Below are 57,671 nucleotides of genomic sequence, written 5' to 3' on the forward strand. Positions count from 1 at the left end.
AAGAGGGTCTGAGCAGTCCCTCGTGAGTATCTTCCGTGAGTACGTGCTCAAGGACTCAGAACGGCCGGATCTGTTAAAGCACCGCCTCAAGATTGTCCATATCGACCCCGCCCGGGGCAGTGCTGCCGGATACGTGGCCAAATACGTGTCCAAGAACATCGACGGCGCCAATTTGAAAACCGATCAGGCCGGGCGCCCCCTCCTTGATACACCAACCCGCATTCGCGCCTGGGCAAGCACCTGGCGTATCCGCCAGTTTCAAACGATTGGTGGCCCGGCTGTGGGCGTCTGGCGGGAATTAAGGCGTCTTCGGGATGGTCGGGGCTATGCCATGGGGGCCGCCTATGAAGCCGCTGACACCGGTGATTGGTTTGGTTTCATGGAGGCCATGCAGCAAAAGCAGCTATGTGGTGAAGGTCGTGGTGTGGAGCTGATGCGGGCACACACCGAAACCGTTAACCGGGTAACGGGTGAAGTGGTGACTTCATACACCAACCGGTTTGGTGAACCCCTGCGCGGAAAGGTCATTGGAGTGTGCAGTGGCATCTTACGACTTCCGACGCGGACACGGCATTGGCTGGGTCAACAATTCGAACCGCTGAAACTGATAGGGCTTGCCGGCGTAGCCGGCAACCCTGTCAGTTTCAGCGGTAACTTGGACTTGTGTAAATAACTGTACGGGACAGCCTAGATGGCGCAAATCATGGAATTACCCATAGACGGATTCACTCTTAAAGAGGCAGTGACCTACGTGAATTTTCCAGTTGCTGACAAGGCAAAGCCTGCTTCTGAGCGTTACAAAATAGCAGAGCTGGGAATCATCGTGGGTGTATTAACAATGAACGATGAAGTGGAGCTCATCATCAAAATAGCAGACGGAGTTGAGCAGCTAACCCGGTCTGAGTTCACGGCTAGATTTGAGGTCGTCAATGATTGAGCCAATTGCCGATTGGGAAGACACCTTTACTCCCCTGGAGCTGTTTTTGGCAGGGGGAGCACAGTTTCCTTTTTGGATCGCCTCATGGGCTTACGCTGAATATCACGGGCCTTCAAAAGTCCGAGTAACTGGCTGGCTCTTCATTGAAAAAGACGCGAAAGGCAGATGGGTTCAGCGTTCAAGTAAACGAAATCTGATGGGAACATCTGCTTTTGCTTGTGAGAGAGAAGGCCAGCCCGACACGGTTCTGGCGATTCACGACATTGAAACCAAAGGGTGGTTGTCACCCACTCACCAAGGAATTAATGAGATGGCGAAAAAATTGAGAGACGGCAAAACACCGGAGGATTTGATGAACCTTCATGGTGAAAAACTGGCATCGCTCCAGTGTTTAACCAGTAACTGGCTACTAGAAAAACCGGTATTTGAAATTACTGGGATTTCCTATCGATCACCTGAGCAATCCAAGGGTGTTCGCATGATGGATATCATTGAGCAAGAGCGGGCAGGGAAGCTGAACATGGATCAGCAGCTCAAACCCTTCCTTAAGGGTCGGGTCTACGACAAAGATGGTCGGTTGGCATTCGAAGAGCAACTGCTCGATATGCAATCCGCCCCTGTTTGGCAAGTTTACTCATTGCACGAGTAACAGTGCTCGTTCTTTAACAAGCAGCTTAAGACAATGCGTGCCGCCCTGATAGCGTCATATGATCAAATGTGAATATATGCTCAGGGCTGTATCGGCATGCACCAACAAACCTACCTTTCATTCCGTGTCGCTTTGTACCTGGTTCCACGTATACCTTTCCCTCGCAAATGGGGCATACCGCGGTATAGGATTTTATTCGGATAACACTTTTTGCCTTGGAGCCGCTTTTAGAAAAGCTATTCGGTTCTACCACCAGATAGGTTCTATCTATGAATTGGGGCGTAAGCCAGAACGGCGATTCAACGATCCCCTGATCACTGGCCTGGATGAATGGCCAAATAGCACTCAACACTATGGCAAAGACTGCTACCCCGGTGACTATCACCGCAGCCGCCAATTGCGGCATTTCAAGAACGACCGCAACTGAAGTCAGAATTCCAGTCAAAAAGATGATCACGAACGGGGCTAAACCAAACGACCACCTCACTGTGCTAGTCATTGCCAGCTCACCGAGTAGCTTTGATAAGCCGTGCATCTTAGGCATTGAGAACAGTTCGTATCTAATATTTGCCGTTTCATGCGTTCTATCGGTTATCTGAGGTGTTGGTACCGGCTCTAGCGGTTCTGTGTCCAGGCAGAGGTACTTTCGTTTGTCCTGTGTGCTCGACTTGATCCTTAACCGCTGTCGCTTATCTGCTTTGATTAAGGACCTATCTAGTGAAGGCCGGAGACTGTCTAGGATTTCTGTCAACTTCTTGAGGTGCCGGTTTACGAACCTTCTGGCGTCTTCCGTGCTGTCAGTTCGTTTTATCTGATCGGCAACGTCTTTGACCGTGAATATGATTTTCTCTTCCGGGACACCTTGCTCAATCATTGACCGGGTCATTTCGATTAGGGTCCGCAAAACTGCAATCGGTCTCGATTCCGGGTCCAAGTCTTCAATGTTTTCCAGTGTGCTAAGGGTCGCTTCTGCTACTGACAGAGCTTCAAAAGTGGCTGACTTGTTCATTCCTCATTTCCTTGAAACCCGCATGGTTGCTGATATGTGACCGGTACTTTACCGGTGCTTACCGGTCTAAACCGGCTCAGACCAGTGGAGACTATAACCGAACCCACACAGGAGCAACATATGGGACGGTTTGTCACGGTTAAACGGTACGCAGAGCTTTCAGGCTACTCAGAGGAAGCCATACGCCAAAAGATTAAGAAGGGAGTGTGGAGGCTGACTCAACACGTTCGCAAGGCACCAGATGGTCGTTTAATGATTAATGTAGAGGAGATTGAAAAATGGATCGAAAACTGCCCAGAGGCGTAACAGTGCGAGGCAACAGCCTGCAATTGAGCTTTTCTTACCAGGGACAGCGATTCAGGGAGTCACTACGAATGCCAGATACCAAGCCTAATATAAAGGCAGCTGAGCTAAAGCTAGCTGCGATTCAGCATGATATTGCTATGGGCAAGTTCGACTATGGTCTTCACTTCCCAAGAAGCAAGCATGCAATGCGACTGAGCCAAAGCTTGCAACAATCTGTAACTATTGATCAAATTCTAAACGATTGGTTAAGGAGGGTAAAAGAAAGGACAGCGTATAGTACTTTGAGAGACTATTCTTCTGCCGTCACTTATCACCTCATACCTCAGTTTGGCACGCTAAAAGTAATGGAACTTAAGTCTAGTCAGGTTGAAGAGTGGCTCAGTAGCCTTGATATTTCAGGGAAACGAAAGCGAAATATACTGATTCCGTTACGACAAGCGTTTGAAGATGCCGTATTCGACGGCCTTATAGAACAGAACCCTATGCTTCGGGTCAGGAATCCAAAGCACGAACGATCCGAGCCTCGACCATTCAATCAGGATGAAGTAGATCGAATTCTATCGGTATTGGCTGGTGTAGAGCGAAATCTCATATGCTTCGCATTTGAAACCGGTTTGCGAACCTCAGAGTTGATTGCCCTTATGTGGAAAGATGTTGACTTAGAAAGTAAACAAATCCATGTTCGTAGGGCATGTGTCAGGGGCCATATTAAAGAGACCAAAACAAGTTCAGGTTGGCGATCAGTTCCTTTGTCCCCAAGCGCATATGAGTCTTTAATAAGCCAGCAATTTCAGAGGTATAACCATGATTCTTTTGTATTTTACGACCCTAAGTCTATGAAGAGGTGGGGCGGTGATCAGATAATACGTAAAAGAGTCTGGAAGAAAGCTATTCAAGCATCGGGCGTTAAATATCGAAACCCATATCAAACTCGCCATACATATGCCTCTAGGCTATTGTCACAGGGAGAAAACCCGCTTAAGGTAGCTTATCAGATGGGGCACAAAGACTGGGGGATGATTAGAAGTGTATACGGAAGATGGGTTAAATGAGGACTTAGGCTCCTCCGTATTTTATCATTATACCGACTCTGCAGGCCTGATAGGTATTTTAGCGTCTGAGTCAATTAGAATGACTCATATTAGGTATCTAAATGATGAAAAAGAGTTCACCTATTTTATGGAGATATTTAATCGAGAATTTCAAAAATCTTATCGCCAGTTGGATAAGGAACGGGTAGATAAGTGTACAGAGATTCTTGACGTATTGAAGAATGTAAAAAACTCTACTCAGCTTTATATTGCCTCTTTTTGTGAGGATGGTGATCAATTGAGTCAATGGAGAGGGTATGCTAATGGCTCAGGTTATAGCCTAGGCTTTGCTGTAAAGGATCTAATAGAGCTAATGGGTATATCCTATGATGAGGTTATGAAAGCTAAAGCTTCAACTGATGTCGTTGCACCAAATGATAATGGAATAATGTTGAGAAAAGTAATTTATGATCCTGAGGTAGTGAAAGAAAAGATCAGTAAGCTAGTTAACCTCCTTATGGAACTTGTATGTAATAGTGAGAGTAGTCAGGATGAAGAAACCAATTTCATTTTTGAAATGTTGAGTGCCTCCTCTATTTGTAAGCATCCATCATTTAAAGAAGAAAAGGAATGGCGATTGATTGCCATCGAAGATGTTCATGAGCCGTATAGAGTAAAACTAAGGAGCGGTCCAAGAGGTGTTGTTCCCTATATAGAAGTGCCTTTATTGAGTATGCGTGATCAGTTTTTATTAAACAAAATTGTTATAGGACCTAGTCAGCATCAACAAGAGCAAAAGAATGGTATAGAGCTGTATATGAGGACAAACAGGAAGCAAATGGTTAATATCGATGTTTCTGCATCGCCCTTTAGAGGTTGATGGAAATGACACAGAATGAGCGTGGTAGAGTGTAAGGTACTGATATGAAAGAAGATATTCAAGGTTCGATTCCCGCCGCCTCCACCAATCAAAAAAAGGGTCACCCTAAGGGGTGGCCCTTTTTTTTGATCCGCGAAGCGGGGCGTATCGTTCGCTAAAGCGTCCGGGTTCGACAAATCGGCAGGAAAGCCGATTTGGACGCCCGAAGGGCGCCCCGTAGGGGTGAGGCCCATGGATGGGCCGAATCATTCCCGCCGCCGTGCCTTAAGGAAGATATAAACCATACCCCAAAGGGTGGCCCTTTTTTTTGATCCGCGAAGCGGGGCGTATCGTTCGCTAAAGCGCCGGGTTCGACAAATCGGCAGGAAAGCCGATTTGGACGCCCGAAGGGCGCCCCGTAGGGGTGAGGCCCATGGATGGGCCGAATCATTCCCGCCGCCGTGCCTTAAGGAAGATATAAACCATACCCCAAAGGGTGGCCCTTTTTTTTGATCCGCGAAGCGGGGCGTATCGTTCGCTAAAGCGCCGGGTTTGACCATTCGCAGGGAGCGAATGGGCCCGCCTTAGCGCCATGCCGGCCATCTAATAAACCTCTTTCCAGAGGGGGCCCGTCAACAATTTCTTAAAGCCCTGGCTTGCCCCGGGCCTGCCCGGATCGTTATAGTTAGCCTGGTTATATTAGAGAAAAATAAATTAAGCTCGTCTGTGCCTAAATGAACCTATTGCATGCTGGGTATGGGGGAATCCCTCTCCCCACCTGAAGCACGTGCACTAGATGTTTTGATCACCAGCTTGGTGGAATATGGAGAGAACAATGGAGGCCAGGATCGAGTTGGGAATCAGAGTTAACGGCTCACAGATTGCCCTGCAACTCATACAAATTTTCCTGGTCGGCCTCACCATCGGGATGACGCGTGTCGTGATCCCTGGGCTGGCAGAGGTCGAGTTTGGCCTAGAGGCACAGTCGTTTTTCCTGCTCACATCCTTTGTGGTTGTGTTCGGTGCTGTCAAAGCGGTTATGAACCTGTTGGCCGGTAAGTGGAGTGAGCATTTCGGTCGCAAACGGGTTTTGGTTGCGGGCTGGCTGATCGCGTTGCCAATTCCATTTTTATTGTATTGGGCGCCCAGTTGGAACTGGATCATTGTGGTAACGGTGCTGTTGGGGTTTAACCAGGGCCTCGCATGGTCTATGGCCCTTAACAGTAAGCTGGATCTGGCCAAAACATCTCAAAAGGGCGTGATCAACGGAATCAACGAGTTTTCCGGTTATGCGGCGGTAGGCATTGCGGGGGTCGTAACGGCCGTTGTCGTCGAGGCATTAGGCACCCGGCTGGGATTGCTGGTCTTCAGTTTGACGGTGATCAGTTCCGGGTTGTTGCTGGCTCTGTTTACCGTGGTGGAAACACTGCCCTGGTCAAAGCTACATCAGGCTAATAGTCAACCATCTTCTGATGTGTCAGACCAGTCACTGGGCCAGCTGTTCCGCTACGCTAGCCTCGAAAGTAAGCCTTTGATGGCGCTGAATCAGGCCGGTCTGGTTGAGAAGTTTACCGACGCCCTGATCTGGATTTTCTTGCCCGTTTTTTTCCTGCAGCAGGGGCTGACGCTGGTTCAGGCCGGCTCAATCATTGCCGTTTATGGAGTGACCTGGGGCGTTTTACAGCTGATAACCGGGCCCCTGTCTGACCGGATTGGCCGGAAAGGGCTAATCGTTTGGGGCATGGTTTTTTGCGGAATTGCCGTGCTTGCCATACCCCTGACGTCAACGGTCGGTCTGTGGACTGCAGAGGCGGCTCTGGCGGGAATTGGCATGGCGATGCTGTATCCGAATCTGGGCGCTGCAGTCGGCGATTTTGCACCGCCTCAGTACCGGGCATCGCTGGTCGGCATTTACCGGTTCTGGCGGGATTCCGGCTACGCCTTTGGAGCCTTGCTTATGGGAGTTCTTGCACAGTGGTCGCAAAGCATGGTGATGCCATTTGTGTTTGTCTCGGGCTCAATGCTGTTGTCCGCCATTGGGGTTCAGTTCTGGCTGCCAAAGCGTCGTTAGCACAGATCCAGCAGTCATCTTTGGCTACACCATTGTGTGCAGCCAGGGGAAGCCGAGAGGACTGGCCAGTGAATAGGCGAATATCACTGATTGTGGCAAATAGGCCGCGCCTAGGTTACTGCTATTGGTGTTCTTAATTAATCATGCCCGGCAACCAGGTCGCAATCGGCGGGAAAATGATCATCAGTGCCACCAGTAGCATGGAACACAGAATATAGGGGATCGCCGCTGTGTAGATTTCCCTCATGCTGGTACCGGCCGGTGCCACGCCTTTCATCACAAACAGCAGTAAACCAAAGGGCGGGGTAGTGAAGCTGATTTCGAGGGCCAGCAAGATGATGATGCCAAACCAGATCAAGTCAAACCCCAGGGTTTCTGCCAGCGGAAAGAAGAACGGGACGGTCAGCATCATGATGGAAATCTGCTCCATGAAGGTGCCGAGCAGCAACAGCACACCGAACATGGCCAGGAGCATGTAAATCGGGGCCAGGTCGTAGGAGGTTGCCCACTCGATCAGACCGCTGGAGGCTCCCGAAAATGCCAGTAGCTGGCTGAACGTGGCAGAACCGAAGACGATCAAATAGGCCATCAGGGTAACTTTCAGCGATCCGCTGACGGATTGGGTGAACACGGCCCAGCTCATCTTGCGATAGACGAACCCCAGAATGATGACACCCAGAGCACCGAAGGCGGCGGACTCGGATGGGGTTGCCAAGCCGGTCAACATCATCATGACGATGATAACCATGACGCCTACCATAGGGATGATGTCGGTTAGTACCAGTTTGATTTTTTCCAGAAAAGGGACTGGTTCCAACTCGTACACTGGCGCTGCGTCGGGGTCGAGTCGGGTGCGTACCCATATGGTCACTATGTAAAAAAGTGCCAGTATCAAGCCCGGTATGATGCCGGCAATGAGCAGCTGCGCAATGTCGATCTTTGCCAGAGTACCTAGCAGTACGGCCAGCGCTGAGGGTGGAATAATGATAGCCAGCCCGCCGGTTCCCAGGATGGGGCCGATCGACATGTGCTTTTTGTAGCCTCGCTTGGTCATTTCCGGTACCAACAACGAGCCCATCAATGCGGTTGACCCCATGGATGAACCACTCAGAGTGCTGAACGCCGTACCGCCAACGACGGTGACATAAGAAAGCCGCCCGGGCACCTTACCCATAAGCTGATCGATGGCGTTGAACATCTTCATGCCCAGCCCCGAGCGGAAAAACAATTCACCCATTAAGAGAAACAATGGAATGGGAACCAGACTGAATTTGGAGAGGGAGCCGAATCCATTGTTAAGCAATTGAATAATGCCATTCTGGCCTCCCATGAAATACCAGGAGCCAATCACGTTGGCGGCTAGGAATGCTAGCGCGATGGGCGTACCGATGCCCATAAAAAGAACGATAAGTGACAGCAGAAAACCGAGTGCAAAATACCATTCCATCATTCTTTGATCCCCGCTTCACCGCTGTGCAAAATGTCTTTTCCGACAACAAATTTAAAGAACTCGGTGGCCATCAGGAAAAAACAAAAAGGAAAGACGATGGTGAGTATCCATTTGGGTACAAAGAATGCCCGTACATCGTAGTCGCTCCGGGTGATGTTCTGAACGACCAGGTCATAGCCTTTCCAGGCCAGAACCAGACACACCACGACGCAGAACATAGAGACTGCCCGGCTGTGAATGTTCAGGAAGGACTTGGGCAGTGTTGCCGTGAATAATTCGATATAGACATGCCCTTTCTCTCTAACCAGCCAGGGCGCGCCGAGCAGGGTAAGATAGAACATGGCGTATTCGGTTGATACGAAAAACCAGGCTGAAGGCTGCAGGCCAAGGTTACGTAAAACGACCGTCAATACAATGGCCACCATCAGCCACACCAGCATAGCGCCGGCGATGATGGCTAGAAAATCGATCAGGGCTTTGTAAGCCTTGCTGGCAATTCGCATGGTATTCACCTGCTAGCAACCTAGAAACAGGCACGGCAGATGACTGCCGTGCCTTTTATGGCTTGGGTCGAATTAAAGTTCGTTGAACATTTCTACCAGTGAATCGTAGTGTTCCAGTCCCATTGGGTGGCGTTCCATCAGGCCGCGCATCCGGTTCCAGGTTGCTTCACGTGCAGATTCAGAAAATTGCGCGCGCACATCGCCTTCAAGTTCAACAATCTGCATGCCATTGGCGATCATTTCTTCGCGTTGTACTTTGGCATCTTCCTGCAACGTCAGGGCGCTGTTGCGCTCATGTTCGATAGCTACTTCCTGAAGGATGGTCTGGGCTTCTTCGCTCAAAGCATTCCAGCTGTCGAGGTTAATGATGACGCCCATGTCAGTCGAGAAAAACGAAGGTTCAATCCGGTAGTTCAGGAAGCGATCCCAGTTTAGGTCCGCCAGGCCAATCTCAGTCCAGCCTGTGGCGTTTACCACGTTACGCTCCAGCGCTGAATACACATCGGTCGTTGGCAAACTAATAGGTTCGGCACCCAGGTAGTCGCGAAAGAATGCATCGTATACCGGGTTGGAGCGCAGTTTCAGCCCGTCGACACTCAGGCGGCCATCGTCGCCAATAGTGGGTTCATCGACGGTGTACAGGTTGTAGCTCACACCACTCTCAAACCAACCTAAATAGTAGACGCCCATTTTTTCCTGGTGGATCTGATTCAACAGATCGATGCCGCCGCTCTCACGGGCATAAATGGCGTTCGTATTAGAAGCAACCATGATGTCGCGCTCCGGTACGGTACCGCCGTAGAAGCTGGCCGCTGTATACGCCATATCGACAATACCGTTGCGCACTGCATCGGGTTGTTCACTCAGGCCAATGACTTCCGGGCCACCACGTACATCAATTTCAATGACGCCCTCGCCACGCTCGTTCACCATATCGACAAACTGCAGAAAGCTGCGGGTGTAAATCAGCGAGGTGTTGAAGGCATGAACAGCGGTAATGCGCTCTTCAGCCGATGCGATGCTTGTGACCGACAGGGACGACACCAGGCCAATGGCCAGGGCTGTTTTTTTCAGGAATGACTGCTTCATTATTATTACCTCTCGTTGTTATGAATCCGGGGGCTGCCTGTTGTTCTGTTAGCCGGAATACTGGCTAGGTTGGCATGGTCCGGTTTTTTTGGGGTTTGCGTCATCGATTGTCGCGGGCGATCAGCCCGGGTGCTCCTTCCGGCTGGCCCTGAGTCCAGGGATACCGTGTTTGATACGTCAACAGAAAGTCGTCAATCTTCGACCTGTATCCTTCGGTCAGATCAATATCATCCCAGCCGTTCAGCAATTTGGTCTTCCACACCGCATTGATGTCGAATGGGATAATCTGGTCAGCAAAGCGAATCTGTTGGCTTACCAGATCTATGCTGATGGGGGTTGGTTCATATTCGAGTGCTTTCAGCAATCGATCGGCGTCAGCTTCGCTCACGAGCGCCGGCAACAGCCCATTATTTACCGCGTTTGATGAGAAAATATCGCCAAAGCTGGGGGCGATGACACATCGGAAACCATAATCGACCAGGGCGTATACGGCCGCTTCACGCGAAGAGCCCGCGCCGAAGTTGCGACGCGTGACCATGATTTCAAAGTGCTCTGCGCCAGGCTGGTTTAAGATGAAATCGTCTGACGGTCTGCCTCTGTCATCGTGACGCAGGTCGTACAGCAGGAACTGACCGTACCCCACCCGGCGCGGCTCTTTCATAAATCGGGCGGGTATCAGCTGGTCGGTGTCGACGTTGCTTCTCACCAGCGGGCAAGCAGGGGCCGTCAATTGGGTAAACGGTGTCATGACTGGGGGAACTCCTGAAGCAAGATGCGCACATCGGCGAGGTGCCCGGCAACAGCCGCTGCCGCGACCATGGCGGGCGACATGAGATGCGTGCGGGAACCCAGACCCTGGCGGCCTTTGAAATTCCGGTTGGTGGACGAGGCGCAACGTTCACCCGATGCCAACTGATCGCCGTTCATGCCGACGCACATGGAACAACCCGATTCGCGCCATTCCAGCCCGGCGTCAATGAAGATGTGATCCAGCCCCTCGGCCTCGGCTTGTGCCTTTACCTGAGTTGACCCGGCAGAAATCAAACCGGGTACCTTGCTCTTACGACCTTTAAGTACCGCCGCTGCCGCGCGAAGGTCTTCGATGCGAGCGTTGGTGCATGAACCAATGAATACGCGGTCTATGACAATGTCGGTTAAAGCCTGGCCCGGTGTCAGGCCCATGTAGTCAATGCTGTCGCGATGTTGCCGGGCTTTGTCGGGAGAGTGCTCGTCATCCGGGTTGGGTACCCGGGCGGTAATCGGCAGTGCCTCTTCAGGCGACGTTCCCCAGGTGACCTGAGGGGCGATGCTGGTGGCATCAAGTTCCACCTCACGGTCAAAGACCGCATCTGCATCGGTAGCCAGAGTTCGCCAACAGGCCGCGGCCTGCTCAAACTCGTCGCCTTTCGGCGCCAGTGGGCGGTCTTTGAGGTAAGCGAGGGTTTTGTCGTCCGGTGCGATCATGCCGCAACGGGCACCGCCTTCAATGGACAGGTTGCACAGGGTGAGTCGGGCTTCAACACTGAGTTCGTCGATGGCCGAACCGGCGTACTCGATGGCGTAGCCCCGGGCGCCATCCGCCCCCAGCTGTGATATCCAGGCCAGGGCAATGTCTTTGGCGGTTACGGCTGGCGACAGGGTGCCATTGATGCGAATGCGCAGTTGTTTGGGTTTGTTTTGCCACAAGGTCTGAGTCGCTAGGACATGCGCCACTTCCGAGGCGCCAATACCAAACGCCAGGGCACCCAGTGCACCGTGTGTGGAAGTGTGGCTGTCGCCGCACACCATCACCAGACCGGGCTGCGTCAGCCCAAGCTCGGGTCCAACAACATGGACAATGCCCTGGCGTGAATCGTCCAGCCCAATCAGAGGTACCCCATGGGTCCCGGTGTTGGTGATCAGTTGTTCGATGACGCTGCGTGTCTTGTCATTCACCCTCGTCAGCGAGCGTGAATGGGTTGGCACATAGTGGTCGGCAATGCCCAGCGTCAGCTCGGGGTGACGCACGGACAGGCCGCGCTCGGCCAATTTGTTGAAGGCGTGAAACGACCCTTCGTGAGCCAGATGCCGGTCGACCCACAGCAAGCTCTGGCCTTCATCATTCTGGCAGATTTCATGGCTTTGCCAGATTTTATCGAACAAGGTCTGTCTGCTCATGTCGCTTCCACGCTGCCCGAAAGGCCAGGCTACTTTGATCGCCAATCACTTGCCCGACAGGCTGAGACCATCAAGGCGATCATTTAAATGTATTAGAAATAGTACAATTAAAGGTATACCAAGGTTTTCAGGTCTGTCAACTCTCTCATTGCAATCAGGGGTTACGGGCGAGTGAATTAACCGTCGAGAGGGTCAATGGTCTGCCAGTAGCGGTCGTCTTCCGAGCCAGCCCGGTTCAGGTCGATCTGAATTCGATAGCGATCGGGGCGGTAGAGGGCTTGCAGGTGTTCAACCCCATTGCCGGCTTTATCGAACACAACCCGGGTGAGTGATATAAGGGGAGAACCTACTGAAACATCCAGAGCACGGGCCACGTCTTTGGTGGCCAGCGTTGCCGAAATGCTTTGGGAAGCGTGATCTACATGGACGCCGCTGCGTTCAAGCAAGACGAATAACGGGGTGCTGGCCAGGTCGCTTTCGCTGTAATTGAGCGCAATTCGTTCAGGGACGTTGGTGACCAGATAAGAAAAGGGTTTGTCTTCTGACAAACGCACCCGGATGGAGCGCTGGGTTCGATCGTTATCGCCGAGCCCGAGCCGTTCGCGAATCGTTTCAGACGGTTGCTCATACACGAACTCAAGCAGTCGAACCCGCGAGTTCTCACCCAGCTTGACCATGTTCGGCAGTAAATTGGAAACGCTCGCCGTCATCACCGTAGCGCCTACAGGGCGCTCGCACACGCGGGTACCAATGCCCGGTTTTCGGTAAATCAGGCCTTCTTCGGTCAGGGCGTCCATGGCCCGGCGAACGGTGACGCGCGACACTCGATGTTCTTCTGCCAGCTTCAATTCGCCAGGTAACTTGGTCCCGGGTGCCATGCGGCCATTCACGATCGCGTCTTTGAGCAGTAAAAACAACTGATGCGACTTGGTGCCGCCAGGTCCGCCTGAGTGAAGGGGTGCATCCATGGAAGTTCCTCGTTGACACTGAGACTGTCTTTACTTGACAGGTCACAGGTATAGCACATATAAATGTATTAAGTATAGTACATTAGAATAAGACAAAGGCTGCGGATGCCCGCTGCATCACCACGGCCGCTTTGGAGAGAATCCACTATGCCAATGCTTCAGGTCAACCTGCTTAAAGGCTATAGCCCGGAGATCAAGCACCGTCTGATGCGCGCGCTGACTGGCGTGGTCAGAGGCATCACCCAAGCCACACCCGACGCCATCACGGTTTGGATTCATGAAGTCGGGTCCGACCAATATAGCCGGGGAGGAGAGTCGCGCCAGCCAGGTGCGGGTGCTCCCGATGCTGCCGCCGTGGTCGCCGATTTTCTGGCTGCTATGGAGGCACGGGACCTCGAAAAGGCAGAAACCTATCTGGCGGCCGACTTCGTCATGTCGTTTCCCGGCAGCGGTGAACTCCGCTCACTGGCGCAACTGGTCGACTGGGCCAGGGGGCGCTACCGGTACGTCAACAAAACGATCATCGCGACCGATGTCGCCTTCGGCATGGACACCACCGTTGTCACCACGCACGGTACCCTGGCCGGCGAATGGCCGGATGGACGCGCTTTCAGCGGGGTTCGGTTCATCGACCGCTTTGAACTGCAGGCGGGACTTCTGGTTCGTCAGGACGTCTGGAACGATCTGGCCATTGCGAATGAGTAAGACCGCCGTGGATAGGCTTTCGACGCGCATGACGTGGAAATGGAACTCCGGCGCCGCCGGTTCCGACTGAGACACACTGCGACAAGCCGCCGTTGGCTTATCGCGCCTGTTCGCACATTACAATGACAATGCACTTATCTGGATAAAATGACTTATGACAGCAGACCAGAGCACCTCGCACGCTTCGAGCCTCAAAACTCGGTTACACCATCCTGATATCGTCGTCGCGCCGGGTGTTTACGACGCGTTGAGTGCCTCTCTGGCACAGCAGGCCGGGTTCGACACCGTTTACCTTTCCGGCGCCAGCCTGGCTTACACCAAGCTTGGTCGGCCAGACATTGGGTTGATGAGCTTGTCGGAAGTGAACGACACCCTGGGACACATTCGTGAACGCAACGACGTCTCCATCGTGGTGGATTGTGATACCGGTTTTGGTAACGCCCTGAACGTCATGCGCAGTGTGCGCCTGCTGGAACGTTCCGGAGCCAACGCGATACAACTCGAAGATCAGACATACCCCAAACGCTGTGGGCACCTAAAAGGAAAGAGCCTGGTCAGTGCCGGTGAGATGGCTGGAAAAGTTAAGGCTGCTGTTGATGCCCGCGACAGTGACCAGACGCTGATCATCGGTCGAACGGATGCCATTGCCACCGACGGTATTGATATCGCGCTGGAGCGGGCGCACGCCTATTATGAAGCCGGAGCCGATATGGTGTTCGTAGAAGGAATTCGATCAGCCGAGCAGATTGCCCAGGTGATGAACGCCTTCCAGGGTAAGGTGCCGATCATGGCCAACATGGTCGAAGGCGGGGACACTCCCTTGCAGGATGCATACTCGCTGCAGAAGATGGGGTTTTCCATGGTGATTTTCCCGGGGGCACTGGTCCGTGCGTTTACCTTTATGGCCAGCCGGTTTTTTGAAACCCTCAAACGGGATGGCACCACGGATAATTTTCGGGATCAGATGTTGAACTTTACCGAGTTGAACGATTATCTCGGCACTCAGTCCATGCTGGAACTGGGTCAGCAGTACGAAGACATTTCGCGCTAGGAGCAGAGGCAATGAATCGATCAGGAGGCGACGTATGATTACCACCGACAAGACGGCAAAAGAAATTTTCCATGAAGTGATGGCCAATCCGCAGCGCGTACCCTTCGGGTTTGGCAAGAAAGCGGTGCTGGTTAATGTGGATCCGCAAAAAGCCTATACCCGCACCGATTTGTTTAAGACCGCGTATGAACATGACCCCAACCAAATGACGTACGTCATGGACCTGGTAAAGCGCTTTCGGACACTCGGCTGGCCGGTCGTCTGGACGCATGTCGCCTTTATGGACAACGCCGATGACGCCGGTGTCTGGGGAACCCGAACCGACACACCGGATTCGCTGCAAAACATCAAGCACGGTTCAGAACGGGCCGAGTTTGATGACCGGCTCGACATCGACCCGACTACAGAGCCGATTTACACCAAGCGCATGCCATCCGCCTTTTTCGAAACACCGTTACAGTCACTGCTGGTCTGGCACCAGGTAGACACCGTGATTATTACCGGTGGTTCTACATCAGGCTGCATTCGCGCTACAGCGGTGGAAAGCCTGTCTCGCGGTTACCGAACCATTGTTCCGGAAGAGTGCGTGGCGGACAAACACGAAAGCTACCATTACGCGAATTTGACGGATTTGCATCTGAAGTACGCCGACGTGATGACCGTTGCAGATGTAAAAACCTGGCTGGATCAGGAAATCGCCAAGTAAAAGGGGCTCCGTATGATGGAATCACTGAACGCGTACGAGTATTACGCTTACGAGAACCGGCCTAAGATACGTTGGCCAAACGGTGCGCGAGTCGCGTTTTGGGTGGCACCCAATATTGAATTCTATGAATTGAATCCGCCACCCAATCCATCCAGAAAAGCCTGGCCGCAGCCGAACCCGGCTGTGCCCGGCTATAGTATTCGTGACTGGGGCAATCGGGTCGGCCATAAACGTCAGATGGACCTGCTGGAAAAATACGGCATACGCGGTTCGGTATCCTTATCGGTTGCTCTGTGCGACCACCACCCTGAAATCATTGCCGCCTGCCTGGAACGCGACTGGGAGTTTTTCAGTCATGGCATCTACAACACGCGTTACACCTACAACATGAGTGAGGATCAGGAGCGGGCAATGATCCGCGACAGCATCGAGACCATTCATCGCCACACCGGCCAAAAGTGTGCGGGGTATTTGGCGCCGGCGCTGTCGCATTCGGAGCACACCCTGGATCTATTCGCCGAAGTGGGCACTGAACTTTTCGGTGACGACGCCGGTTTTTACACCTGCGACCTGTTTCATGACGACCAGCCCACGCCGGTGCATGTACGGTCGGGAAAACGCTTTATATCCATGCCCTATTCGCTTGAGATGAACGACACCATTGTCTACGCCGTGAATAAGGTAGAGCCGCGTCACTACCTCAACATGCTTAAACGGCACTTTGATCGGTTGTATGAAGAAGGGGCCGAATCAGGCACGGTCATGTGCATTCCAACGCACAATTACCAGATCAGCTGTCCGCACCGGATCAAGGCGTTTGAAGAAGCGCTGGAGTACATCACCGGACATTCGGACGTGTGGGTGGCAACCGGGCGGGAGATTGCCGAGCATTATCTGGCCAACGGTTATGATGACGCCCGCACTGCGATCACCCAGCAAAACGGAGGGCAGCGCTGATGAGCTTGCCAGACGACTACCTCGACTACCCCTGGCGCCAGTACGGCAATGACCACAACCGCTACGACTGGTCGATGTTGACCGATCGCCCCCCGGTTCAGTGGCCCAATGGCAAACGACTGGCGGTGTGGGTGAACGTATCGGTTGAGTTCTATCCGCTCAACCAGCGCGGCATTCCGTTTAAAGTTCCAAACGGTATGACCATGCCTTACCCGGATCTGCGGCACTATTCATTGCGCGATTACGGCAACCGGGTAGGCATTTATCGCTTTCTGAAAGCCTTTGACCGATACAACATCACGCCCACCTTCGCGCTGAACGGACAGATAGCCGAGCGGTACCCAAGCCTGTTGAGTCGGCTAGCCGACACCGGTGCAGAGCTGCTGGCCCATGGCTGGAACATGGACCATCTGCACTACGGTGGGCAGGACAAAGCCGAGGAAGCGGAGCAGATCAAACGCACGCTCGACACGCTTCGCAAACACAGCAGTCAGTCCATCGAGGGTTGGCTGAGTCCGGCCAAGAACCAGAGTGAGAACACGCCGGATTTATTGACCGCTGAAGGCGTTCGATACTGTTGCGATTGGGTCAACGACGACATGCCATATCCCTTTCGAACCGAACAGGGCGACCTGATGATGATGCCACTGCCCACTGAGCTGGAAGATCAGTTCATCATTGGCAATAACCTGCATTCGGAAGATTCCTGGGTGCAACAGGTAAAAGACGCCTTCGATTTTCTGATGGAAGAGTCGGCCACTCAGGGTGGGCGGATGCTGGGCCTGAACATTCACCCCTGGATGATGGGGCAACCGCATCGCATTGGATGCCTCGAAGAGGTGCTGGAGTACATCTCCGGGCATGAGGCTGTCTGGCAGGCTGGTTCGGGCGAAATACTGACGGCCTTTCAGGCACAACAGGGTTCAGGTCGCGAGGCATCGTCATGAGTGCAGTTCACACCGGGGCTGAATCGACAGATTTCGACTTCAGCATGCCGCTGGTCATTGTCGGCGCCGGTGCCTGTGGGCTGGTGGCGGCACTGGCGGCCAGGGAAGCCGGCATTGAGCTGGTGGTGCTTGAGCGTGATGCCTTTCCCCGGGGCAGTACCTCCATGTCATCCGGGTTTGTGCCCGCTGCAGGCACCCGCTTTCAGACGGCCGCCGGTGTCATTGACTCTGCTGAGGTGATGGCCCGCGACATTCAAAAGAAGAATGGTAACGAAGCTGACCCGGCCATTGTGAATACCCTTGCCGAACAGTCTGCGAGCATCATCGAGTGGCTGGCCGACCGTCACAATATTCCGTTCGAACTGGTGCAAGGGTTTTTGTACCCGGGTCACAGCGCCGAACGCATGCATTGCACGCCTCGCCGTACCGGCGAAGAGTTGATGGGCGCCTTGCTGACAGCCGCTGAAAACGCGGGTATCGACATCATTACGGATGCGCTGGTGACGGATCTTTACGCGAATACCGACGGTCGGATTACCGGCCTGACCTATGAACAGCCGGATGGCTCTCGTGAAACGTTGGGCTGCGATACGCTCTTGCTCGCTTGCAACGGGTATGGCGGCAATCAGTCTCTGGTCAAACAATACCTGCCACAGATGGAACACGCTCTGTACTACGGGCACGAGGGAAACCAGGGCGATGCCCTTCGCTGGGGCGAGCAACTGGGGGCCAGTCTGAAAGACCTGGGGGCTTTTCAGGGGCATGGGTCGCTCGCTGATCCACCGCAAACCCTTGTTTCCTGGGCGGTAATGATGCAAGGCGGTATTCAGATCAATATTCACGGTCAGCGCTTTTCCAATGAACACGGCGGGTATTCCGAGCAAGCCGCCAAGGTACTGTCGCAGCCGACTCAATACGCGTGGAATGTCTACGATGACCGTATTCATGATTACCTGACCCGGTTTGAGGACTATCAGAATGCGATGACAACGCGATCGGTCAAGACTTTCGAATCCCTTGAAGACATGGCTCGTGAATTGGACATGGAACTGGCCGTCCTACAAGCCACATTTTCTGAGATGGCGAGTCTGGCCGAGAGTGGCCAGAGCGATCGGTTCGGGCGCACCTTTGCGGCGCAGGATCTGCTAAAACCGCCTTACTTCGCCATTCGGGTAACCGGAGCCCTGTTCCATACCCAGGGCGGGCTTGAGATCACCCCCGACGGCCGGGTGCTTGATGAAACCGGTGGCGTGTTGCCGAATCTCCTGGCAGCCGGTGGCGCCGCACGCGGTGTCTCTGGCAGTAACGACACCGGGTATTTGTCGGGTAACGGGTTGTTGCATGCCATTGTGATGGGTGGCATTGCCGGGCGGACGGCAGCCGCGATGTTGGCTGACCCGCGTTGACAGTGTCGCCATCAAGGCGAACTCAATGGGAACCAGCAAACAGGGCCAGCGCTGACAACGCAGGCTCTTTTTTTTAACCGACGCTGGCGGTTCTATTCAGATAAATCCACCTGTGAAACCCCGTTTTTCTGACTACACTGCCCTTTGTCGGGTTGCCCGGCCACGTAGCGCTCATTCGAGCCTGCCTCTGCAAACGAACACCAGGGAATCAACATGTTACTACCCATTCTTGCCATCGTCTTCGGCCTAATTCTGCTCGTCTGGAGTGCCGACCGTTTTGTCGACGGCGCGTCCTCAACGGCGCGTCATTTCGGCATGCCGCCGTTATTGATCGGTATGGTCGTGGTCGGCTTTGGCACCTCCGCCCCGGAAATGGTGGTCTCGGCGCTGGCCGCCAGTCAGGGAAACCCGGGCATCGCCCTGGGTAATGCGTATGGCTCGAACATTACCAACATTGCGTTGATTCTGGGCGTTACCGCGTTGATCAGCCCGATCGCCGTGCACTCTCAGGTACTGCGCAAAGAGCTGCCTATTTTAATGGCGGTCACCGTGCTGGCAGCCTGGCAAATCTGGGACGGAGAATTGACCCGGCTGGATGCACTGGTGCTGGTGGCCGTGTTTGCAGGTCTGATGGGCTGGACCATTCGGCAGAGTCTGCATCAGCCAACGGATGCGCTGGCGAAAGAAGTGGCGCAAGAACAGCCGACTAAACCCATGCCGCTCAAGCGTGCGCTGATGTGGTTGGGCGTCGGGCTCGTATTGCTGATTGTCAGTTCCCGAATTCTGGTGTGGGGCGCCGTCTCTATTGCTCAGAGCCTGGGCGTGAGCGATCTGATTATCGGGCTGACCATTGTTGCCGTTGGTACCTCCCTGCCTGAATTTGCCTCTTCAATCATCGCTGCGCGCAAAGGCGAGCATGACATTGCCATCGGCAATATTATCGGCTCAAACCTGTTCAACACCCTGGCGGTGGTCGGCATCGCGGGTTTGATCGGCCCGTTGGCGGTTGGCCCGGAGGTGTTCTCGCGAGACATCATGGTTATGGCCGGTTTGACCCTGTTGCTGTTTGTATTCGGTTATGGTTTGCGTGGGCCGGGTCGAATAAACCGGTTGGAAGGTGGGGCTTTGTTAGCTGCCTACATGGCGTACACCGGTTACTTAGTCAGCACTGTGTTCAGCTGATTGAGACGTTTTCACAAGGCTGGCGCAGGCATCCGATTGAGGTCGGCCTTGGTCATCTCACAGCCAACCCTTGTGCTTAAAAAACCAGTACGGCGCAATGCCGGAGGCGAGCATAAGCGCCAGAGCCATCGGGTAGCCCAGCATCCAGTTCAATTCTGGCATGACATTGAAGTTCATGCCGTAGATGCTGGCCACCAGGGTGGGTGGCAAAAACACCACCGCCGCGATGGAAAAGGTTTTGATGATCTTGTTCTGATTGATGTTGATAAACCCCTGGGTGGAATCCATCAGAAAGTTGATCTTGTCGAACAGGAAACTGGTGTGAGTCAGCAAGGTCTCGATGTCGTGCAGCACTTCATTGCACAGTTCCGAGCTGGAGAGCCGGCTGCGCACCTGGCGTTGCAGGAAGGTCAGTGAGCGTTGCGTATCCATCAGACACAGGCGAATTTTACCGTTGCTGTCTTCCAGCTTGGCCAGTTGGTCAATGGCCCATTCCAGGTCGGAATCCTCTTCTTCCAGAACCACTTTGCTGACGCTTTCCAGGTCCCGGTGAATGTCCTCAATAAAGTCTGCCAGGTTCTCCACCTTCTGTTCAAAGATGGTCATCATTAACTCGGACGGAGAGGAGGCTTCTACCTGGCCACGCCGGGCACGCAAACGCAACAGGCGAAAGTCGGCGAGCTTGCCTTCGCGCACTGTGATCAGACGTTTGGGTTGCAGAATAAACGCGACCGTCGCAGTTTTGTGCCGGCCTTCCGAGTGGCTTAAAAACAGGGAGTGAACGTGAACGCCCTCGTCGTCTACAAAGTAACGGGCGGACGATTCAATTTGTGACACATCACTGCTTTGTGGCAAGTCCGAACGCAACAGCGCATTGATCAGTTCCCGCTCGCCAGAGTCGGGTTCGTGGGCGTCCAGCCAGTCGGCACCGGCGATGGTCTTTTCAGTGAGTTCATCGTTGGGTAACTGGTGAATGGTGTTCTGGTCGAGCTTAAACAGTCGCAACATGATGCAGAATCCTGAGCGTCATACGGGTATCTCTACTGTACCGGGAACCCCGTTCAAACTCACCCCTGGCGAGCCGCCAATGCATGACTATGTGGTCTTGGTACCATACCGGGTTGGTCAGGGAAGAGCGTTACGAATCGCTGCCCTGAGGGTTTCGATACGAACGGGTTTCGGAATGAAGCCGTTCATGCCGGCATCAGAACAGGCCCGGCGCTCTTCATCAATAACCGCTGCCGTGAGCGCGACAATGGGCAGAGTGTAGCCCAGTGCGCGAAGTTTTTGGGTGGCGGTGATGCCATCCATCTCTGGCATGTTGATGTCCATTAACACCAGATCGAAGGCTTTTTCCTGAATGCGGTTGATCGCGGCCAGCCCGTTATTCACCACCTCCACATCGGCCTCCAGGAATTGAACCATGCGCCGTATGATGATCTGGTTGGCCGGGTTGTCTTCCGCCACCAGAATGCTCAGCCCGCCAGGTATGCCAAACTGCGGCGTCTGGTCTGAGTCTGCGCTGCTTTGCACCATACTCACCGGCAGGTGAACGCTGACCTCGGTACCCTGACCCGCCTGGCTTTCGATGTGAAAGCGGCCGTCCATCAGTTCCGCCAGTGATTTGCACACCGACAACCCAATGCCCGAGCCTTCATGCCCGCGGTTGCGCTCCGGGCTGATCTGGTAAAACGGAATGCCGACGTTGGCCAGTTTTTCTTTCGGAATACCTATGCCGTTGTCGCTCACCCTGAAGTTGACGATGCCGGTGTCCGGCGTTTTTTGCTCGTAATGAACCGCCAGCTCCACTTTACCGCTGTCGGTAAATTTAATGGCATTGGTCAGCAGGTTGGACAGTATCTGACGAATGCGCGCCGCATCGGCCAGAACGAGGCCGGGCAGATTGTCGTCGACCACACAACAATACTCGAGGTGCTTGTCTTCCGCCTGCTGTTGCACCAGTACAAAGGAATCACGAACGGGTTCCCGCAGATTGCAGGGGGCCAGATCAATATCGAGCCGGTTATTCTCGATCTTCGACAGATCCAGAATATCGGCGGTCAACCGTTCCATAGCGGCGGCAGAGCGCTCCACCAGGTCGAGGTTTTCGAGCAATTCCGGGTCCTGGCTGCGGGCGCGCAGCAATGAGACGGTGCCAACAATGCCGTTCAGCGGCGTGCGCAGTTCGTGGCTCATGTTGGCCAAAAACAGGTTCTTTGCCCGGTTGGCTGATTCCGCTTCTTCCTTGGCGTGAGCCAGAATGGTTTCGGCTTCTTTTATGTCATCGATGTTGCGCGAGGAACCAAGCAGGTACTGGTTACCCTCGTGCCACACAGGCACCAGCATGGTGTGGAAGTAGTGAACCGAGCCATCGGGGGCGACCCCGGCCTCTTCATAATAAATGGTTTTGTCTTCACGCTGGCATTTGCGGTAGCGTTCAATCTGCACCTTGTGATCCGGCAGGAAATCGGCAACCCGGGTACCCCTCAACTGATCACTGGTTACACCAACGGCGGATTCTAGCACCGGGTTGATGCTGTGGATGAAAAAGTCATCGTCTTTCACCAGAATCAGGAACATGGTGTCCCGGGTGTTTTGCCACATTCCCCGGAAAAAAAGCTGCTCAATGATGTCCATGTTCAGCTTCTTCCCAGTAAGACAACGGCTGGTACGGGCCGGGGTACCCCATAGGCAGCAACGCAGCCCGATAGGCCGCCAGAATACTGGGTGTCAGCAGCTGGGGAACGGCACTGAGCCCAATCAGGTGCAGGGTTGGTGCTGTCGGGCTCAGGTAGTCATTCAGGGAGGCATTGGAGAAGGGCACGCCGTCTTCGGTAACCCAGCACAGGCTATCTGGCCCGACGGCCAGGGGGTGAGCCAGATCGTCGCGCCAGGCCATCATCGATTCGTTCAAGGCATAGAGTGTCAGCCCCGGCTGGCCAGCGCTGGCCATGCGCACCTGGGTAATATCAAAGCCCTGGGCCGTGTGGCTGTCGACCTGGGTGAGCTTGCCGGTATAAAGGCAACGCATCCTGCTGCCAAAGTACTGTTGTAAGGCGGGTACTGGGTCTGCTCCCAGTGCGCGTACCTGTTTCAGCAGGCGGCCGACGTCCATCGCCTGGCCAACCGAGCCTTGCACCGCCACTTTTCCCAGCTGGCCGGCGGTCGAAGGCCAGGTGGCAAAGGCACCGCTTGAGCCGAAACTGGCCTCGCTGACAATGCCGCGCGTCAGCGCATCGGCTTGCTCTGGCGTTTGCACGGTAAGCTGGGCGGTGACCTGATCGGTCTGGGTTTCGGTTTCGTTACCCAGCAAATAAGGCTGTGTGGGCGCGACGGCATTAAAGGTACTCATCGCCAGCGTAGACATGGCCCGGCCAGCGCCGTCGCCATTGAGCACAGGTATGCCCAGTTGCGCGGCCGCCATCATCGGGATCAGGCTGTTCATGGGGCCGGTTTCGCCGGGAATCAGACACTCGATCGAGTAACCCAGGGCCTGTTCCAGGGCTTCGATCATGCGTTTCGGTGCGATGGTAAAGGGGGATTGAACCGACTCGGCCGCGTTGGGCGAGCCAATACCGGCGGTGGTTGCCACCCGGTAATTGCCAGGTATTTCAGCCCATTCCACCAGCGTCGGGTTCATGCCTTGCTGCTTCATGGTGGCCAGCAGGCTGCGCGCCAGTGGCAGCGGGCCACCGCCGCCGCTGCCCATAAAGGCGGCGCCTTCGATCAGGTTGTCCAGGTCGTCAAAACTCAGTACGGTCGGCATCCCCATCCTCCGGGTCATTATTGTGGTTACGCTGGTCATGACTACTGCAGGCAGGTGCCCGGTTTTGGCCTCTCTAGGCACAGCGTATTAATGGGTGCTTTGGTCAGTTTAGGGGGATGTGGCGTCTGGTACTAGTGGAAAAACACCAGATAATTGTGAAGTATCACTTTTAGTTAATAATAGGGGCAGGGGCTCGCCGTAAATGGGTTAACATCAGCGTATGTCTGACGTCACACAACCTCTGTCCCGGCCGCTGGCCATAACCATCCTGCTGTCGGCGGCCTGTTTGTTCGCCGCCAATCACGTTGCCGCTCGAGTGGCGTTCGATGATGGCACCGGCGTGTTACTGGCCATTCTGACGCGTGGCAGTATCGCTTTTCTGATGATGGTTAGCCTGGTGATCGCGCAACGACACCGCCTGGTAATACCGGCTGGCAAACGCCGCTGGCAATTGATATTGGGCGTGATGATCGCCGGACAAAGCCTGTGCCTCTATTCCGCCGTGGCGCGTATTCCCGTTGCGGTGGCTCTATTGCTGGTGAACACCTGGCCCATTCTCTATGCGTTGCTGACTTGGGCACTGGGTGGACGGCGGCCTAGCGTTCGGTTCACCGCGATTATGGTGGTGATACTTATTGGCCTGATCATGGTGCTGGATCTGGGCACCTGGCTATCCGACCCCACAGCCATGGGGCCGGACTGGTTATCGGGTGTGGTGTTGGCGGAAACAGCGGCCTTGTTTTTTGCCGTGGCTATCTGGGTCACCGAGAACCGGCTTTCCCGTCTACCAGGAGCCGTTCGCAGTGTTTTTACGATGATGGCTGTTCTGGCACTCATGGCGGTAGGTGGCCTGCTGGGCATTCTGCCTGGCGGTCTGGATTTGCCCCAAAGTCAGTCCGGCTGGGTTGCCCTGGTCAGCCTGGCCGCTCTTTATGGCACCGCCTCAACGGTGTTGTTTGTATTGGTGCCCAGGCTCAACATGTCTAGAAATGCCCCGGTAATGAATTTGGAGCCGGTGGCATCGCTGTTGTTTGGTTTTGTGGTTCTGGGGCAGGTACTCGCCCCGGTTCAGTTGGTAGGCGGGGCCGTCGTGTTAGGTGGCATCGTTTGGTTGAGCCTGATGCGCAAGGCATGAGTCCGACTAAAACAACCCATAACGCAGGCTGATCACCACAAGGGTAGAAGCGCCGATGAGCATATTCATTGGCAGTCCGACTTTCAGGTAATCACTGAACCGGTAGCCGCCCGGGCCCATGACCATGAGGTTGGTCTGGTAGCCGAGTGGGGTGGCGAAGCTGGCCGAGGCGGCCATCATCACGCCGATGATGAAGGGTTCGGCCGCGACGTTCGCGGCACTGGTAATCGAGAGCACAATCGGCACCATCACCACGGCTGCGGCGTTGTTGGTGATGATTTCGGTCAGTACCGATACCGTGAAATACACCATGATCAGCATCAGTAAGGTGTCGCCGCCACTCAGTGACACCAGCCACTGGGCGATAACTCCGGCGGCACCGGTTATCTGCAGCGCGTTGCCGAGCGCGAACGAGGCGGCAATGGTCAGCAATACCGGGGCATCGAGGCTTTTCTGAATCTGGCTGACGCGCAGGCAGCCGGTGGCGATCATGGCCGAGGCACCCAGCAGCGCAGCATTGAGAATGCTGAGCAAGCCGAAGGTGGCGCTTAACACCACAACAGCCAGTATCACCCAGGCGAGGCCCGCTTTATCGTGGCGCGGCCGTTCGGTTTCGAGATCGTTAATCAGCAGGAAATCCTGTGCGTAGTGCTGGCGGCTCACAAAGGCGGGCCGGGCTTCCAGCAACAGCACATCGCCCGCTTGCAGCCGAATATTGCCCAGATTCCCCTGTACCCGTTTCCCATGGCGGGCCACGGCCAGCACCACGGCGCCAAAGCGGTCCCGAAAGCGGGCATCGCGAATGGTCTGGCCGATGACATCAGACCGGGGCGACAGAGCCGCTTCAACCAGACGACGCTCGGCCCGGTGCTGGTCGAGGCTGGGTTCGTCATCGTGGGTGGAAGGCACAATGCCCTGAATGCGCAGCAAGTCGGAAATGGCCTGAGTTTCACCGGCAAACACCAGACGGTCGCCACCCATCAGTCGTTCTTCAGAGGGCACCGCCGTCACCACGCTGCCCTGGCGTTCAATTTCGACCAGGTACAAGCGGTCGAGGTTACGCAAACCGGCCGAATCAACGGTTTTGCCCACCAGAGGCCCGGTCGGGTTCACCCGCACTTCCAGCGTAAACTCCCGCAGTGAACCAAATTTCTGGGCATCCTGCCGCTCCGGCAGAACCCGGGGAAAGACCCAGATAATGGCGACCAGGCCAATCAACGCCACAGGTAAGCCAATGGCGGTAATGGAAAATAGCGACAGCGAGGTATCACCGGTCAGGTCCCGATACAGGCCGTTGACCACCAGGTTGGTACTGGTACCCATCAGCGTCAGGGTGCCACCCAGAATGGCGGCATAGCTCAGCGGAATCATCAGTTTGGACGGAGCAATGCCTATACGGCGGCACCAGGCGTGAATGGCCGGAATCAGCGTTGCAACAACGGGCGTGTTGTTCAGAAAGCCACTGAGCAGCGCCACCGGGAAGATAATGCGCGCCTGGGCGCTGCGGGTAGAGGCGGGCCGGCCCAGAAAGCGGTGCACCAGCACATCCACTCCGCCCGAGTTATGAATGCCGGCGGCGACCACAAACAGGGCGGCCACGGTCATCACGCCGGTGTTGCTGAAACCGGCCAGGGCTGCTTCGGGGCTGATAATGCCGCTGGCGCTGAGCACAATCATCACCGCCAGCATCACCCAATGCGGCGCATAACGACCGCTGGCCATCGCCGCCAGGGCGAACAGTGCCAGTGCAATGGTGGCGCAGCCTTGCCAGGTCATTCAGGGGGTGCTCCCGCTCGGAAAACCCCAAGAGTAACCAAGGCCGATGATTCTATAAATGAATTAAAAAGAATCTATAACTAACTATTAGATATAAGGAGTTGTTTTATAGATGCTCAAGCCTGAGCAAGGAGACTAGCACGGGGCACCGGGTGTGCCCCTGTGGGGGAGTCCGCAGCAGGGATGCTGCGGTCTAGGCTCCATGGACGGATTCACGCCGACCCCACAGGGGCATACCCGGTTCCCCGTGCGGATTAAGGCACAACACCGTCATTCGCTCGAAACTGAAGCCACTTCGGCTTTTTTGCGCTTGATCACCGGGTAGGCCACTGCTGTCAGGTGGGAACAGATGCGCTGCATATCGCGCAGTACGTCGATGAAGATCTGAGTCGACAGAAGGTTTTCCGAGTGGTGGCCGCCCAATTGGTCGAGGTGAGCATGGCGCGCGGCCATGATTTCGGTACGGTAATGGCGCTTCACTGCGAGCAAATCCTGGGCGAGGGTCAGGCTATCGCTCGTAAACACCGCTTGCGACAGACGAAACGCATCGACCAGCTCATCGTGCAATCGGTTGAGCACGGCTTTTTCTTCAGCATCGAATTCCACATTGTTGCGCACTTTGGTGCGCGCCTGGTGCATCAGACTGGCATCGATGATGTCGCCAATGTGTTCCAGGTTGGTCATGTAGATGATGATTTCACGGCGCAGCGGTTGTGTCGAATGGGAATGATCCGACTTATCGATCGACAGAATGTAATTCAGGGCCTCGCGATGCAGCCGGTCGATGTCGTCGTCGAGTTCACTGATCTGGCGGGCCAGATCCTTGTCGTCAAACGCATCCATGCTGTTGTTCAGCATGCGAAACACAACATCGGCAATGTGCATCGCCTCGTTGCGCACGTTGGCGATTGCCCGGCGCGGATTGTGAATATCGTCGATGGCGAGATAAATGGGCATCTCGTCTTCCTGCGACAAATCGGTGCCTTCTTCCTCGCCGGGGGCAGTGCGGCTGATCAGCGGCAGCAACCAGGGTAGGAACAGCAGGAGCAGCAGACCGTTGATCAGATTCAACAGACTGTGCGCGACGACAATGCCAACAGAGCCGCCGGGCAGGAAGTCGCTCAGATGCCCGGCCGTCAGCGTCAAAATCAGCAAACCAAGTACCATGGCGATACCGCGGAAGATCAGATTGCCGATCACCACCTGTCGGCCCTTGCGGTTCAGTGACCAGCCGGCGACCAGCGCGGGCATGGCGCCACCGAGGTTCGCACCCAGCAACATAAACAGCCCCGCATTCATGCTGATCGCATCGTCGCTGACGAATTGGGCAATCAGCAACACGCTGGCCAGGGTGGAGTGAATCAGCCAGGTCAGAATGGCCAGCATGGTAATGGCCAGCGCCGAGTCGGATTCTACCCGGTTGATGATCAGCGTCGTGATATCGCTGTGGCTCAGCATCGAGGTGGACTGGCCAATCAGATCAAGGGACAGCAACACCAGGCCAACACCAATGGTAATGCGTCCGGTGTGTTTCCAGGCCCTGCTTGTGCTGTTTTTGAAGAAGACAAAACCGAGCAGTACCAGCGGTAACGCCAGCGCCTGAACATCGAGGTTGAGCAGAAACGCCGCCAGGCTGGCGCCGAATTCAGCGCCGAGTACGGTGGCCAGTGCCGCCGTAAGCGTCATCATGTTGGAGGCGGTAAACCCGCCGACCATCAACACAACCGCCGTCGAGGATTGCAACAGAAACGCCGCGCTGACACCGCTGCTGAAGGCGAGTGGGCGATTGCGGGTGGTTTTACGCAGCAGACGTTCCATGCGGCTGCCCAGCAGCCGGCTGAAACCGGTTTGGACCATGCGTATGCCCCACAGCAGCAGGGCAATGGCGCCGGCCAGTTGAATCAGAACTCCCATGTTCCGTTATTGTCCCAATGTTGTTGCCTGGCCTTTGGTTGCCAGCCAGGTCTGTATCAGTTCAGTAACCCCATCGCCCGAGGCAGAGGGCGTTATGGCTTTCGGGTGGTGCGTCATGTGCTCAAGGTGTCGGGCAATATTGGCAACGCCCACCGAGTTCGGGAAAAACTCGAACATGCTTTCATCGTTGGGGGCATCGCCGACGAAGACGACCTGTTGTTGCATCTGGGTATCGGTCAGCTGCCATTGCTCGGCCAGCATGCGGCGAGCCATGGCACCTTTATCGAAGGCACCGCGCCAGACGTTGATGTGGATCGAGCTTTTTTTCACGCTGAACCCAGCCTGGCGCAGTGAGTGTACCACGGTGTCGGCCTGCACCGGAGTCAGACGAGCGTCCTGATTGTAATCGATCGCGACATCGACGTGCCGGAACGACTGGTCTTTAGCGTACTTCACCTCAAATGGCAGCGCCAAATTATCGACCGTCTGCACAATGGCTGCCTGGTCCGCCCGGTGGGTCGCCAGGTCCTGCCAGTAGTGCCAGCGCGTGCGTTGTTCCGGGTCTTTGACAATATAGAAGCCACCGCTTTCGCCAATCACACCGGCCACCGGCCAGGTACGAATGATCTGGTCGCACCAGCCGGCGCAGCCACCGGTCACCGGAATGATATGGATGCCGGCATCGGCCAGTGCCCAGAGTGCCTGGTAGGTTTGCGGCAGCAGTCGGCCGTGGGTGGTCAGGGTGTCGTCGACGTCGGTTAACAGGAACCGCGCCTGGCTAAAATCCAGAGTTTTCATTCGGTGGGGGTGACCTCTGTGTCAGTAGGTGCTGCGTGCGAATCATCGGCCGGGTTGCCGGTTTCAAAAACGGTCAGTGCGGTGGGTCGCCAGTCGGCCCGGCCGTCGGGGAGTTGATCGGTCACGAACCAGTCCAGGGCGGTAAAGGGCGTAACCCGGGCCAGCGCCTGGCGTTCCCATTTGCTGGCATCGGCAACCAGCACCCGGTGCCGGCTGTTATCCAGAATGGCGCGGCTGATCTGGGCCTCGCGCATATCGAAATCCATCAGGCCACGCTCCGGGTCGAGGCTGCCGGTGCCGATGAGGCCATAGTCGGCGTAGTAATCGGAAAAGAAGCGGGTGGTTTCCTGGCCGACCACATCGTGGTCGTTGTGGCGCAACTGACCGCCGGAGACGATGACATCGATGTTGGGACAGCTGCACAACAGCGAGGCAATGTTGAGGTTGTTGGTCAGCACCTTCAGCCCCTGATGTTGCGACAGTTCCCGCGCCACGAACTCCAGGGTGGTACCGATGCCCAGAAATACCGAGGAGTTGTCCGGAATCATCGCCGCGACTTTGCGGGCAATGGATTGTTTGGCGAACTGGTTCAGCACCTGGCGCGAGGTGAACGACAAGTTGGATACCGACGAGGGCAGGCTGACGCCACCATAGCGGCGTCGCAACAGCCCGCTCTCGCACAGCTGGTTGATGTCGCGTCGAATGGTTTGCGGCGTTACCCCAAACCGGTCGACCAGGGCATCCACTTCAAGATGCTCCTGCAGCTGTGCCCAGTCGAGAATGGCTTGTTGGCGTTCTGTGATTTTCATCGGCTCACGGTTCCGGTGCAAAAACAGGGTTCAGGCTGGCCACAACGGTCGCCAGTGACCCCTTGTGGTGTTACCGGCTGGCGCCGAGCAACAGTGGGTCGTCGGTGATAATACCATCAACACCCAGCTGCAGAAGGTGCGCTGCCCGCTCAGGCTCGTTCACGGTGTAGCAATACAGGTCGAGACCGCTGGCGCGAATCTGGCGTACCTGCTCTAGCGTAAGATAACGGTGGTCACAGTGCACACTCACCAGATTCAGCTCTTCCGCGATCTCTGCCCAATCGTTGGGAATGCGCTCCCACAGGTGGCCGCATTGCCAGTCAGGCCGCCAATGGTGCAACAAATTCAGCACCTCGGAGTTGAAACTCGAGATCAGCAGTTTGTCTGTGTCGCGCCACTGAGTATCCAGCACCTTAATGGTATCGAACACAATTTGCTCGGGCGTGAACTCCGGGTAGACCTTGATCTCCAGGTTCAGGCCGAGCCCCAGTGTTTGTATATGATCCAGCGCCTGGCTCAGGGTCGCTATGCGTTCCCCGCTGTAGTCAGCCGAAAAATGGCTGCCGATATCCAGCGCTTTCACATCTTCCCAGCGCTGGTCGCACAGCCGGCCCCGGGCCGAGGTCAGCCGGCCGAGCTGGTCGTCGTGAAACATAACCAGAGTGCCATCACCCAGGCGGTTGACGTCGATTTCCACCCAGGGTGTGCCGATCTCGTGGGTTTTGGTCATCGCCCCCAGGGTATTTTCCGGTGCCAGTAACGAGGCACCGCGATGAGCGATCAGGCGGCTGGCAATCATGAACCCAGCCTCTTGCCGGTGGCCTTTTCAAACAGGTGGCACCGCTCCCGGTCGACGCGCAAGGGCAGCCGGTGGCCGCGCTTGAATTGCTGTTTGCCAGGCTGCTCCGAGGTGATCAGCGCTTCCGTGCCCGGAAAATAGCCGTACAACAGGGTATCCGCACCCAGCGGTTCAATCATGTCGACGCTGAGCGTGAAGTCGGCTTCGGCTTCCTCGCAGGCTTCCATGTGTTCCGGGCGAATACCCAGCACCACGTCGAGGTCGTGCGCATCGCCAGGCAGATTCGGGTCGTTCAGTTCCAGCACCACATCAGGCGACAGAGTCAGCCGGTTGCCGTTCAGACTGGCGTCGAGAAAGTTCATCGCCGGTGAACCGAGAAAGCCTGCCACGAATTGCGTGGCCGGCTTTTCGTAGAGTTCGATTGGCGGGCCAACCTGTTCGACGTTGCCTTCGTTCATCACCACCAAACGGTCAGCCAGGGTCATGGCTTCAACCTGATCGTGCGTTACATAAATAGCGGTGGTCGCAAATTCCTGCTGCAGGCGTTTGATCTCGATGCGCATCTGTACCCGCAGTTTGGCATCGAGGTTCGACAGCGGTTCGTCAAACAGAAACACCTTGGGGTTGCGCACAATGGCGCGGCCCATAGCAACGCGCTGGCGCTGCCCGCCGGAAAGCTGGCCGGGCTTGTTATGCAGCAAATTGGTGATTTCCAGAATCTCGGCGGCTTTCTCGACCTTTTTCTGAATCTCGTCTTTGGGCACTTTACGGTTTTTCAGGCCATAGGCCATGTTCTGAAACACCGTCATGTGCGGGTAGAGTGCGTAATTCTGGAACACCATGGCGATATCGCGCTCAGAGGGTTCCAGATCATTCACGCGCACCTCGTCGATGTAGAGGTCGCCACCGGTAATGGTCTCCAGCCCGGCGACCATGCGCAACGAGGTGGATTTACCGCAACCGGAAGGCCCAACCAGCACCAGCATTTCGCCATCGGTAATGTCGAGGTTCAAATTCTCAATCGCCTGATGACCGTTGGCGTAGGTTTTGTTGATGTTTTTCAATGACACTGTGGCCACGTTCAATCCCCTTTATTTTTCCTGCTCTATCAGGCCTTTGACGAATAGTTTTTGCATGCCCAGCACCACAATAACCGGTGGCAGCATGGCCAGAATGGTGGTGGTCATGATGATGTTCCACGGAATGTTGCCTTCACCGGCCGACATCAGGCGTTTGATCACCATGACGATGGTGTAGTAATCCTCATCGGTGGTAATCAGCAATGGCCAGAGGTACTGGTTCCAGCCGTAGATAAACAAGATGACAAACAGGGCAGCAATGTTGTTGACCGACAAGGGCAACAAAATATCCTTGAAGAACTTGTACGGGCCGGCGCCGTCTATGCGTGCCGCTTCCATCAGCGAGCTCGGCACCGACATGAAAAACTGCCGGAACAGAAAGGTTGCCGTAGCACTGGCGATCAGCGGAATGGTCAGGCCGGCATAGGAATTCAGCATCCCCAAGCTGGCGACCACTTCATAGGTTGGCAGAATGCGGACCTCCACTGGCAGCATCAGCGTCAGGAAAATCAGCCAGAAGCAGGTTTTGCGAAACGGAAACCGAAAGTAGACGATGGCGTAGGCCGATAGAATGGAAATCACAATTTTACCGACGGCGATTACCATAGCCATGATGAAACTGTTCCACATCATCCAGGAGGCCGAAACGCTGACACCGAGCACGCGCTCTTCGTTAGACAGCACACGTCGGAAGTTGCCAAACCCTTCCTCGCCAAACCACAACGGCATCAGACCAGAGACAAATTCGCTCGACGAATTGGTGGAAGCCACCAGGGCAATCCAGATCGGGAAGCCAATAATAAACACACCCAGAATCAGAACCAGGTGCCGGGTTACGGTAAGCCAGGGGCGATTCTCAACCATCAGTATTGCACCTTCTTCTCAACGTAACGGAACTGAACAACCGTCAGCGTAATCACAATAATCATCAGAATGACCGACTGGGCCGCCGAGCCGCCAAGATCAAGCCCGACAAAACCGTCTTCGTACACCTTGTACACCAGTGTCTTGGTCGAGCTGCCAGGCCCGCCGAGGGTGGTGGCGTGAATCACACCGAAGGTTTCGAAGAAGGCATACACAATGTTCACCACCAGCAAGAAGAAAGCAGTAGGCGAAAGTAGCGGAAACACAATTTGCCAGAAGCGTTTGAACGGACTGGCGCCATCGATGGCCGCCGCTTCAATCAGCGAGCGGGGAATGGCCTGCAGGCCTGCGAGGAAAAACAAAAAGTTATAGCTGATCTGCTTCCAGGCCGAGGCAATCACCACCACCGTCATCGCTTCACCGGAATTGACGTAATGGTTCCAGTCATAACCGAAGGCGTCCATCCAGAACGGCAACACACCCATGGAAGGGTTAAACATCAGCCACCACAACACGGCAGCAACAACCGGTGCCACCGCATAGGGCCAGATCAACAGCGTTTTATAGGCGGAAGCGCCTTTCACCACCCGGTCGGCCATGGCGGCTAGCAACAGCGCGAGAATCATACCGACCAGTGCGACCATGGCGCTGAATACAAAGGTAACGCGGACACTGTTCCAGTATTCCGGGTCTTCCAGCAAATAGATGAAATTCTCGAACCAGACAAACTCCACCGAGAAACCAAAGGCATCTTCAATCAGAAACGATTGATAGAGCGCCTGACCCGCAGGCCAGATAAAAAACACCAGCGTGATAATCAGCTGGGGGGCAAGCAAAAAAAAGGGCAGCACTTTATGGCTGAAAACCGCATTGTCGTGCATGGTTTGGCTCGTTGCGCAAAAGTGAAAAAGGACGCCGTCATCCTATGAAAAATAATTGGGTGCCGGCGTTAAAAGGAGCTAGAGGGCTCCATTGCTGTTTCATGCAGTCTCAAGTATTAAGCTTCGCCGAGGAGACAAGCGGCGGGTGCCGGATGTACCTCTGTGGGGTAGTCCGCAGCAGGGATGCTGCGGCCTAGGCTCCATGGACGGATTAACGCCGACCCCACAGGGGTACATCCGGTGGCCAGTGCGGACCAATGCCACCCAGGCAAACCCCAACTCGAACTTGAGTTGCAACGCTACATTATCGATTGGCGCGTTCGAAGCGGCGCAGCTGGTCATTGCCGCGATCGGTTGCGGTGTTCAGCGCTTCTTCAGCCGTCGCTTCGCCGTTCCAGACGGATTCGAGCGCTTCATCGATGATGCCGCGAATCTGCGGGAAGTTACCGAGGCGCAGGCCGCGTGAATTGGCCGTAGGCTCAACAGAGGTCATCTGGTTGATGGAGGTATCGGTGCCCGGGTTTTCACGGTAGAAACCCTGTTCTTTCGTCAGCTCAATGGCTTCATAGGTAACCGGTAGGTAACCGGAGAACTGGTGCCAGTCGGCCTGAACTTCCGGCAATGACAGATAGTCAAAGAAGGCTGCAACCGCCTCGTAGTTGGCATCGTCATGGCCGCGCAGTGTCCACAGGGTGGCGCCACCGATGATGGTGTTCTGCGGGGTGTCGATGACTGCTTCCCAGTACGGCAACTGGCTCACGCCGAATTCAAACTGGGCATTGCGATTAATACCGGCATAACCAGCGGAAGACTCGGTGTACATGCCGCATTCTTCACTGTAGAACTTGGCAGAGCCTTCATTGGTGCGGCCGGAATAGCTGAAAATGCCTTCCTGCTGCCATTCGCCCATTTGCTCGATGTGGGCAATCTGAACGTCGGAGTTGAACACCAGCTCGGTGTCCATGCCGCCGAAGCCATTGGCTTTAGTGGCAAAAGGCACGTTGTGACGAGCCGACAGGTTTTCCAGGTGAATCCAGGATTGCCAGGCCGTGGTGAAGCCACAGTCGTAACCGGCTTCCAGCAGCTTGTTGCCGAACTCATCCATTTCTTCCCAGGTGCGCGGGCCGCGATCGGGCAGGCCAGCCTCGGCGAACATGGCTTTGTTGTAGTACAGCACCGGCGTCGAGCTGTTGAACGGCATGGACAGCATGTTGCCATTTTCATCAGCGTAGTAGCCGGTAACACTGCTCAGATAGTCTTCCTGATTAAAGCCGTCGCTCAGCTCATCCATCATCTGGTACATCGGGTAGATGGCGCCTTCAGCGGCCATCATGGTGGCGGTGCCGACTTCATAAACCTGCACGATTTCTGGCTGTTCACCGGAACGGAAGGCCGCAATGGCGCCGGTCATGGTGTCGTTGTAGTTGCCACGGTAGGTGGCATTGACCACGTAATCGGACTGGGAGCCGTTGAATTCAGCAACGATCTCATCGACTTTCTCACCCAGGGCGCCGCCCATGGCGTGCCAGAGTTCGATTTCGGTGGCCGCAAAAGCCTGGCTTGCGCCCAGGGCGCTGACCGCGAGGACTAACAGTTTCTTGTTCATCAGACGTTCTCACTCTTTTTAGTGTGACTTGAGTTTGTTGTTCATGTTTTTTCGAACGAGCATTAAAAATAGCATCGAACGAAAATAATTGACAAGCGAATTCGACCATACAGGCAGAAAATGACAGTTTTATGATCGTTTGAGATTTATTTTCATCGCTTTATACATCTTGTGGTTCGAACGAACATGACAGCGAAAATGCGCTGAACAGCGTCGACTTCGTTCAGGGACGGCTTTAATCCGGTCACGAGACCGGCTAAGGTTGGCGACCCGAATCCGGAACCGACGCAATGAAGCTGCTGCACACCTCCGACTGGCACCTGGGCCGACAATTTCACAACCAGTCACTGCTGGCCGATCAGGCCGGGGTGCTGGATCAGGTCATCGACTATGTGGAAGCGGAACAGATCGACGTCGTGCTGATTTCCGGCGACATTTACGACCGGTCGGTGCCCCCGGCCGAAGCCGTCACCTTGCTAAACCAGACCCTGCGCCGGCTCTGCGTCGACCTGGCGGTGCCGGTGATCATGATCAGTGGCAATCACGACAGCCCCGAGCGTCTGGGCTTCGGCGCCGGGCTGATGCAGGGTGCGGGTCTGCACATTCTCAGCGACCTGGCGCTGGTGGATACGCCCGTCATCATTCCGCACGCCGGGGGCGACGTGGCGTTTTACGGCATTCCCTATTGTCAGCCGGAGCATGTTCGGTCTGTCTTCGACGAAAATGTACGCAGCTTCGACGAGGCCCATACGTTTTTGGTCGAGCGCATCAAAGCGGCGTTTCAGCCGGGCCAGCGACGGGTGCTGCTATCCCACTGTTTTGTCAGCGGCGCCGAGGAAAGCGATTCGGAACGGCCGCTGTCACTGGGCGGGGCCGATACCGTTCGCTGGCAACCGATGCGCGATTTCGACTACGTTGCGCTCGGCCATCTGCACGCGCCTCAGTTCCGGGGCGAAGCTCACATTCGGTATTCCGGCTCACTGATGAAGTACAGCTTTTCGGAAGTGACGCAGAAAAAAGGCGTCACCCGGGTAGAGCTGCCAGCACAAGGCGAAGCAACCATCACGGCCCTGCCACTCACACCAGAGCGGGATCTGCGCATCGTAGAAGGCGAGTTCGATACCCTGATGGCCGAGGGTAAAGATGACCCCCGCAACGACGACTACCTGCTGGTACGCCTTACCGATACTCGCGCCATACTCGATACCCTGAATCAGTTGCGCCAGGTTTACCCCCACGTACTGCATTTGGAAAAACCGGGCCTGGCGCCCGACCGCCCGGCACAGCTGGCCTCCCGCGAGCAACTGAAGCGCACCGAACTGGAACTGTTCGCCGACTTCTTTGAACAAACTCAGGGCGAAGCCCTGAACGACGCCCAGCGTGAGGCGCTGAAAACCGTCATTCAATCGGTGCATCAGAGTGAGGGCCAGGCATGAAGCCACAGCGTCTCAGCATCAGCGCCTTTGGCCCCTTCGCTGGCGAAGAAGTGGTCGATTTCACCCGCTTTGGCGAGTCGGCCCTTTTTCTGATCAACGGCCCGACCGGCGCCGGTAAAAGCAGTCTGCTCGATGCCATTTGCTTCGCCCTCTATGGCGTGACCACCGGCGGCGAGCGCGAAGCCGCCAGCATGCGCTCCGACCAGGCACCCGATGACCTCGACACCTGCATTGTTTTCGACTTTCAACTCGGGGATACCCTCTACCGGATCGAGCGCACGCCCATTCAGCAAGTCGCCAAGAAACGTGGCGAAGGCGTCACGACGCGACAGGCCGATGCCAAGCTGTGGCGCATGCCCCCGGCCTTGCTGCCGTCATCGTTTGACGAGCAGGAAGCTGATTTACTGCCCTTAAAAGGCATTCGCGAAATCAATGACGAGATTCAAACCCTAACCGGCCTGAACGCCGACCAGTTTCGTCAGGTGATGGTGCTACCTCAGGGCAAGTTCCGCGAACTGTTGTTAGTCTCGTCGAACGACCGCGAAGCCATATTCAGTCAGCTGTTCCAGACCCACACCTTCAAAGCCATTGAAGACCGGCTGAAAGAGCAGGCGGCTGAGATCCGCAACCAACGTGACAAGCTCACCGAACGCCTGGCCGGGCATCTCGATTCGGCAGGCGTGGAGACGGCCGAGGCGCTGGATGAACGCCTGGCAGAACTTGCGCCCGTCGTGGAAGCCGCACGCACCAAGCAAGCCGACACGCTCAAGGCCGAAGCCAACGCCCGGCGCGCGCAGGAAGACAGCCAGGCACTGCAACAGCAGTTCGAGCAACTGGCCAAAGACCAGGCGGCCCGGCGCGACTGGGAAACCCAGGCCAAGGCAATCACAGAAAAAGAAGCTCTGATCAGCGCGGCCCGACAGGCGGAAAAACTGGGTCCGGTCTGGGAGCGTCAGCAGCAGAGCCAGCGTAACGAGGCCAAAGAGCAGGAAACGCTCGCGCAACTGACGCAGGCAGTCACCGACCTGGAACAGCAAAAACCGGCCATCGACGCCGAAGTCGCCGCCGCCAGAGACGCCCACGGCGGACTCGATGCGCTGAAATCGGAACAGGACACCCTGACCCGGCTGCGCAGCCAGAGCGAGCAATTGCGAGCGGGTCAAGCGCGCCTCGCGCGCTCCCGTTCAACCGTTGAACAGCTCGACAAAGACACCCGGGCCCGCAGCGAGCAGAAGGCCAGCCTGAACGCCCAGCTACAAAGCCTGGAACGCCAGATCGCGGAATCCGGTGATCTTTCTGCCGAGCAGTTGCGGTTGCAGCATCTGCTGGAGCGGCTGACTCGGCTGGGCAAGCTGAAACGCCGCTGGGTCGAGCTGGATGCAACGGCGACCAAGCAGCACGCCGAGGCCGATCGCTGGCAGCAGGAACTGACCAGCGCCGAAGCCAGCGCCGATGCCCTGAGAACGGAGGCGCTGAAGCAGGAGCAGGCCTGGCATTTGGGGCAAGCGGCTCAGTTGGCGACTCAGTTAAATGAAGGGCAGCCGTGCCCGGTGTGCGGCAGCGAAGCCCACCCACACCCGGCGCAAGCCGATGCCGAACCGGTTAGCCGGGAGCAGGTTGCCCAAGCGCGCACCGCACTGGAAACCCAGTTGGCCGCCGTCAGCAAGGCCCAGCAAGCCCGAGATCGGGCCCGCCACAGCGCGGAAGAGGCAAGCCAGCAAGCACAGCGGTTGCGGGAAGATCTGGAAGAGTACGCCGACCGGTCGATGGAAGACCTGGAGCAGGATTACAAAGTAAACCAGCGTACCCTCAAAACACTGCAGCAACAGGCCGAAGCACTGGCAAGCGCCAAAACCCAGCTGGAGAGTACCCGCCAGAATATCAGCCAGATCGACCAGCAAGACGCCGAAGCCAGGCCGTTGCGCGAGCAGGCCGTGAGCGAAAAAGCCGCCGCCGAGCAGGCGGTCGACAGCCTCGAACAAGCCATTCCCGAAGCCTATCGAGTCGCGGGCGCACTGGAGGCCCGGCTGGGCGAGGTTGCCCGGAACATCGAACAGATCAGCCAGCGTTGGGAGCAGGCCCAGCAAAAGCAAAACCGTTTCAGTGAGACACTCACCGCAGCCAAGGCACGGGTTTCGGACCAGACCAACCGGTTGGCAGAGGCCAAACAGGGCCTGGAAGAGGCCGCCAAGCGCTGGCACTCTGCACTGGAAGACAGCCCTTTCGACGCGGAAGCTGACTTCACCCGAGCGCGTCACGACGAAGCCGAACTTGAGCAATGGCAACGCCAGATCGACGAGCATCGCCAGGCCGGTGAAAAACTCACCTGGTCTATTCAGCAACAGGAAACAGCCCTGGCCGATAAAACCAAGCCAGACCTGGCGCAGCTGGAAGCCGACTGGAAACAGACCCAAGCCGCATTGGAAGCCGTAACCCGCCACTACGATGAACAGCAAGCCCTGCTAAAAGCGGCCACCGACGTAAAAAAACGCATGGCCGAGACCCTGCAGAAAATCAAACAACTGGAAGCCGACTACGGCGTAACCGGCACCCTGGCCGAAGTCGCCAGCGGCAAAAATGGCCAGCGCATCAGTCTGCAGCGGTTCGTACTCAGCGTGCTGCTCGATGACGTGCTGATCGAAGCCAGCCACCGGCTGACCACCATGAGCAAAGGCCGCTACCAGCTGCTGCGACGGCAAGACAGAACCAAGGGTAACGTGGCTTCAGGGCTGGATCTGGATGTCGAAGACGCCTACACAGGCAAATCCCGACCGGTAAACACCCTCTCTGGCGGGGAAAGTTTCATGGCCGCGCTGGCGTTGGCGCTGGGGCTATCGGATGTGGTGCAGGCCTATGCGGGTGGGATTCGACTCGATGCTTTGTTCATCGATGAAGGCTTTGGCTCATTGGACCCCGATTCACTGGATCTGGCCATCGAAACCCTGATGGAACTGCGCGCCAATGGCCGCAGTGTGGGGATTATTTCGCATGTGTCGGAGCTGAAGGAGCAGATACCGCAGCGCATAGATGTGCGGCCTTCGCAGGCGGGTAGCCGGATCGAGATTATTGCGAACTGACTCGGAACCCAAGCTTCGGAGTTACCAGAGAAGACTAGCGGCGGTTGCCGGGTAAGCCCCTGTGGGGGTAGTCCGCAGCAGGGACTAAAACGCCTGGAGCGTTTTAGCATGAGCGCAGCGAGCCCGAAGGGTGAATCCCATGGATGGGATTCATATCATGTGGCCTAGGCCCGAAACGTCGGACCGCCATGGAAGGATTCACGCCGACCCCCACAGGGGCTTACCCGGTGACCGGCGCGGGCCACTGGCACAAGCCCAGCGCAAACTGGGGTTAGACCTTAAACCGAGAAACCACCTGGTTCAGGCCTTCGGCCAACCGCGCCAGCTCTTTGCTGGAGGTTAGGGTTTCATCGGCACCGGTCGCGTTCTGCACAGCGATGTCGCGGATGGAGACCAGATTCCGGTCGACCTCACGCGCCACCTGAGCCTGCTCTTCAGCGGCACTGGCTGAAGCCGTGTTGCGCTCGTTGATCTTCTCGATCAGCGCGGCAATGGCTTGCAGGGCATCACCCGCATCGCGCCCGGCCTCCAGCGTATTGGTAGCGCTGGTATTGCTGTCGCGCATGGCGGTCACCGCCTGGTCGGTACCGGATTCAACGGCATCGATGATGGTTTCAATTTCCTTCGTGGAATCGGCCGTGCGGCTGGCCAGCGCCCGCACTTCATCGGCCACCACCGCAAAGCCGCGCCCGGCTTCACCGGCCCGGGCCGCTTCAATGGCCGCATTCAGCGCCAGCAAATTGGTTTGTTCGGCAATGCCGCGAATCACGTCCAGCACCGAACCGACGTCTGACACCTTCGACGCCAGGGCTTCCATATTACTGGCGGTATCGCCGATGGCTTTGGCCAACCGCTCGATAGCCGCCACAGTGCCACTGACTTTCTCCAGCCCGATTTTGGTTTGGCTTTCGGCTTCGTGTGATTCCTCGGCCGTGCCGGTTGCGTTGCTGGCCACTTCTTCAATGGCCGCCGTCAGTTCGTTCACCGCTGTGGCTGCCTGTTCAATTTCTTCATTCTGGCGCCGCAGATTTTGGGTGCTGTCGTCGGTAACCGCGCTTAATTCCTCTGAAGAGGAGGCCAGCTGTTCTGAACTGGAACTGATTTGCGCCAATGTTTCGCGCAGCGCGGCTTGCATGCGCGACATCGCCGTGACCAGCTGGCTGACTTCATCTTTCCCGCTGTTGCTGACCGCTGTAGTCAGGTCGTTGTCGGCAATGGCATCGGCAAGATCGACCGCTGAACGAAGCGGGCCCGTGATGCTGCGCGTCAGCACCAGTGCTGAAAGCCCCAGCAGTACCACCAGTATGACTACGGCTGAACCTATGGTGATCAGCGCTTGGTTGTAAACCCGGTCGGCTTCAACTGAGGCGGCATCAACCCGGCCTTCTTCGACTGTAATCAGCCCCCGAATAATGCCGCTGAGCGCAGACCCGGCGGGTGCCATTTCGTCGTTACGCAGGTCGGCCACCATGGCGAACTGGCGGTCGTCGATGTGTTCGTAAAGCTGTGCCGCCATCGCCAGGTACTCGCCCTCGGCGGCTTCGTATTCCTCAAAGGCGGCCCGGTCGGCTGGGTTATCGATCAGTTCCAGATACCCTTGTTTGGCTGTCGTCATATTCTCGAGCGCGGCTGTTGCTGCGTCTCGGAATTCCTGCTGGCGCGACCCCATCAAATTGGTGACAACATTGCCCAAATTGACCCTTAGCCGCAGCAACTCGCTGTTCATATCACCCAGCAAAATTTGCTTGGGGACGAGCACTTCATCAATGTACTCGATTTGCTGGTTCAGGCTGTTTAACTGCAACAGGCTGAAAGCGCCCAGCACGATAAACAACACGGCGGCCAAGACAAAGGTTAGGGTCAGACGAACGCCGATAGACAATTGTCGGATCATGGGCGTGCTCCAGGGGCTGGTTGAGTCGGGTGGGTACCGGGCCGGGTGGTCCCTGCGCGGTGTTCAGGAATTGTAATAGAGAATAACGGCCACCGTTCCGTTTTCTTTATGGTTTAGTGGCGTTTTGGGTGTAAATGGGCGGGCAGGGTGTGTTGGTAAGCGCACCAGCCCGTCTGGTGAGACAGGAGCTGGTGCAGCCTAGGGTTTTCAGGCAGCGTTGCTATCGTTGGCTGGATTTTGCTCGGCGTTGTTTTGCGCGGGAGCATCGGCTCCGGTGTCTTCAATCTCGCCTTTGGCCGCTTTTTCAGCGGTTACCCGCAAGGCTTCCAATTCTTCACGCAGCTTGGCTTCTTCCAGTTTCAGGTCTTCCGCTTTCGATTGGTCTTTCTCAACCGTTTTCAGAATATTGATGGCTTCGGTGATGTCACCCGCTTCAATGTGGGCGATGGCATCCGCCTTGCGCTCTTCCAGAGACTCCACCTCAAGCAGCTTTTCCAGCACTTTATCGAGTTTGTTGTTCAGCTTCTGGATGTCTTTGCCGGTGTTTTCCAAGGTTTTTCCTATCAGTTGGTAATCCAAGATCCTACTCCCATGAGTCGCCGCCCGCCGGAGCCGTAATCGGCACCGGTCGTTGCAGGCGGTTTTGTCAAATCGATAACTGGATATTAATACAGTAGTAGCCCGGTAGCAATGCGCGTAACCCGGATGCGCTCATGCACCAGAATGTGTCGCAACTGGACAATTGAAAGACCGGCCAGGGGGTAGAGTTGATGAGCGTTCCCTCTCCCTCACAACAATAAGGAACACGCCATGACCAGTAACGCAGGCAACCGCGGGGTGATCTATCAGGGCCCCGGCCAAGTCTCCATTGAATCCATCGCCTTTCCCGAACTTGCGCTCGGCAGTCGCCGTTGCGACCACGGGGTGATTCTGAAGGTGCTGACCACCAACATTTGCGGCTCCGACCAGCACATGGTACGCGGCCGCACCACCGCTCAGCCAGGCCTGGTGCTCGGCCATGAAATCACCGGTGAGATCATCGAATGTGGCCGGGATGTGGAATTCCTGAAAGCCGGCGACATCGTTTCGGTACCGTTCAACATTGCCTGCGGCCGTTGCCGCAACTGCAAAGAAGGCCGCACCGGCATCTGCCTGAACGTGAACCCGGCGCGCCCGGGTGCCGCCTATGGCTACGTTGATATGGGCGGCTGGGTCGGTGGCCAGGCCGAATACGTTATGGTGCCTTACGCCGACTTTAACCTGCTCAAGTTCCCGGACCGTGACCAGGCCAAAGAAAAGATCCAGGACCTGACCCTGCTTTCAGACATATTCCCCACCGGTTTCCACGGTTGTGTGACGGCGGGCGTCGGCCCGGGTTCTACGGTTTACATCGCTGGTGCAGGCCCTGTGGGGCTGGCAGCCGCAGCGAGTGCTCGCTTGCTGGGCGCCGCCTGTGTGATCGTCGGCGACATGATCGACGAGCGGCTCGACCAGGCACGCAGCTTTGGCTGCGAAGTCATCGACCTGAAACAGGATGCCGAACTGCCCGACATGCTTGAACAAATACTGGGTGAACCGGAAGTCGATTGCTTTGTCGATTGCGTGGGCTTCGAAGCGCATGCCTGTGGTCACAACCACGCTCATGAGCAGCCAGCGACGGTGCTGAACTCCGCGATGAGCGTCACCCGCGCCGGTGGCCAGATTGGCATTCCCGGCCTGTACGTGACCGACGACCCGGGTGCTGCCGAAGAGGCGGCCCAGAAGGGGGCGCTGAGCATGCGTTTCGGCTTGGGCTGGGCGAAATCCCACTCCTTCCACACCGGGCAATGCCCGGTGATGAAATACCACCGCTCGCTGATGCAGGCCATTCTGTTCGACCGGGTGCAGATTGCCAGGGCGGTCAACGTGCAGATGATCAACCTGGATCAGGCACCCAAAGGCTATGCCGATTTCGACGGCGGCGCCGCGAAGAAGTTCGTGATCGACCCGCACGGGTCATTCGCGGCCTGAGAATCAGGGTTACCCATGAATGTGGGCGCAGCGTTGCAGCAGGTAAGGTATATGCGCCCCTAAACCGGGTGTACACTGGCGTTCAGTGCCCGTGTGCACTCTGTTTTAAGGCCCTGACTACAATAAAACCACAGGTGACCCATCGATGCCTCAAGCATTACCCTCAGACACCCTTTCCCGGGTAAGGGCCATTGTGGCCGACCTGAAACACAAGCCCGGCGCCTTGCTCCCCATTCTGCACGAGGTTCGCGATACCCTGGGCCACATTCCCGAAAACGCCGTGCCCGTCATCGCCGAGGGCTTGCAAATCACCCGTGCCGAAGTACATGGCGTGATCAGCTTTTACCACGATTTCAATACCCAGCCGATCGGCAAGCACCGCCTGCAAATCTGCCGGGCCGAGGCCTGCCAGGCCCGCGGCAGCCGCGAGCTGGAACACTATGCCCGGGAGCGCCTGGGCATCGATTACCACCAAACCACACGCGACGGCGAATTCACGCTGGAGCCGGTGTATTGCCTGGGCAATTGCGCCACAGGCCCCTCGGTGCGCATTGGCAACCGCATTCACGGGCGCGTGAGCGCTGAGCGGTTCGACGCCATTCTTGACCAGGCTTTAACCGTGCCGATAGACCTGGAACCGCTAACGGAGGGCGATGCATGATCACCCTCTATGTACCGCGTGATACCACCGCCGTCTCACTCGGCGCCGACGACGTAGCCATAGCGCTGGCACGTGCCGCCGAGGCCAAAGGCATCGACCTCCACATCGTGCGCAATGGCTCGCGCGGCCTGTTCTGGCTGGAGCCTTTGGTGGAAGTTGAAACCGACCAGGGCCGCGTTGCCTATGGCCCGGTCATGCCGGAAGACGTACCCGCCTTGCTCGATGCCGGGTTACTGGCCGGGTTGTTGGAAGGTGCCGCTGACCATCCGTTGCACCTGGGCCTCACCGAAGAGATCCCCTACCTGAAACACCAGCAACGGCTCACCTTTGCCCGCGCGGGCATTACCGACCCGGTGTCTATTGACGATTACCGCGCCCATGGCGGTTTCAAAGGCCTGGAAGTCGCTCTGGCAAAAACCCAGCAACAGATCGTCGACGACATTAAAACCTCCGGCCTGCGTGGCCGGGGTGGGGCGGCTTTTCCGGCCGGCATCAAATGGCAAACCGTGCTGGATGCGAACCCTAAAACGCCGAACAGCCGCTATTCCGGCCAGAAATTCATCGTCTGCAACGCCGATGAAGGCGACTCCGGCACCTTCGCCGACCGCCTGGTGATGGAAGCCGACCCCTACATGCTGATTGAAGGCATGGCCATCGCCGGCCTCGCCGTCGGCGCTGAAACCGGCTACATCTACCTGCGCTCCGAATACCCCCTGGCGCAGGTAGTTCTCAACGACGCCATTGCCAGGGCAGAAGCGGCAGGCTACCTGGGTGACAACATACTGAGCTCCGGCAAGGCGTTTCATCTGGAAGCCCGCCTGGGGGCCGGTGCGTACATTTGTGGCGAAGAAACCTCTCTGCTCGACAGCCTGGAAGGCAAACGCGGTCAGGTGCGGGTAAAACCCCCGCTGCCCGCGCTGAAAGGCGCCTTCGGCCAGCCCACCGTGGTGAACAACGTACTCACCCTCGCCGCCGTGCCCTTTATTCTGGCCGAAGGCGGTAAGGCCTATGCCGATTATGGCATGGGCCGCTCGCGCGGCACGCTGCCATTCCAGCTGACCGGCAACCTGGAACGCGGAGGCGTGGTGGAACTGGCGTTTGGCATTACCCTGCGCGAACTGCTGTACGACTATGGCGGCGGCTCCGCCTCTGGTCGGCCCATTCGTGCGGTTCAGGTAGGCGGCCCGCTGGGCGCTTACATGCCCGAAAGCCAGTGGGACACCCCGCTCGATTACGAAGCCTATGCCGACATAGGCGCGGTAGTTGGCCATGGCGGCATTGTGGTGTTCGACGACACCGTCGACATGCTTGAACAGGCCCGCTTCGCGATGGAATTCTGCGCCGTTGAATCCTGCGGCAAATGCACGCCTTGCCGCATTGGCTCTACCCGGGGGGTTGAGGTAATTGACCGCATTCGCCTGAACGAAAACCGCGATGCCAACCTGACCCTGCTGCACGATTTATGCGACACCCTGGAATACGGTTCCCTGTGCGCTATGGGCGGCATGACCCCCAATCCGGTGCGCAGTGCACTACACTACTTCCCGGACGACTTTGCCCGAACCACCGCGTCACTGACGACGGAGGAGCGTTAACATGCTGCACATCTTCGACCCCAACACCCGTACCGACCGCGACCTGGGCACACCACCGCCCGCGCTGACCGGCAACACGGTTAGCCTGAGCATCGACGGCCATGCCATCGACGTGCCCGAAGGCACATCGGTACTGCGTGCCGCCGCCCTGGCGGGCATCCAGATTCCCAAGTTGTGCGCGTCCGATAACCTCGACGCCTTTGGCTCCTGCCGCCTGTGCGCGGTAGAAATTGAAGGCCGGCGCGGTATGCCAGCCTCCTGCACCACGCCCGTGGCCGAGGGCATGAGCGTACACACCCAGACCGACCGGGTGGCTAAACTGCGCCGCAACGTGATGGAACTCTACATCTCCGACCACCCGCTCGACTGCCTGACCTGCCCGGCCAACGGCGACTGCGAACTGCAAGACATGGCTGGCGCCGTCGGCCTGCGCGAAGTGCGTTACGGCTATGAAGGCGAAAACCACCTCGTTGCCGAGAAAGACACCAGCAACCCCTATTTCACCTTCGATGCCAGCAAGTGCATTGTGTGTTCGCGCTGCGTGCGCGCCTGCGAAGAAGTGCAGGGCACCTTCGCGCTGACCATCGACGGCCGCGGTTTCGATTCCACTGTATCCGCCGGCCAGAACGACGACTTTATGGACTCCGAATGCGTCTCCTGCGGTGCCTGCGTGCAAGCCTGCCCAACCGCCACGCTGATGGAAAATTCCGTGATCGAACAGGGCCAGCCGGAACACTCGGTGGTGACCACCTGCGCCTACTGCGGCGTTGGCTGTTCGTTCAAGGCCGAGATGAAAGGCACCGAAGTCATCCGCATGGTGCCGTTCAAAGATGGCCACGCCAACCACGGCCATTCCTGCGTAAAAGGCCGTTTCGCCTTCGGCTACGCCACCCACCCGGACCGCCTGACGAAACCGATGATTCGCGACAGCATCGATGACCCCTGGCAGGAGGTCAGCTGGGAAGAGGCGATGCAATTCGCCGCCGACCGCATTAAAGCCATTCAGGCCAAATACGGCCGCGACAGCGTGGGCGGCATTACCTCATCCCGCTGCACCAACGAAGAAGCCTACCTGGTGCAAAAACTGGTGCGCACCGCCTTTGGCAACAACAACACCGACACCTGCGCCCGGGTGTGCCATTCGCCCACTGGCTATGGCCTGAAACAAACCCTGGGCGAAAGCGCTGGCACCCAAACCTTCGATTCGGTGATGCAATCCGATGTGATCGTCGTGATTGGCGCCAACCCGACCGACGCCCACCCGGTGTTTGCCTCCCAGCTGCGCCGCCGGTTGCGTCAGGGCGCAAAACTCATTGTCGCCGATCCGCGCCACATCGATTTAATGACCACCCCGCATGGCGGCGAAGCATTGCATCTGCCACTGCGCCCCGGCACCAACGTAGCGCTGATCAACGCCCTGGCGCACGTGGTGGTGAGCGAAAGCCTGGAAGACCGCCTGTTCATCGCCGAACGCTGCGACCCGGCCGAATACGCTGCCTGGAACGCCTTTATTCGTGAAGAGCGCCACTCCCCGGAAGCGACCGAAAGCATCACCGGCGTACCGGCCGAAAGCGTACGCGCCGCCGCCCGCCTGTATGGCAGCGCCCGCAACGGCGCCATTTATTACGGCCTGGGCGTCACCGAACACAGCCAGGGCTCGACCATGGTAATGGGCATTGCCAACCTGGCGCTGGCGACCGGCAACATCGGCCGCGAAGGCGTGGGCGTTAACCCGCTGCGTGGCCAGAACAACGTGCAGGGCAGTTGCGACATGGGCAGCTTCCCGCACGAACTGCCGGGCTACCAGCATGTAGCGCAAGACGGCCCGCGCAAAGCCTTCGAAGATGCCTGGGGCGTAACCATTGACAACGAACCCGGCCTGCGCATTCCCAACATGTTCGACGCCGCCATCGACGGCAGCTTCCGGGGCCTGTATGTGCAGGGCGAAGACATCGCCCAATCTGACCCCAACACCCAGCATGTGGAAAAAGCGCTGAGCTCACTGGAGTGCCTGATCGTTCAGGACTTGTTCCTGAACGAGACCGCCAAATACGCCCACGTATTGCTACCGGGTTCCTCCTTCCTGGAAAAAGACGGCACCTTCACCAACGCCGAACGCCGCATCAACCGCGTGCGCAAGGTAATGCCGCCGCTGGCCGGCAAGGAAGACTGGCAAATCACGCAAGACCTGGCCAACGCCCTGGGCTACGCCATGCACTACGACCACCCGGAACAGATCATGGCCGAGATCGCCAGCCTGACCCCAAGCTTCCGCGGCGTGACCTACCAGAAACTCGACGAACTCGGCAGCATTCAATGGCCCTGTAACGATGCCTACCCGAACGGCATGCCGATTATGCACGAGCAGGACTTCCCGATCGGCAAGGGCCGCTTTGTAGTGACCGACTATGTAGCCACCACCGAACGCGCCAACCGCAAATTCCCGCTGCTGCTGACCACCGGCCGCATCCTCAGCCAATACAACGTAGGCGCGCAAACCCGGCGCACAAGCAACCAAAGCTGGCACGACCAGGACTGGCTGGAACTGCACCCGCACGACGCCGAAGAACGCGGCATTGTTGAGGGCGACTGGGTAGGCCTGACCAGCCGCGCCGGCGACACCGTGCTGCAAGCCAAAATAAGCACCCGCATGCAACCGGGCGTGGTGTACACCACCTTCCACCACCCGGTAAGCGGCGCCAACGTGATTACCACCGACAACTCAGACTGGGCCACCAACTGCCCCGAGTACAAAGTAACCGCCGTGCAATGCGAGAAAGTGGCGCAACCGAGTGCCTGGCAGGAGCGGCACCGGGCGCAGCATAAGAAGCAGTGGGGCCTGCTGAAAACACCAGAACCCACCGAACCGGTGATGAAGTGAGAGCAATGCGATGAGTAGCCAGATCGACACCCTGGTTAAGATGATTAATCAGATTGCTGATAATGCGCCCCGGCAGGAAACCCCGGAGGCCACGGCAGAGGCCGTGGCTGCGCACTTGAAGAAGTTTTGGGCGAAGCCTATGAAGCAGGAGATGCGGGAGTATATTAAAGCTGGTGGGGTTGGGTTGAATGAGGTGGCTGCTGAGGCTGCTTTGCGGTTGTAGGTATAGCCACCAACTAAACGCCGGCCAAATCACAGTGCAGCCTTGCCACCAAAGCGGACAAGTGCGATACCGCTGGGGATTTTTTGTTGCATGCGAGGGTAGATAAGGGTATTTGTAGGGGGGGGGGGGTTAGGTAAGGCGGGTAGATAATCTCACTGACTTGCACCACCGAGTTTGTTCGTCTCTTTTGAACTCATTTCACATATTAAACGAGCATCTATGTAAGAAGGTAGTGCCATGATATACATAGAAAAATTAAAGCTGTTTAATTTTAAGCGTTTTGAGAAATTTGAATATATTGCTCGCGAAAAGCGAAATATATTGATAGGAGACAATGAGGCAGGCAAAAGCTCAGTTCTGCAAGCAATAGATTTAGTCTTGACGGGAAACAGATCCAAGGCTGAAAACTTGGGGCTTGAACCTCTGTTTAATCGCAATGCTGTAACATCTTTTCTGAAGGGTGATAAGAATCTAGGTAACTTGCCGAGGTTGACTATCGAAATTTATTTGAATGATCATGGAAATATTAACTTAGACGGCAAAAATAATAGTGACGATACTGTTTGTCATGGACTAAAAATGGTTTGCGAGCCAAGGATCGAGGAGTACGGAGTTGAGATTGAAGAAGCTTTAAGTCAAGAGGATGCTCTATTTCCATATGAATACTACGGGATAACCTTCTCTACATTTTCAGGACAGTCATATACCCAGAATCGAAAATTCCTTAGACATCTATTGCTAGACAGCTCACTAATTGGAACTGAGTATGCTACCCGAATTTATACAAAGTCTTTGTTTGAAGCTAATACGGATTTTGCACAGCGACACAAAGCTAGCCATGCATATAGGCGAAGTAAGTCGGGGTTCACTGAAAGCTCTCTGGAAGAGATAAATAAAAAGCTATTAGGAGTTGAGTTTGGTATAAAGAGCGATAGTAAATCGAACCTTGAACAGGATTTGGTTATAACTGAAAGCGGGATCCCAATCTCACAGCGAGGGAAAGGAAGCCAGTGTTTCGTCAAGACTGATTTCGCTTTACAGCAGAAAGCTGGGTCTAACCCAATAGATTTGATATTGATTGAAGAGCCTGAAAACCACTTAAGCCACCTTAACATGAAACGCCTTATAAATCGGATAGAGAAGGCGACACAAACTCAAATTGTAATTGCTACACATAGTGACAATGTCTGTTCTCGCTTAGATTTGCATAATGCATCACTCCTGAGTGCTTCATCAAATACACCAGTATCATTGAGTAATTTACCTGATGATACTGCCAACTACTTCATAAAAGCTCCAAACAATAAAATACTAGAGTTTATTTTGTCTGAAAGAGTGGTTTTGGTGGAAGGCGATGCTGAATATATTCTTATGGAGGGGATGTATAAAAATATTTTTGGTGATGAGCCAGAAAATTCAAATATTCACATAATCTCTGTTGGTGGCACTAGCTTTAAACGATATCTTGATTTGGCAATATTGCTAGAGAAGAAAACTGCGGTGATCCGGGATAATGATGGAAATTATCAAGAGAATTGTATTGCAAACTACAAGAGCTATGTAAATAACCATATACAAGTCTTTTATGATAAAAATAACGACCGAAACACACTTGAAGTTTGTTTGTTTAGAGATAATGAGGATCTATGTGAAAGGCTATTCTCCCCAGGAAGGAGAGCTCTCACAGCCTTAGAATATATGCTTTCTAACAAATCTGATTCAGCATTGAAAATCCTTAAAGAAGGATTGAGCGATATCGAAATCCCAGAGTACATCTCTCAGGCTTTAGCATGGATAAAAGAATAATTCTCGCAGTAGCTGGTTCAGGCAAGACTAGCCATATAATTGATGGGCTTTCTAGGGAAGGACAGTTTTTAATTCTCACATATACAGAAAATAATTATAATCACTTGCAAAAGAAAGTTATTGAAAAGTTTGGGATTATTCCTGAAAATATTACTGTTTTAACCTACTTCACCTTTCTGTATTCCTTTTGCTATAAACCCTTTTTATATGATGCCTATGGTGCTAAAGGGATTAATTGGGAGGTGCCACCAGTATTTACCTTAAGACTTAGCCGAAGTAATAGGAAGTTTTATGTAGATACTAACGGGCGTTTGTACAGTAACAGAATTGCTAAAATTCTAGAGGTTGAGGGTGTTCTGGAGCTCATAAAAAATAGACTGGAAAAGTACTTTGATCATCTTCTTATTGATGAAATACAAGATTTTGGTGGTCATGACTTCAACTTGCTGAAGCAACTTTGTGCAGCTGATGTCAATATGTTACTTGTGGGTGATTTCTATCAACATACCTTTGATACGAGTAGAGATGGAAAGACAAATCAAACACTACACAATGACATTGAAGTTTATAAAAAACATTTTTCTGATGTAGGCTTTGTGGTAGATCTAAGTACACTATCAGATAGTCATAGGTGTACTTCGGAAGTGTGTGATTTTGTTACTGAGTACCTTGGTATTAAAATTGGTTCTAATAAGTGTGAATCTTCAAACGTCGTATTTGTAGAGGATCCGAAAGAAATAGCAAGAATCTTCTATGACGACAATATAATCAAGCTCTTCTATAGAAACCATTCTAAATACCCATGTGAATCGCAAAACTGGGGAAAATCGAAGGGGCTTGATAATTATCAAGATGTTTGTGTCGTTTTATACAAAAAAGCTGCTAAAGAATATAGGAATGGCAAGTTGCATGAGTTACCGCCATCAAGCAAAAATAAATTGTATGTTGCGTGTACCAGGGCGAATAATGATCTCTATATTATTGAAGAAGATAGCCTTATGAAAGTCTTACAGTAGATCAATGCTTAGCCTATGAAATCTAGAAATGTTATTCTAGTTGGGTGTTTTCATAGTGTTGTAGTTATAGAATATGGAACAAAAAATGATATCAAAAAATTATTTAGATGAAGAGCGTAAGAAACTGTGGCAAGAAGTAATATCTCTTAAACAAGATGTTGGAGCTCTTCGAGAAGAGTTGGCTAAACGGACGCCAGAATATGAAGCAGAAGCTAGGCAGTCATCCAAAAAGGCTTCTGAGTTCCGAAATAGAAGTCTTGATGCAAAGGAAGCAGCTGAGACAGCACTGACGGAGGTTCTAAGAATTAAAGGGACTTTTGATGACGAGTACAATAGTTTCATCAATAAAAAAGAAAGTGTTGAGTCAGTATTAACAATCTCTAATGATGCTCTTGGGAAAATTAGAGCTTTTGAAGAAAAGTCGGCTGATATAGATGAGTTGTTTTCAAAGTATGATGAATACGTAAATACAGTTGAAGAGATTGAGTCGCTCTATAGCAAAGGAGAAGATATATCCTCTAAATCCGTTGTACTGTACAATGCTATCTCAAAGAAAAAAAGGGAAATTGATGACATTCACAGAGAAATATTTGGCTATGAAGAAGAGGATGAGCAAACTGGTGAAACAAAATCAATTGAAGGATTGAAAAATGAGTTAGATGAGTCTTATGACAATCTAAGAACCAATATCGACAGCATTGAAAAAGATCTGGAAAATCTTGAAATTACCTCAAAAGAGCGAAGTGAAAATTATTTTGAACAACAAAATACAACTATTGCAAAAAAGCTTGAAAGTTGGAATGGCGAACACGCAGCGGTTACCAAGAGAATAAACGACCTTCTCCCTGATGCACTAACTGCTGGCCTCAGCCACGCTTTTTCAGAGAAAAGATCATCCGAGATAGTTTCTGGGGAGAAATTGAGCCGCGTGTTCAATTGGTCGATATTAGCTCTGGTTATAGTGTCGCTAATTCCCTTCGCAGTAAATGCTTATCTTTTGCATATAGGGAAGCCACTTGAAGACATAATTACAGATATGCCTCGATTGTTGACAGCAATTATCCCTTTGTACATACCATTGGTCTGGCTTGCCTATTCTTCAAATAAAAAGGCCAATCTTTCTAAGCGCCTTGTAGAAGAATATACTCATAAAGAAGTTCTTAGTAAAACTTTTGAAGGGCTTTCAAGTCAAATTGACTCTATAGAGGAAAGCAACATTTCCAATGAGCTTAGAATGAAACTACTTTACAACCTGTTGGATGTTAGTGCTGAAAATCCTGGTAAGTTAATATCTAACTACAATACATCTGATCATCCCTTGTTCGAAGCGCTAGAGTCTAGTTCGAAGTTCAATGATTCGATAAAAAAGCTAGAAAAAATTCCGGGTTTATCTAAGTTGGTAAGAATTTTGGATAAAAAATCTAAGGCAGACTTTGAAAAGCAATCAAAAAAGGTTGATGAAGCTTTGAATAATGTTGATGTTCAGTAGGCAAACTGGGACACCCAAATTAGTGAACTTTGAAAGGGATTATGGCCTCGGAAGTGAAACAAGGCTATGTAGACACCCATCGTTACAGTTTGTAATTACTCTGGGAGTGCAGGTAGTCGGTTGAGCACGCTGAGTTTGAAGGGTTAAAATCACTAAAAATACACTTTGGTAAATAGAATTCTCTTTGGTTATACACAGATGGATAGAGTAGGTACTAGGCTAATGCGCATTTTGGGCATTCCTACCTATTTCTGTTCAGTAGTCCTGGCTTTGATATCTCCGTTTAACCGGTCGATGGTGGCATGGGTAATTGCAGTAGCAGCCTGTTTTTTGTATGAATATGGATATTAAGACTCTGAGACACCCACACTAGGAGGCTATCAAAAGCTGAGTTTTGATAGCTTTCATTAATTGGTTTTGGGTAAGTGTTCTGGGAACCCCAATACTTAAAGGGCAGTGTTCAGGTGGGAGCTAACATGGACATACACACTGTTTTCTGTGACACCCAACCCAACCGATAAGGAAAAACTATTGAATAATGCATATCGATAGTCGACTGTTGTGCAATGCTCTATCAATGCGCAGCTATCATGTGCTAAACCAAGTACCATAGACTAATAGATATTAGGAAGAATCAACCTCAGAAGGTACCCTGTCTTTATGGAAAAAATATTTCCTGGTCAAAATGAAAGGCAAATCACTAGTTCAATAATAGCATTCATAATAGGTGCTATAATTGGGCTTAGTATTTCAGTAGATTCATCTGAATTAGTATCTGGAAGCATTACGTTAATGGCAGCCTTTATCGGTGCCTACTTCGCCTTTAAATTAAACGACAGAAAACGCGAACAGCTTCGAATAGAGAGAAATGTTGATTCTGGCAATAAAGCAATATTCAACTTAATTAGAATCTATAATGCGTTTGGAGGTTACAAAGAAACTCACATTGAACCGCATTTAAAAAATCCATTGAGGTATATCGGTATCCGACCATCAATCGGCTTTGAACATTCTATGGAAAATTTTGACTTCGACTCACTTATATACTTAGTTACAGCCGATAATCCTGGACTAATAGGTGAAATATCTGAGCTTCAAATTGATGTTTTAACTACTTTCGAGATTATAAAAAAGAGAAATGAAATACATTATGAAGAGATTCAAAAGAAGATAAGCGACATGGGTATAAAGCCTGAGGAAGAAATCACTGAACAAGTCATAAATCGGAGCTTAGAAATTAGAACAATTGAATCAATGAAATCACTTACCGATGCAATGATTGATTCAGTTGATTCCATCTTAGAAAAGACGAGATATTTAATTGATACTATGGGAAAATTGCATAGCCACCTATATCCTGACTACCCAATAATCGGGATGAAATATGTTTCAAAGGAAACAGGTAAGCAGGAAGGGTAAGGGCAAACAGGACACCCAACTTAGTAAGCGATGAATGAGTTTTGATCTTTGAAGAGAAAAGTCTTTTAGCGTTGAATAGGGAAGGTGATCTGTGGCCGTTAAATCGGAGTGTTTAGCCCAAAACCGTGGTTTTCAGGCACAGGAAAGCCTCTGGAATCCCAAGGGAAGCAGGACACCCAAGCTAGTGAGCTTTGAAAGAGATTCTGGACTCGGAAGTGAAAAGTTATTTAGCGGCGAATGGTGAAGATGGTCCGTGCCTGGGAAATCGCGGTGTTTGGCGCAAAACCATGGTTTTCAGGCATGGGAAAACCTCAGGAATCCCTGATAATTGATTCTGAGAGGGTGAGTTAGGCTAACTGTGTTGCAGCCGCCAGCCCCGGTGTTCGCTGGTATCCAAACCGCTGACACTGGGATTTAATCGAAAGGACCGTTCCAACTAAACCTTTGAACTGACTCTCGAAATTCTGAGTGTTGTAGATCCAATGGTCGGTATCGATGTTTAGGCGTTCAAGTATAGGTGGAAGATTCTGATCGATGCTTCCACGTTTGTCTGTACGAATCTGTCTGCCAGTCCAGTCAACCAGTTCCAGGTAATCCTGTAGCCGGAAGGGCAAGCCCGCAGGCATATCCTGTCGGGGGTAGCCTACAAATGGAAACAAGGGTTTTGGTTGCTTTGGTTCAGGGCTTTCAGGTTCGCTTCGAGCCGTATTGACGCGTTCTTTGACAGACGTAAAGTCGGAGGTCTCAGGAGCATCAGCCATCCGGGCGCGAATGGGGTTTAAATCTACATAGGCTAGGCAGGTTGCCAGGGCTGTTTCATCGAGCAACGCCTGGGATTTGAATCTTCCTTCCCAGAAGCGCCCTGTGCAGGTGTCTTCTGCGTTGGCCTGCCGTGCAATGTCTTCGTTCAAGGCTCGCATAAACCAACTGATCGACATCAGGCGTTCACGCCACTCTGTTACTAGCTCTGAAAGGACTTTGAGTTGCTCTTCATACAAGTCTTTACCGGCCAGATATTCATGGCTTAAAAAATTGCCAGCATAGAGGGTATGCCAGCGTTGAATGACTTCTGTATCCGACCAGGCCATGGCTTTCTCGGCGTTGATGTGAAGCACAATGTGGTAATGGTTGGACATGACGGCATAGGCGCAGATATCGAGTGCATACACTTTGGCCAACGCCATCATGCGTTGTTCAATCCAGCCACGGCGGTGTTCGTAGTCGTTACCGGAGTGCTCATCACGGCCACACAGGAATGCGCGGCGCACGCACCGGGAAGTGCAGTGGTAGTAGGGTGTCGCCTCCAGGGCGATCTGGCTTTTCCTTGAGCGTGGCATAGTGTCTAGGCTTGACGGCTCGTTTTTATAATACTGTATAAAGTACTGTATGTATTTCGTAGGGTCAAGTCTTGTGTGGGTGTCCACGTTGAGAATTTCAGTTCAAGGCTCAGTTAATGTAGCAGATCGAGAAGGCTCAATTGAAGTTTTGGAATTCAATCACTCTATCTACATTCCTACAGACAACGATACAGGTGAGCTAACCGGAACTCGCAAACATGGCGCTGTCACCCTGGTTAAAGCATTCGATGCTTCTTCCCCATACTTATTCAAAGCCTGTTGTAACGGTCAAAGGATGAAGAAGGCCACATTGAAGTGGTATAAGATAGATGACTCTGGCCAGGAAGTTGAGTATTACCAGCACGAACTCGAAGGGGTTAAGATCAACTCTTTCTCCCCCAGAATGGCCAACACAAAAGATCTTGCCCAGGAGAAAATCCCTCACATTGAGAGTGTGTCTCTGAGGTATGAAAAGATTACTCATACTTTTTTAGATGGCAATGTAAGTCACTCTGACTCATGGAATGAAGGAAGATAACGAGCATTAAAAAGGGGGTAAATACCCCCGGCAAAAAGAGCGCATAAGGGATTGCAAGAAATGGCAGCTACAGAGCTTCAAGCTAAGATCACCATCGCTAAGATCATTCAATTGGCTTATGACACGAATGGAGACGAAACAATCAGGATTATCCATTCAGGTGACTATTACTCAATTTCAGTTGATCAATCCGGGGAGGTAAGGCTAGCAGGTAACGCTGGCGCTATGAGTTTTAATGGTGGCCCTGCACTTGAAGGACTTGGCTTTAAGTTGAGGCGATTGTCAGTTAATTTCTCGAGTGGTGATGGTGGCAGGTTTAACTACACAGGAACCTTTAACTTCGTAATGGGATCGCAACTTTCCGTTAGTGGCAGTATTGATATAATTGAGCTCATAAAAAGTTGCTCTGGCCTCTTGTGCATTGCTGCTCGGTTCCTGGATGGTCGTGATGCCCAGATAGAAAGGGAGCTTCAGCAATATGTGGATTGAAAGTTTGAAGAGTGTATCAGTAGTCGTTTCATTAACTTTATTTTTAGGGGCCTGTGCAGCTACTAGCTCAAACCAGGAGCAGCCAGGTATTCTGTATCAGGAGTTTCGAGACTTTCAACATTTGGTTGAGATAGACCTGTCAGCTGCCAAGAAGACCAAAGTGGCATCTGACTATGTGACAGTTATTGAAGAAGCCGATGCCAGAATGCCCGAAGAATTCCGTAGCCCCTTCTTTGAGGATCTGGCTAATCGATTTAGAACGGTTGACAGCCATTACGAAGTTATCGACGGAAACCAGGGGTGCCTAACCATCAATGGCATAAACCAAGAAGGCGATCCTGAATCGCTGTCGCTGTACTATGTTCAAGAAAAGGGTGGCTGGGTTTTTGA

50 protein-coding genes (2 of these 50 running past the window's edge) are annotated in these 57,671 nt (G+C 54.3%); 28 read left to right on the top strand and 22 right to left on the bottom strand.

Going from position 1 to position 57,671, the window contains the following annotated elements:
• The 3 genes in view from ACHUE7_RS03230 to ACHUE7_RS03240 are tightly spaced (at most 18 nt apart) and all read left to right on the top strand, a layout consistent with a single transcriptional unit that may run on beyond the window.
• Positions 1-673 carry the end of a replication endonuclease gene (locus tag ACHUE7_RS03230; RefSeq protein ID WP_394168702.1) on the top strand. Its footprint begins 746 nt before the window's first position, so only the last 673 of its 1,419 coding nucleotides appear in the window; the start codon falls outside the window, past its left edge; it ends in the stop codon at positions 671-673.
• Between the two features lie 18 nt (positions 674-691).
• Positions 692-937: a hypothetical protein gene (locus ACHUE7_RS03235; RefSeq protein ID WP_394168703.1), complete on the top strand. Its 246-nt coding sequence runs from the start codon at positions 692-694 to the stop codon at positions 935-937.
• Complete coding sequence (locus ACHUE7_RS03240) at positions 930-1,586, top strand: hypothetical protein (RefSeq protein ID WP_394168704.1); 657 nt, start codon at positions 930-932, stop codon at positions 1,584-1,586. Before ACHUE7_RS03235 ends, ACHUE7_RS03240 begins: the two co-directional genes overlap by 8 nt.
• 25 nt (positions 1,587-1,611) lie before the next feature.
• Here the strand turns inward: ACHUE7_RS03240 and ACHUE7_RS03245 are convergent, their stop codons facing one another.
• Positions 1,612-2,595, bottom strand: a complete 984-nt coding sequence (locus ACHUE7_RS03245) for a hypothetical protein (RefSeq protein WP_394168705.1) — start codon at positions 2,593-2,595, stop codon at positions 1,612-1,614.
• Positions 2,596-2,873: 278 nt separating this feature from the next.
• Between ACHUE7_RS03245 and ACHUE7_RS03250 the strand changes: the two genes are divergently transcribed.
• The 3 genes from ACHUE7_RS03250 to ACHUE7_RS03260 all read left to right on the top strand — a co-directional run bounded on the left by ACHUE7_RS03250 (position 2,874) and on the right by ACHUE7_RS03260 (position 6,862).
• A complete protein-coding gene (locus tag ACHUE7_RS03250; protein WP_394168706.1) occupies positions 2,874-3,953 on the top strand; it encodes an Arm DNA-binding domain-containing protein in 1,080 nt (359 codons plus the stop codon).
• A complete protein-coding gene (locus ACHUE7_RS03255) occupies positions 3,928-4,812 on the top strand; it encodes a DUF2971 domain-containing protein (protein WP_394168707.1) in 885 nt (294 codons plus the stop codon). The genes ACHUE7_RS03250 and ACHUE7_RS03255 overlap by 26 nt, the downstream gene beginning before the upstream one ends.
• Positions 4,813-5,626: 814 nt before the next feature.
• Entirely contained in the window at positions 5,627-6,862 is a 1,236-nt protein-coding gene (locus tag ACHUE7_RS03260; RefSeq protein WP_394168708.1) for an MFS transporter, read from the top strand.
• Between the two features lie 133 nt (positions 6,863-6,995).
• On the opposite strand, the gene ACHUE7_RS03265 is transcribed toward ACHUE7_RS03260, so the two are convergent.
• The 6 genes from ACHUE7_RS03265 to ACHUE7_RS03290 form a co-directional block, all read right to left on the bottom strand.
• A complete protein-coding gene (locus ACHUE7_RS03265) occupies positions 6,996-8,312 on the bottom strand; it encodes a TRAP transporter large permease (protein ID WP_394168709.1) in 1,317 nt (438 codons plus the stop codon).
• Positions 8,309-8,815, bottom strand: a complete 507-nt coding sequence (locus tag ACHUE7_RS03270; RefSeq protein WP_394168710.1) for a TRAP transporter small permease — start codon at positions 8,813-8,815, stop codon at positions 8,309-8,311. Before ACHUE7_RS03270 ends, ACHUE7_RS03265 begins: the two co-directional genes overlap by 4 nt.
• A 72-nt stretch (positions 8,816-8,887) precedes the next feature.
• Positions 8,888-9,904, bottom strand: a complete 1,017-nt coding sequence (gene dctP, locus ACHUE7_RS03275) for a TRAP transporter substrate-binding protein DctP (protein WP_394168711.1) — start codon at positions 9,902-9,904, stop codon at positions 8,888-8,890.
• 100 nt (positions 9,905-10,004) lie between these two features.
• Entirely contained in the window at positions 10,005-10,652 is a 648-nt protein-coding gene (gene leuD, locus ACHUE7_RS03280; protein WP_394168712.1) for a 3-isopropylmalate dehydratase small subunit, read from the bottom strand.
• Entirely contained in the window at positions 10,649-12,061 is a 1,413-nt protein-coding gene (gene leuC / locus ACHUE7_RS03285; RefSeq protein ID WP_394168713.1) for a 3-isopropylmalate dehydratase large subunit, read from the bottom strand. The genes leuD and leuC overlap by 4 nt, the downstream gene beginning before the upstream one ends.
• A 176-nt stretch (positions 12,062-12,237) precedes the next feature.
• Entirely contained in the window at positions 12,238-13,029 is a 792-nt protein-coding gene (locus ACHUE7_RS03290; protein ID WP_394168714.1) for a GntR family transcriptional regulator, read from the bottom strand.
• A 147-nt stretch (positions 13,030-13,176) separates the two neighbouring features.
• Between ACHUE7_RS03290 and ACHUE7_RS03295 the strand changes: the two genes are divergently transcribed.
• The 7 genes from ACHUE7_RS03295 (at position 13,177) to ACHUE7_RS03325 (ending at position 19,983) form a co-directional block, all read left to right on the top strand.
• Complete coding sequence (locus ACHUE7_RS03295; protein ID WP_394168715.1) at positions 13,177-13,734, top strand: tautomerase family protein; 558 nt, start codon at positions 13,177-13,179, stop codon at positions 13,732-13,734.
• Positions 13,735-13,888: 154 nt separating this feature from the next.
• A complete protein-coding gene (locus ACHUE7_RS03300; RefSeq protein WP_394168716.1) occupies positions 13,889-14,785 on the top strand; it encodes an isocitrate lyase/PEP mutase family protein in 897 nt (298 codons plus the stop codon).
• 34 nt (positions 14,786-14,819) lie between these two features.
• Positions 14,820-15,491 carry an isochorismatase family protein gene (locus tag ACHUE7_RS03305; protein WP_127556687.1) on the top strand — a complete coding sequence of 224 codons (672 nt, stop codon included), beginning with the start codon at positions 14,820-14,822 and terminating at the stop codon, positions 15,489-15,491.
• Positions 15,492-15,503: 12 nt separating this feature from the next.
• Complete coding sequence (locus ACHUE7_RS03310; protein WP_394168717.1) at positions 15,504-16,448, top strand: polysaccharide deacetylase family protein; 945 nt, start codon at positions 15,504-15,506, stop codon at positions 16,446-16,448.
• The gene (locus tag ACHUE7_RS03315) at positions 16,448-17,395 is read left to right on the top strand and encodes a polysaccharide deacetylase family protein (protein ID WP_394168718.1); all 948 of its coding nucleotides are present in this window, start codon (positions 16,448-16,450) and stop codon (positions 17,393-17,395) included. The genes ACHUE7_RS03310 and ACHUE7_RS03315 overlap by 1 nt, the downstream gene beginning before the upstream one ends.
• Positions 17,392-18,801 carry an FAD-dependent oxidoreductase gene (locus tag ACHUE7_RS03320; protein ID WP_394168719.1) on the top strand — a complete coding sequence of 470 codons (1,410 nt, stop codon included), beginning with the start codon at positions 17,392-17,394 and terminating at the stop codon, positions 18,799-18,801. Before ACHUE7_RS03315 ends, ACHUE7_RS03320 begins: the two co-directional genes overlap by 4 nt.
• A gap of 213 nt (positions 18,802-19,014) precedes the next feature.
• On the top strand, positions 19,015-19,983 hold the full coding sequence (locus tag ACHUE7_RS03325; protein ID WP_394168720.1) for a calcium/sodium antiporter: 969 nt from the start codon (positions 19,015-19,017) through the stop codon (positions 19,981-19,983).
• Between the two features lie 57 nt (positions 19,984-20,040).
• Here the strand turns inward: ACHUE7_RS03325 and corA are convergent, their stop codons facing one another.
• From corA to ACHUE7_RS03340, 3 genes are all read right to left on the bottom strand, one after another.
• Positions 20,041-20,991, bottom strand: coding sequence for a magnesium/cobalt transporter CorA (gene corA, locus ACHUE7_RS03330; RefSeq protein WP_394168721.1), 951 nt, complete (start codon positions 20,989-20,991; stop codon positions 20,041-20,043).
• A gap of 117 nt (positions 20,992-21,108) precedes the next feature.
• Complete coding sequence (locus ACHUE7_RS03335) at positions 21,109-22,620, bottom strand: ATP-binding protein (RefSeq protein ID WP_394168722.1); 1,512 nt, start codon at positions 22,618-22,620, stop codon at positions 21,109-21,111.
• Positions 22,607-23,749 carry a DUF917 domain-containing protein gene (locus ACHUE7_RS03340; protein WP_394168723.1) on the bottom strand — a complete coding sequence of 381 codons (1,143 nt, stop codon included), beginning with the start codon at positions 23,747-23,749 and terminating at the stop codon, positions 22,607-22,609. Before ACHUE7_RS03340 ends, ACHUE7_RS03335 begins: the two co-directional genes overlap by 14 nt.
• Positions 23,750-23,969: 220 nt before the next feature.
• On the opposite strand from ACHUE7_RS03340, the gene ACHUE7_RS03345 reads away from it, so the two are divergent.
• Complete coding sequence (locus tag ACHUE7_RS03345) at positions 23,970-24,884, top strand: EamA family transporter (protein ID WP_394168724.1); 915 nt, start codon at positions 23,970-23,972, stop codon at positions 24,882-24,884.
• Positions 24,885-24,890: 6 nt separating this feature from the next.
• On the opposite strand, the gene ACHUE7_RS03350 is transcribed toward ACHUE7_RS03345, so the two are convergent.
• The 9 genes from ACHUE7_RS03350 to ugpB all read right to left on the bottom strand — a co-directional run bounded on the left by ACHUE7_RS03350 (position 24,891) and on the right by ugpB (position 35,410).
• A complete protein-coding gene (locus ACHUE7_RS03350; RefSeq protein ID WP_394168725.1) occupies positions 24,891-26,660 on the bottom strand; it encodes an SLC13 family permease in 1,770 nt (589 codons plus the stop codon).
• Positions 26,661-26,930: 270 nt separating this feature from the next.
• Positions 26,931-28,574 (bottom strand): Na/Pi cotransporter family protein, encoded by a 1,644-nt coding sequence (locus ACHUE7_RS03355; RefSeq protein WP_394168726.1) that lies wholly within the window; start codon positions 28,572-28,574, stop codon positions 26,931-26,933.
• Positions 28,575-28,580: 6 nt separating this feature from the next.
• Positions 28,581-29,372, bottom strand: a complete 792-nt coding sequence (locus tag ACHUE7_RS03360) for an HAD-IIB family hydrolase (RefSeq protein ID WP_394168727.1) — start codon at positions 29,370-29,372, stop codon at positions 28,581-28,583.
• The gene (locus ACHUE7_RS03365) at positions 29,369-30,181 is read right to left on the bottom strand and encodes a DeoR/GlpR family DNA-binding transcription regulator (protein ID WP_394168728.1); all 813 of its coding nucleotides are present in this window, start codon (positions 30,179-30,181) and stop codon (positions 29,369-29,371) included. Before ACHUE7_RS03365 ends, ACHUE7_RS03360 begins: the two co-directional genes overlap by 4 nt.
• A 70-nt stretch (positions 30,182-30,251) precedes the next feature.
• Complete coding sequence (locus tag ACHUE7_RS03370) at positions 30,252-30,980, bottom strand: glycerophosphodiester phosphodiesterase family protein (RefSeq protein WP_394168729.1); 729 nt, start codon at positions 30,978-30,980, stop codon at positions 30,252-30,254.
• On the bottom strand, positions 30,977-32,059 hold the full coding sequence (locus ACHUE7_RS03375) for a sn-glycerol-3-phosphate import ATP-binding protein UgpC (protein ID WP_394168730.1): 1,083 nt from the start codon (positions 32,057-32,059) through the stop codon (positions 30,977-30,979). The genes ACHUE7_RS03370 and ACHUE7_RS03375 overlap by 4 nt, the downstream gene beginning before the upstream one ends.
• A gap of 12 nt (positions 32,060-32,071) precedes the next feature.
• Positions 32,072-32,923 (bottom strand): sn-glycerol-3-phosphate ABC transporter permease UgpE, encoded by an 852-nt coding sequence (gene ugpE, locus ACHUE7_RS03380; RefSeq protein WP_394168731.1) that lies wholly within the window; start codon positions 32,921-32,923, stop codon positions 32,072-32,074.
• Positions 32,923-33,804, bottom strand: coding sequence for a sn-glycerol-3-phosphate ABC transporter permease UgpA (gene ugpA, locus ACHUE7_RS03385; RefSeq protein WP_127556672.1), 882 nt, complete (start codon positions 33,802-33,804; stop codon positions 32,923-32,925). Before ugpA ends, ugpE begins: the two co-directional genes overlap by 1 nt.
• 304 nt (positions 33,805-34,108) lie before the next feature.
• Complete coding sequence (gene ugpB, locus ACHUE7_RS03390) at positions 34,109-35,410, bottom strand: sn-glycerol-3-phosphate ABC transporter substrate-binding protein UgpB (RefSeq protein ID WP_394168732.1); 1,302 nt, start codon at positions 35,408-35,410, stop codon at positions 34,109-34,111.
• A gap of 290 nt (positions 35,411-35,700) precedes the next feature.
• Between ugpB and ACHUE7_RS03395 the strand changes: the two genes are divergently transcribed.
• Entirely contained in the window at positions 35,701-36,846 is a 1,146-nt protein-coding gene (locus tag ACHUE7_RS03395; RefSeq protein WP_394168733.1) for an exonuclease SbcCD subunit D, read from the top strand.
• Positions 36,843-39,923 (top strand): AAA family ATPase, encoded by a 3,081-nt coding sequence (locus ACHUE7_RS03400; RefSeq protein WP_394168734.1) that lies wholly within the window; start codon positions 36,843-36,845, stop codon positions 39,921-39,923. The genes ACHUE7_RS03395 and ACHUE7_RS03400 overlap by 4 nt, the downstream gene beginning before the upstream one ends.
• A 271-nt stretch (positions 39,924-40,194) precedes the next feature.
• On the opposite strand, the gene ACHUE7_RS03405 is transcribed toward ACHUE7_RS03400, so the two are convergent.
• Both ACHUE7_RS03405 and ACHUE7_RS03410 read right to left on the bottom strand, forming a co-directional pair.
• Positions 40,195-41,817, bottom strand: a complete 1,623-nt coding sequence (locus ACHUE7_RS03405; protein ID WP_394168735.1) for a methyl-accepting chemotaxis protein — start codon at positions 41,815-41,817, stop codon at positions 40,195-40,197.
• A gap of 207 nt (positions 41,818-42,024) precedes the next feature.
• Positions 42,025-42,396: a hypothetical protein gene (locus ACHUE7_RS03410; RefSeq protein ID WP_394168736.1), complete on the bottom strand. Its 372-nt coding sequence runs from the start codon at positions 42,394-42,396 to the stop codon at positions 42,025-42,027.
• A 231-nt stretch (positions 42,397-42,627) separates the two neighbouring features.
• Between ACHUE7_RS03410 and fdhA the strand changes: the two genes are divergently transcribed.
• The 9 genes from fdhA (at position 42,628) to ACHUE7_RS03455 (ending at position 54,917) form a co-directional block, all read left to right on the top strand.
• Positions 42,628-43,827 (top strand): formaldehyde dehydrogenase, glutathione-independent, encoded by a 1,200-nt coding sequence (gene fdhA / locus ACHUE7_RS03415; RefSeq protein ID WP_394168737.1) that lies wholly within the window; start codon positions 42,628-42,630, stop codon positions 43,825-43,827.
• A 145-nt stretch (positions 43,828-43,972) separates the two neighbouring features.
• Positions 43,973-44,488 (top strand): formate dehydrogenase subunit gamma, encoded by a 516-nt coding sequence (locus ACHUE7_RS03420; protein WP_394168738.1) that lies wholly within the window; start codon positions 43,973-43,975, stop codon positions 44,486-44,488.
• A complete protein-coding gene (locus tag ACHUE7_RS03425) occupies positions 44,485-46,083 on the top strand; it encodes a formate dehydrogenase beta subunit (protein WP_394168739.1) in 1,599 nt (532 codons plus the stop codon). The genes ACHUE7_RS03420 and ACHUE7_RS03425 overlap by 4 nt, the downstream gene beginning before the upstream one ends.
• Before the next feature lies 1 nt (position 46,084).
• A complete protein-coding gene (fdhF, locus tag ACHUE7_RS03430) occupies positions 46,085-48,964 on the top strand; it encodes a formate dehydrogenase subunit alpha (RefSeq protein WP_394168740.1) in 2,880 nt (959 codons plus the stop codon).
• Between the two features lie 10 nt (positions 48,965-48,974).
• A complete protein-coding gene (locus tag ACHUE7_RS03435) occupies positions 48,975-49,187 on the top strand; it encodes a formate dehydrogenase subunit delta (protein WP_394168741.1) in 213 nt (70 codons plus the stop codon).
• 237 nt (positions 49,188-49,424) lie between these two features.
• Positions 49,425-50,993, top strand: a complete 1,569-nt coding sequence (locus ACHUE7_RS03440; protein WP_394168742.1) for an ATP-dependent nuclease — start codon at positions 49,425-49,427, stop codon at positions 50,991-50,993.
• Positions 50,978-52,009: a UvrD-helicase domain-containing protein gene (locus tag ACHUE7_RS03445; RefSeq protein WP_394168743.1), complete on the top strand. Its 1,032-nt coding sequence runs from the start codon at positions 50,978-50,980 to the stop codon at positions 52,007-52,009. Before ACHUE7_RS03440 ends, ACHUE7_RS03445 begins: the two co-directional genes overlap by 16 nt.
• 85 nt (positions 52,010-52,094) lie before the next feature.
• Positions 52,095-53,498, top strand: coding sequence for a hypothetical protein (locus tag ACHUE7_RS03450; protein ID WP_394168744.1), 1,404 nt, complete (start codon positions 52,095-52,097; stop codon positions 53,496-53,498).
• Between the two features lie 660 nt (positions 53,499-54,158).
• The gene (locus tag ACHUE7_RS03455) at positions 54,159-54,917 is read left to right on the top strand and encodes a hypothetical protein (protein ID WP_394168745.1); all 759 of its coding nucleotides are present in this window, start codon (positions 54,159-54,161) and stop codon (positions 54,915-54,917) included.
• A gap of 347 nt (positions 54,918-55,264) precedes the next feature.
• On the opposite strand, the gene ACHUE7_RS03460 is transcribed toward ACHUE7_RS03455, so the two are convergent.
• A complete protein-coding gene (locus tag ACHUE7_RS03460) occupies positions 55,265-56,254 on the bottom strand; it encodes a transposase (RefSeq protein WP_394168746.1) in 990 nt (329 codons plus the stop codon).
• 88 nt (positions 56,255-56,342) lie between these two features.
• Between ACHUE7_RS03460 and tssD the strand changes: the two genes are divergently transcribed.
• The 3 genes in view from tssD to ACHUE7_RS03475 are tightly spaced (at most 60 nt apart) and all read left to right on the top strand, a layout consistent with a single transcriptional unit that may run on beyond the window.
• The gene (gene tssD / locus ACHUE7_RS03465) at positions 56,343-56,792 is read left to right on the top strand and encodes a type VI secretion system tube protein TssD (RefSeq protein ID WP_394168747.1); all 450 of its coding nucleotides are present in this window, start codon (positions 56,343-56,345) and stop codon (positions 56,790-56,792) included.
• Between the two features lie 60 nt (positions 56,793-56,852).
• Entirely contained in the window at positions 56,853-57,281 is a 429-nt protein-coding gene (locus ACHUE7_RS03470; RefSeq protein ID WP_394168748.1) for a hypothetical protein, read from the top strand.
• Positions 57,271-57,671 carry the 5' portion of a hypothetical protein gene (locus tag ACHUE7_RS03475; protein WP_394168749.1) on the top strand. 85 nt of this gene lie beyond the right edge of the window, so 401 of the gene's 486 nt are visible here — the first part of the coding sequence; its start codon is at positions 57,271-57,273; its stop codon lies off the right edge, out of view. Before ACHUE7_RS03470 ends, ACHUE7_RS03475 begins: the two co-directional genes overlap by 11 nt.

Origin of the sequence: Saccharospirillum alexandrii, from assembly GCF_043641555.1 — a bacterium.
Lineage (GTDB): Bacteria > Pseudomonadota > Gammaproteobacteria > Pseudomonadales > Natronospirillaceae > Saccharospirillum > Saccharospirillum alexandrii_A.

Coding starts and splice junctions, on each gene's coding strand:
- ACHUE7_RS03235 (WP_394168703.1), top strand. CDS start 692: ATGGCGCAAATCATGGAATTACCCATAGACGGATTCACTCTTAAAGAG.
- ACHUE7_RS03240 (WP_394168704.1), top strand. CDS start 930: ATGATTGAGCCAATTGCCGATTGGGAAGACACCTTTACTCCCCTGGAG.
- ACHUE7_RS03245 (WP_394168705.1), bottom strand. CDS start 2,595: ATGAACAAGTCAGCCACTTTTGAAGCTCTGTCAGTAGCAGAAGCGACC.
- ACHUE7_RS03250 (WP_394168706.1), top strand. CDS start 2,874: ATGGATCGAAAACTGCCCAGAGGCGTAACAGTGCGAGGCAACAGCCTG.
- ACHUE7_RS03260 (WP_394168708.1), top strand. CDS start 5,627: ATGGAGGCCAGGATCGAGTTGGGAATCAGAGTTAACGGCTCACAGATT.
- ACHUE7_RS03265 (WP_394168709.1), bottom strand. CDS start 8,312: ATGATGGAATGGTATTTTGCACTCGGTTTTCTGCTGTCACTTATCGTT.
- ACHUE7_RS03270 (WP_394168710.1), bottom strand. CDS start 8,815: ATGCGAATTGCCAGCAAGGCTTACAAAGCCCTGATCGATTTTCTAGCC.
- dctP (WP_394168711.1), bottom strand. CDS start 9,904: ATGAAGCAGTCATTCCTGAAAAAAACAGCCCTGGCCATTGGCCTGGTG.
- leuD (WP_394168712.1), bottom strand. CDS start 10,652: ATGACACCGTTTACCCAATTGACGGCCCCTGCTTGCCCGCTGGTGAGA.
- leuC (WP_394168713.1), bottom strand. CDS start 12,061: ATGAGCAGACAGACCTTGTTCGATAAAATCTGGCAAAGCCATGAAATC.
- ACHUE7_RS03290 (WP_394168714.1), bottom strand. CDS start 13,029: ATGGATGCACCCCTTCACTCAGGCGGACCTGGCGGCACCAAGTCGCAT.
- ACHUE7_RS03295 (WP_394168715.1), top strand. CDS start 13,177: ATGCCAATGCTTCAGGTCAACCTGCTTAAAGGCTATAGCCCGGAGATC.
- ACHUE7_RS03300 (WP_394168716.1), top strand. CDS start 13,889: ATGACAGCAGACCAGAGCACCTCGCACGCTTCGAGCCTCAAAACTCGG.
- ACHUE7_RS03305 (WP_127556687.1), top strand. CDS start 14,820: ATGATTACCACCGACAAGACGGCAAAAGAAATTTTCCATGAAGTGATG.
- ACHUE7_RS03310 (WP_394168717.1), top strand. CDS start 15,504: ATGATGGAATCACTGAACGCGTACGAGTATTACGCTTACGAGAACCGG.
- ACHUE7_RS03315 (WP_394168718.1), top strand. CDS start 16,448: ATGAGCTTGCCAGACGACTACCTCGACTACCCCTGGCGCCAGTACGGC.
- ACHUE7_RS03320 (WP_394168719.1), top strand. CDS start 17,392: ATGAGTGCAGTTCACACCGGGGCTGAATCGACAGATTTCGACTTCAGC.
- ACHUE7_RS03325 (WP_394168720.1), top strand. CDS start 19,015: ATGTTACTACCCATTCTTGCCATCGTCTTCGGCCTAATTCTGCTCGTC.
- corA (WP_394168721.1), bottom strand. CDS start 20,991: ATGTTGCGACTGTTTAAGCTCGACCAGAACACCATTCACCAGTTACCC.
- ACHUE7_RS03335 (WP_394168722.1), bottom strand. CDS start 22,620: ATGGACATCATTGAGCAGCTTTTTTTCCGGGGAATGTGGCAAAACACC.
- ACHUE7_RS03340 (WP_394168723.1), bottom strand. CDS start 23,749: ATGCCGACCGTACTGAGTTTTGACGACCTGGACAACCTGATCGAAGGC.
- ACHUE7_RS03345 (WP_394168724.1), top strand. CDS start 23,970: ATGTCTGACGTCACACAACCTCTGTCCCGGCCGCTGGCCATAACCATC.
- ACHUE7_RS03350 (WP_394168725.1), bottom strand. CDS start 26,660: ATGACCTGGCAAGGCTGCGCCACCATTGCACTGGCACTGTTCGCCCTG.
- ACHUE7_RS03355 (WP_394168726.1), bottom strand. CDS start 28,574: ATGGGAGTTCTGATTCAACTGGCCGGCGCCATTGCCCTGCTGCTGTGG.
- ACHUE7_RS03360 (WP_394168727.1), bottom strand. CDS start 29,372: ATGAAAACTCTGGATTTTAGCCAGGCGCGGTTCCTGTTAACCGACGTC.
- ACHUE7_RS03365 (WP_394168728.1), bottom strand. CDS start 30,181: ATGAAAATCACAGAACGCCAACAAGCCATTCTCGACTGGGCACAGCTG.
- ACHUE7_RS03370 (WP_394168729.1), bottom strand. CDS start 30,980: ATGATTGCCAGCCGCCTGATCGCTCATCGCGGTGCCTCGTTACTGGCA.
- ugpE (WP_394168731.1), bottom strand. CDS start 32,923: ATGGTTGAGAATCGCCCCTGGCTTACCGTAACCCGGCACCTGGTTCTG.
- ugpA (WP_127556672.1), bottom strand. CDS start 33,804: ATGCACGACAATGCGGTTTTCAGCCATAAAGTGCTGCCCTTTTTTTTG.
- ugpB (WP_394168732.1), bottom strand. CDS start 35,410: ATGAACAAGAAACTGTTAGTCCTCGCGGTCAGCGCCCTGGGCGCAAGC.
- ACHUE7_RS03395 (WP_394168733.1), top strand. CDS start 35,701: ATGAAGCTGCTGCACACCTCCGACTGGCACCTGGGCCGACAATTTCAC.
- ACHUE7_RS03400 (WP_394168734.1), top strand. CDS start 36,843: ATGAAGCCACAGCGTCTCAGCATCAGCGCCTTTGGCCCCTTCGCTGGC.
- ACHUE7_RS03405 (WP_394168735.1), bottom strand. CDS start 41,817: ATGATCCGACAATTGTCTATCGGCGTTCGTCTGACCCTAACCTTTGTC.
- fdhA (WP_394168737.1), top strand. CDS start 42,628: ATGACCAGTAACGCAGGCAACCGCGGGGTGATCTATCAGGGCCCCGGC.
- ACHUE7_RS03420 (WP_394168738.1), top strand. CDS start 43,973: ATGCCTCAAGCATTACCCTCAGACACCCTTTCCCGGGTAAGGGCCATT.
- ACHUE7_RS03425 (WP_394168739.1), top strand. CDS start 44,485: ATGATCACCCTCTATGTACCGCGTGATACCACCGCCGTCTCACTCGGC.
- fdhF (WP_394168740.1), top strand. CDS start 46,085: ATGCTGCACATCTTCGACCCCAACACCCGTACCGACCGCGACCTGGGC.
- ACHUE7_RS03435 (WP_394168741.1), top strand. CDS start 48,975: ATGAGTAGCCAGATCGACACCCTGGTTAAGATGATTAATCAGATTGCT.
- ACHUE7_RS03440 (WP_394168742.1), top strand. CDS start 49,425: ATGATATACATAGAAAAATTAAAGCTGTTTAATTTTAAGCGTTTTGAG.
- ACHUE7_RS03445 (WP_394168743.1), top strand. CDS start 50,978: ATGGATAAAAGAATAATTCTCGCAGTAGCTGGTTCAGGCAAGACTAGC.
- ACHUE7_RS03450 (WP_394168744.1), top strand. CDS start 52,095: ATGATATCAAAAAATTATTTAGATGAAGAGCGTAAGAAACTGTGGCAA.
- ACHUE7_RS03455 (WP_394168745.1), top strand. CDS start 54,159: ATGGAAAAAATATTTCCTGGTCAAAATGAAAGGCAAATCACTAGTTCA.
- ACHUE7_RS03460 (WP_394168746.1), bottom strand. CDS start 56,254: ATGCCACGCTCAAGGAAAAGCCAGATCGCCCTGGAGGCGACACCCTAC.
- ACHUE7_RS03470 (WP_394168748.1), top strand. CDS start 56,853: ATGGCAGCTACAGAGCTTCAAGCTAAGATCACCATCGCTAAGATCATT.